Origin of the sequence: Micrococcus sp. KRD128, assembly GCF_017168395.1 — a bacterium.
Taxonomy (GTDB): domain Bacteria; phylum Actinomycetota; class Actinomycetes; order Actinomycetales; family Micrococcaceae; genus Micrococcus; species Micrococcus luteus.
Genome location: NZ_JABFAX010000015.1, coordinates 109,167 through 165,286, shown reverse-complemented (window position 1 = coordinate 165,286; position 56,120 = coordinate 109,167). Strand labels below are relative to the sequence as shown.

At 73.6% G+C, this 56,120-nt stretch carries 51 protein-coding genes, 1 tRNA gene, 1 other RNA gene and 1 pseudogene (2 of these 54 cut by a window edge); 18 read left to right on the top strand and 36 right to left on the bottom strand.

The window, feature by feature from the left end; all coding sequences use genetic code 11:
* From lysA to thiO, 6 genes are all read right to left on the bottom strand, one after another.
* Positions 1 to 512, bottom strand: the start of a protein-coding gene (gene lysA, locus J1M44_RS06970; protein ID WP_144824255.1) for a diaminopimelate decarboxylase. Its footprint begins 961 nt before the window's first position; the window shows 512 of its 1,473 coding nt (coding positions 1–512); it begins with the start codon at positions 510 to 512; the stop codon falls past the left edge of the window.
* Between the two features lie 8 nt (positions 513 to 520).
* Positions 521 to 2,191, bottom strand: a complete 1,671-nt coding sequence (argS, locus tag J1M44_RS06965) for an arginine--tRNA ligase (RefSeq protein WP_144824254.1) — start codon at positions 2,189 to 2,191, stop codon at positions 521 to 523.
* A gap of 115 nt (positions 2,192 to 2,306) precedes the next feature.
* The gene (moeB, locus tag J1M44_RS06960) at positions 2,307 to 3,503 is read right to left on the bottom strand and encodes a molybdopterin-synthase adenylyltransferase MoeB (protein WP_144824253.1); all 1,197 of its coding nucleotides are present in this window, start codon (positions 3,501 to 3,503) and stop codon (positions 2,307 to 2,309) included.
* Complete coding sequence (locus J1M44_RS06955; protein WP_098471452.1) at positions 3,500 to 4,318, bottom strand: thiazole synthase; 819 nt, start codon at positions 4,316 to 4,318, stop codon at positions 3,500 to 3,502. The genes moeB and J1M44_RS06955 overlap by 4 nt, the downstream gene beginning before the upstream one ends.
* A 3-nt stretch (positions 4,319 to 4,321) precedes the next feature.
* Positions 4,322 to 4,564 (bottom strand): sulfur carrier protein ThiS, encoded by a 243-nt coding sequence (gene thiS / locus J1M44_RS06950; protein WP_060775073.1) that lies wholly within the window; start codon positions 4,562 to 4,564, stop codon positions 4,322 to 4,324.
* Positions 4,561 to 5,730: a glycine oxidase ThiO gene (thiO, locus tag J1M44_RS06945; protein WP_098471844.1), complete on the bottom strand. Its 1,170-nt coding sequence runs from the start codon at positions 5,728 to 5,730 to the stop codon at positions 4,561 to 4,563. Before thiO ends, thiS begins: the two co-directional genes overlap by 4 nt.
* Positions 5,731 to 5,875: 145 nt before the next feature.
* On the opposite strand from thiO, the gene thiE reads away from it, so the two are divergent.
* Both thiE and J1M44_RS06935 read left to right on the top strand, forming a co-directional pair.
* Positions 5,876 to 6,619, top strand: a complete 744-nt coding sequence (gene thiE, locus J1M44_RS06940) for a thiamine phosphate synthase (RefSeq protein ID WP_098471451.1) — start codon at positions 5,876 to 5,878, stop codon at positions 6,617 to 6,619.
* 87 nt (positions 6,620 to 6,706) lie between these two features.
* A tRNA-Arg gene (locus J1M44_RS06935) sits at positions 6,707 to 6,779 on the top strand.
* 199 nt (positions 6,780 to 6,978) lie between these two features.
* Here J1M44_RS06935 and thiD read toward each other — a convergent pair.
* Entirely contained in the window at positions 6,979 to 7,818 is an 840-nt protein-coding gene (gene thiD / locus J1M44_RS06930) for a bifunctional hydroxymethylpyrimidine kinase/phosphomethylpyrimidine kinase (protein WP_206480797.1), read from the bottom strand.
* A 72-nt stretch (positions 7,819 to 7,890) separates the two neighbouring features.
* Here thiD and J1M44_RS06925 point away from each other — a divergent pair, with 72 nt between their 5' ends.
* The 4 genes from J1M44_RS06925 to J1M44_RS06910 all read left to right on the top strand — a co-directional run bounded on the left by J1M44_RS06925 (position 7,891) and on the right by J1M44_RS06910 (position 13,465).
* On the top strand, positions 7,891 to 9,048 hold the full coding sequence (locus tag J1M44_RS06925; RefSeq protein ID WP_206480796.1) for a YkvI family membrane protein: 1,158 nt from the start codon (positions 7,891 to 7,893) through the stop codon (positions 9,046 to 9,048).
* A gap of 173 nt (positions 9,049 to 9,221) precedes the next feature.
* The gene (gene thiC, locus J1M44_RS06920; protein ID WP_206480795.1) at positions 9,222 to 11,045 is read left to right on the top strand and encodes a phosphomethylpyrimidine synthase ThiC; all 1,824 of its coding nucleotides are present in this window, start codon (positions 9,222 to 9,224) and stop codon (positions 11,043 to 11,045) included.
* A gap of 203 nt (positions 11,046 to 11,248) precedes the next feature.
* The gene (locus J1M44_RS06915) at positions 11,249 to 11,986 is read left to right on the top strand and encodes a DNA-3-methyladenine glycosylase I (protein ID WP_206480794.1); all 738 of its coding nucleotides are present in this window, start codon (positions 11,249 to 11,251) and stop codon (positions 11,984 to 11,986) included.
* A gap of 63 nt (positions 11,987 to 12,049) precedes the next feature.
* Entirely contained in the window at positions 12,050 to 13,465 is a 1,416-nt protein-coding gene (locus J1M44_RS06910; protein WP_206480793.1) for an NAD-dependent succinate-semialdehyde dehydrogenase, read from the top strand.
* A gap of 149 nt (positions 13,466 to 13,614) precedes the next feature.
* Here the strand turns inward: J1M44_RS06910 and J1M44_RS11950 are convergent, their stop codons facing one another.
* The 3 genes and pseudogenes from J1M44_RS11950 to putP all read right to left on the bottom strand — a co-directional run bounded on the left by J1M44_RS11950 (position 13,615) and on the right by putP (position 15,861).
* Complete coding sequence (locus J1M44_RS11950; protein ID WP_342356583.1) at positions 13,615 to 13,749, bottom strand: hypothetical protein; 135 nt, start codon at positions 13,747 to 13,749, stop codon at positions 13,615 to 13,617.
* Between the two features lie 286 nt (positions 13,750 to 14,035).
* A pseudogene (locus J1M44_RS11945) lies at positions 14,036 to 14,227 on the bottom strand (2'-5' RNA ligase family protein); the annotation flags it as partial.
* Entirely contained in the window at positions 14,227 to 15,861 is a 1,635-nt protein-coding gene (gene putP / locus J1M44_RS06900; RefSeq protein ID WP_136940890.1) for a sodium/proline symporter PutP, read from the bottom strand. The gene putP and the pseudogene J1M44_RS11945, both read right to left, overlap by 1 nt.
* A gap of 97 nt (positions 15,862 to 15,958) precedes the next feature.
* Here putP and hrpA point away from each other — a divergent pair, with 97 nt between their 5' ends.
* Complete coding sequence (gene hrpA, locus J1M44_RS06895) at positions 15,959 to 20,062, top strand: ATP-dependent RNA helicase HrpA (protein ID WP_145031974.1); 4,104 nt, start codon at positions 15,959 to 15,961, stop codon at positions 20,060 to 20,062.
* A 24-nt stretch (positions 20,063 to 20,086) separates the two neighbouring features.
* Here hrpA and J1M44_RS06890 read toward each other — a convergent pair whose 3' ends face one another.
* A complete protein-coding gene (locus J1M44_RS06890; RefSeq protein WP_049160060.1) occupies positions 20,087 to 20,515 on the bottom strand; it encodes an HIT family protein in 429 nt (142 codons plus the stop codon).
* A 44-nt stretch (positions 20,516 to 20,559) separates the two neighbouring features.
* Complete coding sequence (locus J1M44_RS06885) at positions 20,560 to 21,687, bottom strand: sulfurtransferase (RefSeq protein ID WP_060774643.1); 1,128 nt, start codon at positions 21,685 to 21,687, stop codon at positions 20,560 to 20,562.
* A 110-nt stretch (positions 21,688 to 21,797) separates the two neighbouring features.
* Between J1M44_RS06885 and J1M44_RS06880 the strand changes: the two genes are divergently transcribed.
* Positions 21,798 to 22,244: a Fur family transcriptional regulator gene (locus J1M44_RS06880; protein ID WP_049160055.1), complete on the top strand. Its 447-nt coding sequence runs from the start codon at positions 21,798 to 21,800 to the stop codon at positions 22,242 to 22,244.
* Between the two features lie 19 nt (positions 22,245 to 22,263).
* Here J1M44_RS06880 and J1M44_RS06875 read toward each other — a convergent pair whose 3' ends face one another.
* The 6 genes from J1M44_RS06875 to guaB1 form a co-directional block, all read right to left on the bottom strand.
* Positions 22,264 to 23,082 carry a metal ABC transporter ATP-binding protein gene (locus J1M44_RS06875; protein ID WP_004167651.1) on the bottom strand — a complete coding sequence of 273 codons (819 nt, stop codon included), beginning with the start codon at positions 23,080 to 23,082 and terminating at the stop codon, positions 22,264 to 22,266.
* Positions 23,079 to 23,978, bottom strand: a complete 900-nt coding sequence (locus tag J1M44_RS06870; RefSeq protein ID WP_004167653.1) for a metal ABC transporter permease — start codon at positions 23,976 to 23,978, stop codon at positions 23,079 to 23,081. The genes J1M44_RS06875 and J1M44_RS06870 overlap by 4 nt, the downstream gene beginning before the upstream one ends.
* A 2-nt stretch (positions 23,979 to 23,980) precedes the next feature.
* Positions 23,981 to 24,988: a metal ABC transporter substrate-binding protein gene (locus tag J1M44_RS06865; protein WP_049160051.1), complete on the bottom strand. Its 1,008-nt coding sequence runs from the start codon at positions 24,986 to 24,988 to the stop codon at positions 23,981 to 23,983.
* Between the two features lie 76 nt (positions 24,989 to 25,064).
* Positions 25,065 to 26,123: a hemolysin family protein gene (locus J1M44_RS06860; RefSeq protein ID WP_004167655.1), complete on the bottom strand. Its 1,059-nt coding sequence runs from the start codon at positions 26,121 to 26,123 to the stop codon at positions 25,065 to 25,067.
* Positions 26,120 to 27,436: a hemolysin family protein gene (locus tag J1M44_RS06855; RefSeq protein WP_004167656.1), complete on the bottom strand. Its 1,317-nt coding sequence runs from the start codon at positions 27,434 to 27,436 to the stop codon at positions 26,120 to 26,122. Before J1M44_RS06855 ends, J1M44_RS06860 begins: the two co-directional genes overlap by 4 nt.
* A gap of 184 nt (positions 27,437 to 27,620) precedes the next feature.
* Positions 27,621 to 29,102, bottom strand: coding sequence for a GMP reductase (guaB1, locus tag J1M44_RS06850; protein ID WP_004167657.1), 1,482 nt, complete (start codon positions 29,100 to 29,102; stop codon positions 27,621 to 27,623).
* Between the two features lie 200 nt (positions 29,103 to 29,302).
* On the opposite strand from guaB1, the gene J1M44_RS06845 reads away from it, so the two are divergent.
* The 3 genes from J1M44_RS06845 (at position 29,303) to J1M44_RS12015 (ending at position 33,862) form a co-directional block, all read left to right on the top strand.
* On the top strand, positions 29,303 to 33,061 hold the full coding sequence (locus J1M44_RS06845) for a multifunctional oxoglutarate decarboxylase/oxoglutarate dehydrogenase thiamine pyrophosphate-binding subunit/dihydrolipoyllysine-residue succinyltransferase subunit (protein WP_206480792.1): 3,759 nt from the start codon (positions 29,303 to 29,305) through the stop codon (positions 33,059 to 33,061).
* 76 nt (positions 33,062 to 33,137) lie between these two features.
* Complete coding sequence (locus J1M44_RS06840; RefSeq protein WP_144824240.1) at positions 33,138 to 33,743, top strand: GDSL-type esterase/lipase family protein; 606 nt, start codon at positions 33,138 to 33,140, stop codon at positions 33,741 to 33,743.
* 44 nt (positions 33,744 to 33,787) lie between these two features.
* Positions 33,788 to 33,862: a 50S ribosomal protein bL37 gene (locus J1M44_RS12015; RefSeq protein ID WP_100069119.1), complete on the top strand. Its 75-nt coding sequence runs from the start codon at positions 33,788 to 33,790 to the stop codon at positions 33,860 to 33,862.
* Positions 33,863 to 33,998: 136 nt separating this feature from the next.
* Here J1M44_RS12015 and rsrA read toward each other — a convergent pair whose 3' ends face one another.
* Together rsrA and J1M44_RS06830 are read right to left on the bottom strand one after the other, a co-directional pair.
* Positions 33,999 to 34,277 carry a mycothiol system anti-sigma-R factor gene (rsrA, locus tag J1M44_RS06835; RefSeq protein WP_060774639.1) on the bottom strand — a complete coding sequence of 93 codons (279 nt, stop codon included), beginning with the start codon at positions 34,275 to 34,277 and terminating at the stop codon, positions 33,999 to 34,001.
* Positions 34,274 to 34,990: a sigma-70 family RNA polymerase sigma factor gene (locus J1M44_RS06830; protein WP_036314006.1), complete on the bottom strand. Its 717-nt coding sequence runs from the start codon at positions 34,988 to 34,990 to the stop codon at positions 34,274 to 34,276. The genes rsrA and J1M44_RS06830 overlap by 4 nt, the downstream gene beginning before the upstream one ends.
* A 206-nt stretch (positions 34,991 to 35,196) precedes the next feature.
* On the opposite strand from J1M44_RS06830, the gene aroA reads away from it, so the two are divergent.
* From aroA to J1M44_RS06805, 5 genes are all read left to right on the top strand, one after another.
* Positions 35,197 to 36,627, top strand: a complete 1,431-nt coding sequence (aroA, locus tag J1M44_RS06825) for a 3-phosphoshikimate 1-carboxyvinyltransferase (RefSeq protein ID WP_144824239.1) — start codon at positions 35,197 to 35,199, stop codon at positions 36,625 to 36,627.
* Positions 36,627 to 37,727 (top strand): ribosome small subunit-dependent GTPase A, encoded by a 1,101-nt coding sequence (gene rsgA / locus J1M44_RS06820; protein WP_206480791.1) that lies wholly within the window; start codon positions 36,627 to 36,629, stop codon positions 37,725 to 37,727. The genes aroA and rsgA overlap by 1 nt, the downstream gene beginning before the upstream one ends.
* 29 nt (positions 37,728 to 37,756) lie before the next feature.
* Positions 37,757 to 38,596 carry a histidinol-phosphatase gene (hisN, locus tag J1M44_RS06815; protein WP_115165185.1) on the top strand — a complete coding sequence of 280 codons (840 nt, stop codon included), beginning with the start codon at positions 37,757 to 37,759 and terminating at the stop codon, positions 38,594 to 38,596.
* 77 nt (positions 38,597 to 38,673) lie between these two features.
* Positions 38,674 to 39,159 (top strand): CrcB family protein, encoded by a 486-nt coding sequence (locus J1M44_RS06810; RefSeq protein ID WP_144786225.1) that lies wholly within the window; start codon positions 38,674 to 38,676, stop codon positions 39,157 to 39,159.
* A complete protein-coding gene (locus J1M44_RS06805; protein ID WP_145031980.1) occupies positions 39,156 to 39,602 on the top strand; it encodes a CrcB family protein in 447 nt (148 codons plus the stop codon). The genes J1M44_RS06810 and J1M44_RS06805 overlap by 4 nt, the downstream gene beginning before the upstream one ends.
* 80 nt (positions 39,603 to 39,682) lie before the next feature.
* On the opposite strand, the gene ssrA is transcribed toward J1M44_RS06805, so the two are convergent.
* The 15 genes from ssrA to J1M44_RS06730 form a co-directional block, all read right to left on the bottom strand.
* Positions 39,683 to 40,054: a transfer-messenger RNA gene (gene ssrA, locus J1M44_RS06800) on the bottom strand.
* A gap of 138 nt (positions 40,055 to 40,192) precedes the next feature.
* Complete coding sequence (gene smpB, locus J1M44_RS06795; RefSeq protein ID WP_004167668.1) at positions 40,193 to 40,708, bottom strand: SsrA-binding protein SmpB; 516 nt, start codon at positions 40,706 to 40,708, stop codon at positions 40,193 to 40,195.
* Positions 40,709 to 40,837: 129 nt separating this feature from the next.
* Entirely contained in the window at positions 40,838 to 41,503 is a 666-nt protein-coding gene (locus J1M44_RS06790) for a CoA transferase subunit B (RefSeq protein WP_206480790.1), read from the bottom strand.
* Positions 41,500 to 42,309 carry a CoA transferase subunit A gene (locus J1M44_RS06785; protein WP_004167671.1) on the bottom strand — a complete coding sequence of 270 codons (810 nt, stop codon included), beginning with the start codon at positions 42,307 to 42,309 and terminating at the stop codon, positions 41,500 to 41,502. Before J1M44_RS06785 ends, J1M44_RS06790 begins: the two co-directional genes overlap by 4 nt.
* A gap of 31 nt (positions 42,310 to 42,340) precedes the next feature.
* Complete coding sequence (locus tag J1M44_RS06780; RefSeq protein WP_004167672.1) at positions 42,341 to 43,549, bottom strand: acetyl-CoA C-acetyltransferase; 1,209 nt, start codon at positions 43,547 to 43,549, stop codon at positions 42,341 to 42,343.
* 189 nt (positions 43,550 to 43,738) lie between these two features.
* On the bottom strand, positions 43,739 to 44,806 hold the full coding sequence (locus tag J1M44_RS06775) for a 2,3-butanediol dehydrogenase (protein ID WP_036335021.1): 1,068 nt from the start codon (positions 44,804 to 44,806) through the stop codon (positions 43,739 to 43,741).
* Between the two features lie 217 nt (positions 44,807 to 45,023).
* Entirely contained in the window at positions 45,024 to 46,145 is a 1,122-nt protein-coding gene (prfB, locus tag J1M44_RS06770; protein WP_004167676.1) for a peptide chain release factor 2, read from the bottom strand.
* Positions 46,146 to 46,157: 12 nt separating this feature from the next.
* Positions 46,158 to 46,892 carry an alpha/beta fold hydrolase gene (locus tag J1M44_RS06765; RefSeq protein WP_049160010.1) on the bottom strand — a complete coding sequence of 245 codons (735 nt, stop codon included), beginning with the start codon at positions 46,890 to 46,892 and terminating at the stop codon, positions 46,158 to 46,160.
* Positions 46,889 to 47,347, bottom strand: coding sequence for a pilus assembly protein TadG-related protein (locus J1M44_RS06760; RefSeq protein WP_004167678.1), 459 nt, complete (start codon positions 47,345 to 47,347; stop codon positions 46,889 to 46,891). Before J1M44_RS06760 ends, J1M44_RS06765 begins: the two co-directional genes overlap by 4 nt.
* Complete coding sequence (locus tag J1M44_RS06755; RefSeq protein ID WP_004167679.1) at positions 47,347 to 47,775, bottom strand: TadE/TadG family type IV pilus assembly protein; 429 nt, start codon at positions 47,773 to 47,775, stop codon at positions 47,347 to 47,349. The genes J1M44_RS06760 and J1M44_RS06755 overlap by 1 nt, the downstream gene beginning before the upstream one ends.
* Positions 47,759 to 48,187 carry a TadE/TadG family type IV pilus assembly protein gene (locus J1M44_RS06750; RefSeq protein WP_049160008.1) on the bottom strand — a complete coding sequence of 143 codons (429 nt, stop codon included), beginning with the start codon at positions 48,185 to 48,187 and terminating at the stop codon, positions 47,759 to 47,761. The genes J1M44_RS06755 and J1M44_RS06750 overlap by 17 nt, the downstream gene beginning before the upstream one ends.
* Positions 48,188 to 48,189: 2 nt before the next feature.
* A complete protein-coding gene (locus tag J1M44_RS06745; RefSeq protein WP_004167681.1) occupies positions 48,190 to 48,396 on the bottom strand; it encodes a hypothetical protein in 207 nt (68 codons plus the stop codon).
* A gap of 88 nt (positions 48,397 to 48,484) precedes the next feature.
* Positions 48,485 to 49,426 carry a type II secretion system F family protein gene (locus J1M44_RS06740; RefSeq protein ID WP_004167682.1) on the bottom strand — a complete coding sequence of 314 codons (942 nt, stop codon included), beginning with the start codon at positions 49,424 to 49,426 and terminating at the stop codon, positions 48,485 to 48,487.
* Entirely contained in the window at positions 49,423 to 50,280 is an 858-nt protein-coding gene (locus J1M44_RS06735) for a type II secretion system F family protein (protein ID WP_004167683.1), read from the bottom strand. The genes J1M44_RS06740 and J1M44_RS06735 overlap by 4 nt, the downstream gene beginning before the upstream one ends.
* A complete protein-coding gene (locus J1M44_RS06730; RefSeq protein ID WP_004167684.1) occupies positions 50,280 to 51,506 on the bottom strand; it encodes a CpaF family protein in 1,227 nt (408 codons plus the stop codon). Before J1M44_RS06730 ends, J1M44_RS06735 begins: the two co-directional genes overlap by 1 nt.
* Positions 51,507 to 52,066: 560 nt before the next feature.
* Here J1M44_RS06730 and J1M44_RS11940 point away from each other — a divergent pair.
* Positions 52,067 to 54,592 carry an FtsK/SpoIIIE domain-containing protein gene (locus J1M44_RS11940; protein WP_342356576.1) on the top strand — a complete coding sequence of 842 codons (2,526 nt, stop codon included), beginning with the start codon at positions 52,067 to 52,069 and terminating at the stop codon, positions 54,590 to 54,592.
* Between the two features lie 696 nt (positions 54,593 to 55,288).
* Entirely contained in the window at positions 55,289 to 55,867 is a 579-nt protein-coding gene (locus J1M44_RS06720) for a dienelactone hydrolase family protein (protein WP_206480789.1), read from the top strand.
* Between the two features lie 19 nt (positions 55,868 to 55,886).
* Here J1M44_RS06720 and J1M44_RS06715 read toward each other — a convergent pair whose 3' ends face one another.
* Positions 55,887 to 56,120, bottom strand: the 3' portion of a protein-coding gene (locus J1M44_RS06715) for an MFS transporter (protein ID WP_206480788.1). It continues 1,170 nt past the right edge of the window; the window shows 234 of its 1,404 coding nt (coding positions 1,171–1,404); its start codon lies off the right edge, out of view; it ends in the stop codon at positions 55,887 to 55,889.

The window sequence follows — 56,120 nt, the reverse complement described above, 5'->3', positions numbered from 1 at the left end:
AGGTGGGTGAGCTCGTCGAGCGAGTCCACGATGATCCGACCCACGCCCGCCTCGAGGGCGGTGCGCAGCTCGGCGTCCGACTTGTTGTTGCCGTGCAGGCCGATGTGGGCCGGGTCGACGCCGGCGGCCAGCGCGATCGCCAGCTCGCCGCCGGAGGCGGTGTCCACGCGCAGGCCCTCCTCGGCGGCCCAGCGGGCGGTGGAGAGGGTGAGCATGGACTTGCCGGCGTAGTAGACGTCCGCTCCCCCGCACAGGTCGGCGAACGCGGCGTCGAAGCCCTCGCGGAACGCGCGGGCGCGGGCGCGGAAGTCGTCCTCGTCCACCACGAGCAGCGGCGTGCCGAACTCCGCGGCGAGCGCGCTCGCGCGCAGGCCCTGGACGGTGAGCTCGCCGTCGGCGGCGCGGTCCACGCCGGCGGCCCACAGGCCGGGCACGAGCGCGTCCGGGTCCCCCGGCGCGGGAAGCCAGGCGGGCGCGAGCGGGGAGGCGGGGGCGGGCTGCGGCGTCGTCATCCGGGCGCTCACATCTTCTCCGGGGCGGACACGCCGAGCAGGCCCAGGCCGTTGGCCAGCACCTGGGCGGTGGCGTCGTTGAGCCACAGGCGGGTGCGGTTGAGGGTCTCCACGGGACGCGGCGTGCCGTCGTCGGTGGGCATGGGGACGATCCGGCAGGCGGCGTACCACGAGTGGTAGGCCCCGGCGATCACCTCGAGGTGGCGGGCCACGCGGTGGGGCTCACGCAGGCGCGCCGCCGCGGCGACGACGGCCGGGAACTCCGCCAGCTGGGCCAGCAGCTCGGACTCGGTGGCGTGGGTGAGCAGGGCGGCGTCGAACTCGGAGCGGTCCACGCCGTGGGCCTGCGCGGTGCGCGCCGCGCCCGAGGCACGGGCGTGGGCGTACTGCACGTAGTAGACGGGGTTGTCGTTCGTGGTGGAGCGCAGCAGCTCGGGGTCGATCGTCAGGGGCGAGTCCGCGGGGTAGCGGGCCAGGTCGTAGCGCAGGGCGTCGCGGCCGAGCCACTCCACGAGGTCCTTGAGCTCGATGATGTTGCCGGCGCGCTTGGAGAGCTTCGCGCCGTTGACCGAGATGAGCTGGCCGATGAGGATCTCGATGTTCGTCGCCGGGTCGTCTCCGGCGGCGGCGGCGATCGCCTTGAGGCGGTTCACGTAGCCGTGGTGGTCGGCGCCGAGCAGGTACACCTTCTCCTCGAAGCCGCGGTCGCGCTTGTGGAGGTAGTAGGCGGCGTCGGCGGCGAAGTAGGTGGGCTCGCCGTTGGCGCGGATGAGCACGCGGTCCTTGTCGTCGCCGAAGTCGGTGGTCTTGAGCCACACGGCGCCCTCGCGGTCCTCGATGTGGCCCTGTTCGCGCAGCCGCTGCACGGCCTGCTCGATCGCGCCGGAGTCGTGGAGCGTCTGCTCCGAGGTGAACACGTCGAAGTGCACGTCGAAGGCGGCGAGCGTGTCCTTGATGTCCTGCATCTGGAGCCGGTACGCGGCCTCGCGGACCACCGGGCGGGCGGCCTCGTCCGTCAGCTCGCGCACGTCCGGGTGCTCGAGGGCGACGGCGTCGGCCAGCTCCTGCACGTACGCGCCGGGGTAGCCGCCCTCGGGGACGTCGCGGCCGTGCAGGCGGGCGAGGACCGAGTCGGCGAACACGTTCATCTGGTTGCCGGCGTCGTTGACGTAGTACTCGGCGGTGACGTCCGCGCCCGAGGCGCGCAGCAGGCGGGCGATCGCGTCGCCCAGCGCGGCCCAGCGGGTGTGGCCGATGTGCAGCGGGCCGGTGGGGTTGGCGGAGACGAACTCCATGTTCACGGTGTGCCCGGCCAGGGCGTCGTTGCGGCCGTACTCCGGGCCGGCCTCGACGATCTCGCGGGCCAGGGCGCCGGCCGAGGCCGCGTCCAGGGTGACGTTGAGGAAGCCGGGGCCGGCGACGTCGACGGCGGCGATGCCCGGCTTCCCGGTCAGGCGCTCGGCCACGAGCCCGGCGAGGTCGCGCGGGGCCATCCCGGCCTTCTTGCCCAGCTGGAGGGCGACGTTGGTGGCCCAGTCGCCGTGCTCGCGGCTGCGGGGTCGCTCCACCTTCACGCGCGCGGGGGTGATCTCCCCCCGCAGCTCGGCGGGGAGGTCACCGGCATCGACGGCGTCGGTGAGGACAGCGGACAGCAGGGCGGAGAGGTCTTCGGGCTTCACCCGCGCAAGTCTACGGAAGGGCCGCCGCGCCCGTGCGCGTGCGAACGAACCCTGCGAGATGGCCCCCTCCGGCCCGCGGTGAGGGCCCTTTCGCAGGGTTCGTCGGGGTGGGGGGTCAGGCGGGCCAGGCGGCGAGGCCGCCGGCGAGGGACAGGACGCGCCCGCCGGCGCTCGGGTCGGCCCCGACGACGGCGTCCCGCGCCCGGGCCGACCGGGCTCCGGCGGCGCAGTAGACCACCAGGACGCGGTCCTGCCCGGGCGCGAGGGCCGCCGGCTCCGCGAGGACGGCCTCGAGCGGGACGTGCCGATCGGCCACCGCCGCGGGGGCCTCGACCCGGCGCAGGCGGCGTTCCCAGTCCTCGCGGACGTCGAGCAGGGTCAGGGACGCGGCCCGGGCGGGGTCGGCGAGCAGGGCGGTTAGCTCGGTGGGGGCGATCTCCCCGCCCGCGGCGCCGCAGGCCTCCGCCGAGCCGGGGGCACCGGCGTCGTCCGGGCGGGGGGCCTGGGCCGTGTGGGCGGACAGGTCCGTCACGGGGAGCCGCTCGGGGTCGGCCACGAGCCGCAGCTCACGGAAGCGCATCGTCAGGGCGTCCACGGAGAGCAGCCGCCCGGCCAGGGGCTCACCCACCCCGGAGAGCAGCTTGATCGCCTCGGCCGCCATGAGGGAGCCGATGATCCCGGGCAGCACCCCGAGCACCCCGGCCTGCGCGCATGAGGGCACCTCACCGGGTTCGGGCCGCTCCGGGAACACGTCCCGGTACAGCGGCCCGCCCGGGGCGAACACGCTCACCTGCCCCGCGAACCGCAGGATCGCGCCCCACACCACGGGCACGCCGGCGATCTCGCACGCGTCGGCCACGAGGTAGCGGGTCGCGTAGTTGTCCGTGCCGTCGAGCACGAGGTCCACGGCGCCGACCCGCTCGAGCGCGTTGGCGGCGGTCAGGCGTTCGCGGTGCTCGACCACGCGCACCTCGGGGTGCAGGCCGCGCATCGTCGCGGCAGCGGAGGCGGTCTTGGGGCGGCCGAGGTCCGCCTCGGCGTGGATCACCTGGCGGTGCAGGTTGGAGCGGTCCACCACGTCGTCGTCGATCACGTGGACCTCCCCCACGCCCGCGGCGGCGAGGTACGTCAGCACGGGCGCCCCGAGGCCGCCGGCGCCGACCACGAGGACGCGGGAGCGCAGCAGCGCCAGCTGGGCCTCGGGGCCGAAGCCGTCCAGGCTCAGGTGGCGGGCGAAGCGCTCGAGCTGTGTGTCGGACAGTGCGGTGAGGTCGCGGGGCTCACGGGCCGCGGGGTCCGGGGCGGCGGTCACCGCTCGCCCTCCTCCGCCGTGACCCGCCCGGCCATCGGCGAGGAGGCCAGGGCGTGCTCGCGGCGCGGGATGCGCCCGGCGCGGCGGGCGTGGAAGCCCGCCTCGAGCGCGAGCCGGCACGCGTGGGCCATGCGGGCGGGCTCGGCGGCGCGGGTGATCGCGGAGGCGGCGAGCACGGCATCGCAGCCGGCCTCCATCGCCAGGGCGACGTCCGAGGCCGTGCCCACGCCGGCGTCGAGCACGATCGGCACGGAGGCGCGCGAGACGATCAGCTCCAGGTGTGCGCGGTTGAGGATGCCCAGCCCCGAGCCGATCGGCGATCCCAGCGGCATGACGGCGGCGGCGCCGGCCTGCTCGAGGCGCAGCGCCATGGCGGGGTCGTCCGAGGTGTAGGCCAGGACGGTGAAGCCGTCGGCGGCGAGCCGCTCGGTGGCCTCGAGGGTCTCGACGACGTCGGGCAGCAGGGTGCGCTCGTCGGCGATGACCTCGACCTTCACGAGGTCGGTCTCGAGCGCCTCGCGGCCGAGCCGGGCGGTGAGCACGGCGTCCCGGGCGGTGTAGCAGCCGGCGGTGTTGGGCAGCACGTCGATGCCGAGGCCGTCCAGCAGCGCGACCAGGCCGTCACGGGTGTCCGCGGACCAGCGGCGCAGCGCCACGGTGGTGAGCGTGGTGCCGGAGGCGACGAGGGCGCCCTCGAGCGCGGTGAGGTCGGTGATGCCGCCCGTGCCCATGATGAGCCGGGAGGCCAGGTCGTAGCCGCCGATCCGCAGCGGCGGGATCGCGGGGGCGGCGGGCGGGGTACGGTGCTCGGCCATCGCTCAGCCCCCCTGCACCGCGGTGACGACGTCGACCTCGTCCCCGGCGGCCAGCGCCCGGGTGGCCCAGGCCGACCGGGGCACGACCTCGCCGCCGACCGCCACGGCCACGCCGAGCCGCCGCCCGTCCGCGGCGGCGCCGTCGTCGCCGACCGCGCGCCCGGTGACGTGCGCGACGACGTCGCGGACGGTGGCCACGGCCAGCTCGGCGGGCTCTCCGTTGAGGGTCAGGGTGAGGGTGCTCATGCGATCTCCTTCAGGCGGGCGTGCAGCAGCTCGAGGATCCGCCCGGCCGCCCAGGGGGCGAGCAGGATCCCGTGACGGTGGAAGCCGGTGGCGACGACGGCGCCCGGGGCCTCGGGCACGGCGAGCACGCGCGGGGCGTCGTCGGGGGTGCCGGGGCGAGCGGCGGTGGTGATCTCGACGAGCTCGCACTCGCGGACGGCGGGCAGGATCGCGGCGGCGTCGGCGAGCAGGTCCAGCACGGCCCCGGCGGAGGTGCCGGCCAGGCCGTCCTCGCGGGCCGAGGCGCCGACCACGAGGGTGCCGTCCGCGCGGGGCACGAGGTAGACCTGGCGCCCGTGGACGAGGCCGCGGACGGTGCGGGTGATCAGGTGCGACTCCCCCGGCAGCAGCTGCTCGGGGCGCACCCGCAGGCGCAGCACGTCGCCGTGGACGGGTCGCAGCGGGACCTCGACGGCGGTGGCCGCGCCGCCGATCCCGCGGTGGCCCAGGCCCGCGGCGAGGACCGCGCCGTCGGCGGTGAGGACGCCCCCGTCGGCCAGCGTGAGGCGCACCCCCTCGCCCTCCGGGTCGGCGGCGGTGACGCGTCCGGCCACGAACCGGGCGGCGGGTCCGGCGCCGACCGGGAGCGGGCCGCCGTCGGGTCCGGTCTGGGCGCGCAGGGCGGCGACGCAGGCGGCGGCGAGCCGGCGTGGGTCCACCTGATGGTCGTCCGGGGCGTCGAAGCCGGCGGCCAGGCCCGGGGCCAGGGCGGGCTCGGCGCGGCGCAGCGCGCGGACGGAGACGGGCTCGACCCGGCGGCCGAGGACCGAGGCGTGCTCGAGCACGTGGTCCCACGCGCGGGCGTCCGAGGGGTCCGCGGCCACGATCCAGGCGCCCTGTGCGAGGAAGCCCGTCTCCACATCGGTGAAGGCGGCGAGCAGGTCCACGAGGGCCGGGTAGGCCTCCCAGCCGGCCTGCAGCAGCGGGGCGAGGTCGTCCTGGCTGAACTGGGTCTCGGCGAGCGGCGCGAGCATCCCCGCCGCGGCGTGGGTGGCCCCGGCCACGGCGTGTGGGCGCCCGGCGGCGTCCAGCTCGGGGGCGATCAGGGTGACGGCGTGGCCTGCGGCGCGCAGACGCACGGCGGCGGTGAGGCCGATGATCCCGGCCCCGACGACGGCCACGTGCACGGACCGGTCCTCCTCACGGCGGCATGACCCGCATCGAGTGGTGATGGTCGGCCGCGCCGGCGCGATGCGCCCCTGCGGCCCTCTCAGCCCGGCGTGTGCGGCCCGGGCTCCCATGGAACAGCGGCCAGTCTGCCACAGTGGGCGCATGCACTCCCCCGATCCGCTCCTGATGACCGCGGCCGGCCGCGACGACGGCGGCACCGGCCCCGGCGCGGGCCGCCGCGCCCGCCTCGCCACCTCCCGGCTGTACGTCTGCACCGACCTGCAGCGGTTCCTGCGCCCGGACGGCACGCTCGACACGGCCGCGTTCGCTCACTTCTGCGCGGCGGCGTTCCGCGGCGGAGTGGACCTGATCCAGGTGCGGGACAAGGCCGTGGACGTGGCGGTCGAGCTGGCCGCGTTCGCCGTGCTCCTCCCGCTGGCCCGGGAGCACGGGGCGCTCTCGGCCGCCAACGATCGCGCCGACGTCGCCGCCCTGGCCGGGGTGGACGTGTTCCACACGGGCCAGACCGACCTGACCACCGCGCAGTGCCGCGCCCTGCTGGGCCCGGACGTGGTGCTCGGCCGCTCGTGCCACACCGGGGCACAGGTGCGCACCGCCCGCGCGGAGGACGGCCTGGACTACTTCTGCACGGGGCCGGTGTGGGCGACGCCCACGAAGCCGGGTCGGGCCGCCGTCGGACTGGAGCTGCCGGCCCTCGCCGCGCGCCTGGACACCGAGGACCCGGCGGGGGCGCGGCCGTGGTTCGCCATCGGCGGCGTCGACGCGGACCGGCTGCCCGAGGTCCGCGCGGCCGGGGCGGAGCGGATCGTGGTGGTCCGCGCCGTGACGCAGGCCGAGGACCCCGAGGCCGCGGCCCGGACCCTGCGCGGGGGCCTGCCCGGCTGACGCGCCCCGCGGGGAGGTCACGGACGGGCCGTCCTGATGGTGTAGAGTCGACGAGTCCGCAACGCGCTCGACGCGTCGCGAACCCCCGCCTCCGTAGCTCAGGGGATAGAGCGTCTGCCTCCGGAGCAGAAGGCCGCAGGTTCGAATCCTGCCGGGGGCACGAGCGAACAGAGCCGGACCCCCGTGGCGACACGGGGGTCCGGCTCTTCCGCGTTCTGCGGCCCCGGGCGCTTGAGCGGAGCGGGAGGTCCGGGTCACCGGCATTCGAGGCGGGAAATCGACCTCATGGGACGTCCCGCGGTGCGCATTCGCCGGATTTCCCGCCTCGAACGTGTCGAAGCCCGGAGGTCCCGCGCACATCAGCCCCGCTGCGCGTGACCGTGGTCCACGGGCCCGTGCCACGTCGGCCGCGAGGCGTCCCCGACCGCGAGCGCCTCCCCCGCCCGCATCGCGTCGGCCAGCCACGGCTTGGCCCGCTCGAGCGCGTCCTCCCAGCTCAGGCCCGCGCCGGTCAGCGTGGCCAGGGCCGAGGAGAGGGTGCAGCCGGTGCCGTGCGAGGCGCGGGTCGCCACGCGCGGGCCGCGCACCTCGTGCACGGCCCCGTCCACGCGCACGACGGCGTCCGGCACCTCCGCCGCCTCGGCCTCGTCCAGGTGCCCGCCCTTGAGCAGCACCGTCACGTCGTGCTCGGCGGCCAGGCCCCGCGCCGCGTCGAGGGCGGCGTCCCAGTCCGTCGCGTCCCGCCCGGTCAGCCGGGCCAGCTCGGGCAGATTGGGGGTCACCAGGTGCGCCGCCCGCAGCAGCCGGGACCACGCGGCGCGCCCGTCGTCGTCGCCCACCGCGGTGAGGGCGTCCCCGCTCGAGGCCACCATGACCGGGTCCAGCACGACGACGGCGGGCCGGGTCTCCTCGAGCCAGCCGGCGACGGCCCCCATGAGCTCCGCCGTGCCGAGCATGCCGATCTTCACGGCGTCCACGGCGATGTCGGCGGCGATGGAGTCGAGCTGGGCGCGCACCACGTCCACCGGCATCGGGTGGACGGCCTGCACGCCCTGCGTGTTCTGGGCGGTGATCGCGGTGATCGCGGTCATCCCGTAGCCGCCCCATGCGGCGATGGTCTTCAGGTCGGCCTGGACACCGGCGCCGCCGCCCGAGTCGGAGCCGGCGATGCTGAGCACGCGGGGGACGGCGGGGGTCATGCGGGGCTCCTTCGGGTCGGGGCGGATCGGCCGCCCGGGCCGGGCCGATCCCGCCCATGAGAATGTAGTCGCATGTCCCCCGTCACAGAGAGCTCCCCCGCGCACCCCGGCCGAGCCGAGGAGTCGGCGCCGCTGCGGCCGACCTCCCCGCTCGGGATCGCCGCCACGTTCATCGGCACCACCATCGGCGCGGGCTACGCCTCGGGCAACGAGATCCTGCAGTACTTCGTGAGCTTCGGCCTCTGGGGCGGCACGGGGGCGCTCGTGATCGCCGGCGCGCTGTTCTTCCTGCTCGCGGTGATCGTGCTGCGGCTGGCGCAGAAGCTGCGGACCACGGACATCCACCGGATCGTGAACCCCACGACCTCGCGCGTGCCCACCTGGTTCGCGGACCTGTGCATCACCACGTCCCTGCTGGGGACGCTGGTGATCATGCTGGCCGGGGCCGGGGCGGCGGTGCACACCGCGTTCGGGCTGCCCTCGCTCGTGGGCTCGCTGGTGATGGCGGCCGTCTGCGTGGTCTCGGTGCTGGCCGGCATCACGGGCCTCGTGCGCGTCCAGGCCGTGGTGGTCCCCCTGATCATCGTGGTCGCCGTCGGCGTCGCGGTGTGGGGGTTGGTGAACCCGGGGGCCGCGGTGGACGACGTCGCCGCGCTCGTGACCTCGTCCCCGCTGATCAACCAGTGGTGGCTCTCGGGTGTGCTGTACGTGGCGTTCAACATCCAGCTGGCCTACGCGGTGCTCGCCCCGATCGGGCAGGAGAGCTCCTCGTCGGGGCGCTCCCTCGTCGCCGGGGCCGGGCTCGGGGCCCTGGGCCTCGTGGTGATGGCCGGCGCGGTGATGGCCGCGATGACCGCCCACGCCCAGCTGATCGGCCGCGCCGAGCTGCCCATGGTCGAGCTGGCCGCCATGATCGGCGGCTGGGCCGCCCTGCTGTACACGGTCGTCCTGCTGCTGGCGCAGTTCACGACGGCGGTCTCGTGCCTGTACGGCGGGGTGGAGCGCATCGCCCTGCTGTCCTCGATGCGACGCGTGCCGGGCTGGGTCATCGCCGTCGTCACGGCCCTGGCCGCCACCCTGCTCTCGAGCGTCGGCTTCTCCGACCTCGTGGGCACCGTCTACCCCGTCCTCGGCTACGCCGGCATCGTCATCATCGTGATGCTCGTCGTGACGTGGATCGTCGAGCGCACCACGGTGCGCCGGCGGGCGGCCCGCGCGGCGCGCGCCTGAGCGGCCCGCCGCATGGCCGCTGCCGGCGGCGGTGAGGCCTCGCAGGGGACGTGCTAGGGTCGCTCGCATCCCACGGGAGCCCCACGGCACGGGGCTGAGACCGGGCTGACGCCGCCCGGAGACCGTCTGAACCTGTCCGGGTCATTCCGGCGAAGGAAGAAGGAGCCGCGGCCATGTCCGTTTCCGAGCGCACCCCCCTGCCCGCAGCCGAGTCGACGGCCGAGGTCGTCGCCGAGGAGAACTACCCCACGCACCGTCTGGGCTGGCTCGAGGATGCCGAGCACGGCATCCGCGTGCCCGTCACCGAGGTCCACCAGGACGACTCCCCCGACGGCACGCCCAACGCGCCCCTGACCGTCTACCGCACCACGGGCCCGGGCTCCGTGCCCGAGCGCGGCCTGCCCGCCCAGCGCGCCGAGTGGATCCGCGCCCGCGGCGACGTCGAGGAGTACGAGGGCCGCGAGCGCGACCTGCTCGACGACGGCCGCTCGGCCGTGCGCCGCGGCGCCGCCTCGCAGGAGTGGGCCGGCGAGCGCCGCGCCCCGCTGCGCGCCCAGGAGGGCGCGCGCGTCACCCAGATGCACTACGCCCGGCGCGGCGAGATCACCCCGGAGATGCGCTACGTCGCCCTGCGCGAGGGCGTGGACGTGGAACTGGTGCGCTCCGAGGTCGCTGCCGGCCGCGCCATCATCCCGGCGAACGTGAACCACCCCGAGTCGGAGCCGATGATCATCGGCAAGGCGTTCGCCGTGAAGGTCAACGCGAACATCGGCAACTCGGCGGTGACATCGTCGATCGCCGAGGAGGTCTCGAAGCTGCAGTGGGCCACCCGCTGGGGCGCGGACACCGTGATGGACCTGTCCACGGGCGACGACATCCACACCACCCGCGAGTGGATCCTGCGCAACTCCCCCGTGCCGATCGGCACCGTGCCGATCTACCAGGCCCTCGAGAAGGTCGGCGGCGACCACCAGGCCCTGACCTGGGAGATCTTCCGCGACACCGTGATCGAGCAGTGCGAGCAGGGCGTGGACTACATGACCGTGCACGCCGGCGTGCTGCTGCGCCACGTGCCGCTGTCCGCGGACCGCGTCACCGGCATCGTCTCCCGCGGCGGCTCGATCATGGCCGGCTGGTGCCTGGGCCACCACAAGGAGAACTTCCTCTACGAGAACTACGACGAGCTCTGCGAGATCTTCGCGCGCTACGACGTCGCGTTCTCCCTGGGCGACGGCCTGCGGCCGGGCTCCGTGGCCGACGCCAACGACGCCGCCCAGTTCGCCGAGCTCGACACGCTGGCCGAGCTGACGGAGCGGGCGTGGGCGTACGACGTGCAGGTCATGGTGGAGGGCCCCGGCCACATCCCGCTGCACCTGGTGCGGGAGAACGTGGAGCGCCAGCAGGAGCTGTGCAAGGGCGCCCCGTTCTACACGCTCGGCCCCCTCGTCACGGACATCGCCCCGGCGTACGACCACATCACCTCGGCCATCGGCGCCACCGAGATCGCCCGCTACGGCACCGCGATGCTCTGCTACGTCACGCCCAAGGAGCACCTGGGCCTGCCGAACCGGGACGACGTGAAGACGGGTGTGATCACCTACAAGATCGCCGCGCACGCCGCCGACGTCGCCAAGGGCCACCCCGGCGCCCGCGACCGCGACGACGCGCTGTCCAAGGCGCGCTTCGAGTTCCGCTGGCGCGACCAGTTCGGCCTCGGCCTGGACCCCCAGCTCGCCGAGGAGTACCACGACGAGACGCTGCCGGCCGAGCCCGCGAAGACCGCCCACTTCTGCTCGATGTGCGGGCCGAAGTTCTGCTCCATGCGCATCAGCCAGGACATCCGCAGCGAGTTCGGCGGCGCGTCCGAGCAGGCGCGGATCGCCGAGGCCGGCATGGCCGCCAAGTCCGCGGAGTTCCGGGCCGCCGGCGGGTCCGTGTACCTGCCGGAACCGAGCCTGCGCCGGCCCGAGGGGGACGCGGTGCTCGCGAGGGACTGAGCGGTCCGTGCCGCGGCGCGAAGGCCAGGACTCCGGCTCCGCGACCACGTCCACGAGCCCCCACGTGACTGCCCTCCCTGGCAGGGCGGCTCGAGTGACGAGGTCCGGCTGTGCCTCCTGCACAGGTGTCCGCAGACGGCGTGGCGTCCCCGGGCGTCGCGTTCCGGCTCCGGATGTCCGGGGCCGCTCCTAGGCTCGGGTGCATGAGCGCGCACCACGCCGACGACAGCCTCCCCACCCCCGCCGAGGATCCACCGGCGGGCGGGCGACAGGCGCCACCGAGTGGCGTCGTCGTGGGTGAGGACGGGCGAGCTCGCCCGCCGTGGGCGGCACGGGATCCGCTGCTGCGGGAGTACTACGACACGGAGTGGGGCCTGCCCGTCACGGACGAGCAGGGCCTGTTCGAGCGTCTCGTGCTCGAGGCGTTCCAGTCGGGCCTGAGCTGGCGGACCGTCCTGGCCAAGCGGCCGCGGTTCCGGGAGGTGTTCGCGGGCTTCGACCCGGACGCCGTCGCGGCGTTCGGGGACGCGGAGGTCGAGGCGCTGCTGGCGGACCCCGGCATCATCCGGAACCGGCGCAAGATCGAGGCCGCGATCGCGAACGCACAAGCCGTCGTCGGGATGCGCGGCGAGCGGTTTGCCCCGCTGCACCCGGGCTCCCCCGGCGCGGGCCCCGCCTGGCACGGCGACGGCGACCGGCCGGCCCGCGGCCTGCCGGGGCTGGTCTGGACTCACCAGCCTGCCGCGACCCCACGGCCGGAGACGGTGGCGCAGGTCCCCTCCACCTCGGACGAGTCGCGCGCGCTCGCGAGGGCGCTGAAGGCGCACGGCTGCCGATTCGTGGGGCCGACCACGTGCTTCGCCCTGATGGAGGCCGCCGGGATCGTGGACACCCACCTTCTCGGCTCCTGGCGAAGAGGGGCGTCCGGGATCTGGGAGTGAGCGGGGGCCTCCGGCAGGATGGGGACCTCAACGCAGGACGTCCACACGAAAGGGTGACGACTGATGACCACCACCTCCGCCTCTCAGGGCTACCGCGCGATCAACCCGGCCACCGGGGAGCTGCTGAAGTCCTTCGACAACGCCACGGATCAGCAGATCGCCGACGCCCTCGACGCCTCGCAGGCCGCCTACGAGCAGTGGTCCCAGAAGTCGGTGGCCGAGCGGGCCGCCGTCGTGAAGCGGATCTCCGAGCTACTGGCCGAGCGCTCCAAGGACATCGCCGCGCTGATCACCACGGAGATGGGCAAGTCTCTCGGCGCGGCAGTCGGCGAGGTGCGCTACGGCGCCCAGATCTTCGGGTACTACGCGGACGAGGCCGAGGAGCTGCTCGCGGACCAGCGGATCAAGCAGTTCTCCGGGCAGGAGGCGTTCATCCAGAGGCTGCCGATCGGCCCGCTGCTGGGGATCATGCCGTGGAACTTCCCGGTGTACCAGGTGGCCCGTTTCGTGGCGCCGAACCTCGTGCTCGGCAACACCATCCTGCTGAAGCACGCCGAGATCAACCCGCAGGTGGCGCAGCTGCTGGAAGAGCTCTTCACCGAGGCCGGACTGCCGGAGGGCGTGTACCAGAACGTGTTCGCCACCCATGACCAGATCTCCACGATCATCGCCGATCCGCGCGTGCAGGGCGTGTCCCTCACCGGTTCGGAGCGGGCCGGCGCCGCCGTCGCCGAGCAGGCCGGCCGGCACCTCAAGAAGGTCGTCCTCGAGCTCGGCGGCTCCGATCCGTACATCGTGCTCTCCGCGCCGGACGCCCGCGCGGCCGCCCGCGACGCACTGGCCACCCGGATGGGCAACTGGGGCCAGGCCTGCAACTCGAACAAGCGCATGATCGTCATGGAGGACATCTACGACGACTTCGTGGACGAGCTGGTCCAGCGCTCCTCGGCGATGAAGCCCGGCGACCCGACCTCGCGTGAGGCCGACGTCTACGGCCCGCTGTCCTCCGAGTCCGCGGCCGACGGGCTCACCGAGCAGATCGCCGCGGCCAAGGAGGCCGGCGCCACCGTCCACGTGGGCGGCGAGCGCGTCTCCGGCCCCGAGGGCGAGGGCTTCTACGTCTCCCCGGCCGTGATCACGGACGTGGACCAGGAGAACCCCGCCTACACGCAGGAGCTGTTCGGCATGGCCGCCGTGGTCTACAAGGTGTCCTCGGCCGAGGAGGCCGTGGCGCTGGCCAACGACTCCCAGTACGGTCTCGGCGGCGCCGTGTTCTCCACGGACCTGGACGAGGCCAAGCGCGTGGCCGGCCAGCTCGAGGTGGGCATGGCGAACGTGAACCTCGCCTCCGCCGCCGGCGCGAACCTGCCCTTCGGCGGCGTGAAGCGCTCGGGCTTCGGCCGCGAGCTCGGCCCCATGGCCGTGGACGAGTTCGCCAACAAGCGCCTGTACGCGGTGCAGGGCCCGCTGGAGGGCTGACCCGGGGCCGGGCTGGCCGGGCGGGTCCCCCGCTCCGGCCGGCCCGTCGGCCGCCTGAGGCACACAGAGTGGTCACGACATGCCGTCACCGGACTCCGGTGACGGCATGTCGTGACCACTCTGTTCGTCGGGGCCTGCCCGTCGGCCCCTCAGCCGCGCAGCGGGACGGTCGCCAGCACCTCGTGCAGCGGCCCGCCGGACCGGCCCTCACCGAGCCGGGACGCCACGACCTCGACCTCGTCGGCGGTCCACTCCGGCCCGCGGTACACGGCGAGCGCGTGCACGGCCTCGGCCAGCAGGACGGTGGCCGGCGCCGGCGGACGGGGCTCGCCCCGCCTCCGACCCCGAGGTCGGGGCGCGGCGCCCGAGACCCGCGCCACGGTGAGGTGGGCGCGCCGGCGGTCCCGGCCGTCGTCGTCGGCGAGCCACGGTTCCGCCAGGAGCGCGCCGAGCTCCCGGACCTGCCCGCCCGCTCGGAGATGGGTATAAGAGACAGCCCATCCAGAGCGTGCGGTGGGAGAACTCCCCCGCCCCGGCCAGATGCAGGTCCAGCGGCGCGTGTCCCGCCGCGATGCGGCCGGCGTCGGCGACGACGTCGTCCACGGCCCCGGCGGGCACCTCCGGGTGGAACGCCAGCGTCAGGTGCCGCTGCTCCCGCTCGGTCCAGCGCAGCGCGCGTCCCGCCCGGTCCCGGACGCCGTCGAGGGCCGGCTCGACGTGGTCGAGCACGGCCCTCGGCGGACGGATCGCGAGGAAGAGCATCACGCCTGCGCGCGCGGATCCGCGGCGGCTGCGGTCGAGCCCCCGGCGGCGTCCCGCGCCATGGTGGCCGGGGCCACGTCCGGGTGCGGCTCGCGGCCGGCCACGATGTCGATCGCGCCGGTGAACTCGGCGTCGATCCGCCGCTGCACGCGGCGCGAGCGCTGGGTCACGAGGGACACCACCACACCCACCACGAGGGCGGCGACGAAGCCCGGCAGCAGCTCGTACAGGCCGAACCACTCCCACGTCTCGGCGCTGGCCTCGGACCACACCCAGGCGACGGCGGCACCGGTGACCATGGCGGCCATCGCCCCCCACGAGGTGAACCGCGGCCAGTACAGGGCGAGCAGGATCACGGGGCCGAAGGCGGCGCCGAAGCCGGCCCACGCGAAGGAGACGAGCTCGAGCACGGAGGAGTCCGGGTTGAGGGCGAGCAGACCCGCCACGAGCGCCACCACCAGCACGCCGATGCGGCCGAGCCACAGGGTGAACGTCGGGGAACCGGTGCGCCCGCGCAGCATGTAGAGGTCCTCCACCAGGGCGGAGGAGCACACGATCAGCTGCGAGGAGAGCGTGGACATGATCGCGGCGAGGACGGCGGCCAGCACCAGGCCGGCCACGAACGGGTGGAACATGATCGAGGCCAGCACGAGGAACACGGTCTCCGGGTCCTCGAGCGTGGTGCCGGGGTTGGCCTGGAAGTAGGCGATGCCCACGAGGGCCACCATCACGGCGCCGAACACGGACAGCGCCATCCAGCCGATGCCCACGCGCCGGGCGACGGCCGCGTCGTGCGGGGTGCGCAGGGCCATGAAGCGGACGATGATGTGCGGCTGGCCGAAGTAGCCCAGGCCCCAGGCGAGGGAGGACAGGACGCCGATCAGCGTCGCGTTCTCGAACATCGAGAAGTGGTTCACTCCGCCGCCGGCGGCGTCGGCGGCGCGGATGCCCTCGACGACGGCGTCCCAGCCGCCCATGGTCAGGATCACGACGATGGGCACGGCCAGCAGGGAGAGGAACATGAGGACGCCCTGGGCCACGTCCGTCAGCGAGGCGCCGAGGAACCCGCCGAACAGGGTGTAGAGCACCGTGATGCCCGCGACCACGAGCATGCCGGTGAGGTAGTTGATGTTGATGCCCTGGGCGTAGAAGGAGTCGGGGCCGAAGGTGGACTCGACGAACTTGCCGCCGGCCACCATGCCCGAGGAGACGTAGAAGGTGAAGAACACGAGGATGATCAGGCCGGCCACGATCCGCAGGATGTGCGTGCGGTCCTTGAACCGGTTCTCGAGGAAGGACGGGATGGTGATCGAGTTCCCGGCCACCTCGGTGTAGGAGCGCAGGCGGGGGGCGACCACGCGCCAGTTCACCCACGCGCCCACGGTCAGGCCGACCGCCATCCAGCCCTCGACCAGGCCCGCGGCGTAGATTGCGCCGGGCAGGCCCATCAGGAGCCACCCGGACATGTCGGACGCGCCCGCGGAGAGCGCCGCGACGGACGGCTTCATGTCGCGTCCGGCGAGCATGTAGTCGTCGAGGTCGGTGTTCTTGCGGGAGGCGTACAGGCCGATCGCGATCATCGCGAGGAAATAGAGGCCGATCGCCGCTAACAGGAAGACGGTGTTCGTGTCCATGGGCTCCAGAGAATCACATCCGGACTCTCAGCCCCAGTCCCGGATCCGTCCCGGCCGGGTCGGCCCGGGCCCCCGCGCGCCTAGGATGGAGGCCGTCATGACGCAGACTCCCCCGCCCTCCACGCCCGCCGCGCAGCCGTCGGCGACGCCCCACGACGCCGCCGCGATCACGTTCCCCGAACACCTGCCGGTGGCGGAGCGCCGTGAGGAGATCATGGCCGCGATCCGCGACCACCAGGTGGTGATCGTCGCGGGCGAGACCGGTTCGGGCAAGACCACGCAGCTGCCGAAGATGTGCCTGGCCCTCGGACTCGGGGAGGCCGGCTCGATCGGCCACACGCAGCCCCGGCGCATCGCCGCCCGCTCCGTGGCCGAACGCATCGCGCACGAGCTGGGCGAGGAGATCGGACAGACGGTCGGCTACCAGGTCCGCTTCACGGCGCAGACCTCGAAGGCCACCCGGGTCAAGGTCATGACGGACGGCATCCTGCTGGCCGAGATCCCCCACGACCCGCAGCTGCGCCGCTACTCCGTGATCATCGTGGACGAGGCCCACGAGCGCAGCCTCAACATCGACTTCCTCCTGGGCTACCTGCGCAACCTGCTGCCCCAGCGCCCGGACCTGAAGGTGATCATCACCTCGGCCACCATCGACCCTGAGCGCTTCGCCCGGCACTTCGGCCGCCCCCTGGCCGAGGGCGAGGACCATGCGGATGCGGTGGAGGCCGACGACGGCGGCCGCGTGGTCCCGGCGCCGATCATCGAGGTCTCGGGCCGCACCTACCCCGTCGAGATCCGCTATCGGCCGCTGACCGACGAGCCCTCCCCCGACGACCCCGAGGACGACGCGGACGACGCCGCCGAGACGCGCGACCCCCTCGACGCGATCGGCGACGCCGTCCTCGAGCTGGCCGCCGAGCCGCCGGGCGACATCCTCGTGTTCCTGCCGGGCGAGCGGGAGATCCGCGAGGCCGCGGACCACCTGACCGGCGTCGTCGCCGGCACCACGCGCCTGGCCGGCACGGAGATCCTGCCGCTGTTCGGTCGCCTGTCCATGGCGGAGCAGCACCGCGTGTTCGGCCGCGCCGGGGCCGGGGTGCGCCGGCGGATCGTGCTGGCCACGAACGTCGCCGAGACCTCCCTGACCGTGCCGGGCATCAAGTACGTGATCGACACGGGCACCGCGCGCATCTCGCGGTACTCCCACCGCACCAAGGTCCAGCGCCTGCCGATCGAGCGCGTCTCCCAGGCCAGCGCGAACCAGCGCGCGGGCCGGTCCGGCCGCACCTCGGACGGCATCGCGATCCGCCTGTACTCGGAGGAGGACTACCTCTCCCGCCCCGAGTTCACGGACCCGGAGATCCTGCGCACCTCCCTGGCCTCGGTGATCCTGCAGATGCTCTCCCTCGGCGTGGCCCGCACCCCGGGCGACGTCAAGGAGTTCCCCTTCGTCCAGCCGCCGGACGGCCGTCAGGTCACCGACGGCGCCACCACGCTCACCGAACTCGGCGCGCTCGAGGCCGGCGGTGCCCGCGCGGGCACCATCACCCGGGTCGGACGCCGCCTGGCCCGTCTGCCGGTGGACCCGCGGCTGGGTCGCATGATCCTCGAGGCCGGTGAGCGCGGCTGCGTCCGGGAGGTCATGGTGATCGCCGCGGCCCTGACCATCCAGGACCCCCGCGAGCGCCCCACGGAGCAGCGTGAGGCCGCGGACGAGCTGCACCGCCGGTTCGCGGACGAGAACTCGGACTTCTCCGCGATCCTGAACCTGTGGGCGTACCTGCGCGAGCGGCAGCAGGAGCTCTCCGGCTCCCAGTTCCGCAAGCTGTGCCGCCGTGAGCACATCAACTGGCTGCGCGTGCAGGAGTGGCAGGACCTGGTGCGCCAGCTGCGCCAGCTCGCCAAGGACGTGGGCCTCACCGTCGAGGCCGGACCCGTGGACCCGGTGGGCCGGCACGAGGCCGTGCACAAGTCCCTGCTCACGGGCCTGCTCTCGCAGATCGGCGCCTACGACGAGCGCCGTCGCGAGTACGCGGGCGCCCGCGGCACCCGCTTCGCCGTGTTCCCCGGCTCCGCCCTGTTCAAGAAGCGCCACCCGTTCGTCATGGCCGCCGAGCTCGTGGAGACCTCCCGGCTGTGGGCGCGCACGGTGGCCCGGATCGAGCCGGAGTGGGCCGAGGAGGTCGCCGGCCACCTTGTCAAGCGGACCTACAACGAGCCGCACTGGTCGCGGCGGGCGGGTTCCGTCGTCGCGCGCGAGAAGGTGACGCTGTTCGGCGTCACCCTGATCCCGGACCGCTCGGTCCGGTACGGCCGGATCGACCCGGAGCTCTCCCGCGAGCTGTTCATCCGGCACGCCCTCGTGGAGGGCGACTGGCGCACGCGCCACCGGTTCTTCGCCCGCAACCGGGCCGCGCTCGAGGAGGTCGACGCCCTCGAGACGCGCCTGCGCCGCCGCGACCTGCGAATCGGGGACGAGGACCTGTTCGCCTTCTACGACGCGCGGATCCCGGGAAACGTCGTCTCCGAGCGGCACTTCGACGCGTGGTGGAAGAAGGCGCGCCAGGATCAGCCGGACCTGCTGGACCTCGACGTCGCCGCCCTGCTCACCCAGGACGCCGAGGACCTGGACACCGACGCGTTCCCCACCACGTTCACGTATCCGATGCCCGGCGGCGACGTGGAGCTCGACCTCGAGTACACGTTCGACCCGACCGGCGCGGCCGGCACCGACGGCGTGACCGTGGCCGTGCCGATCCTGCTGCTCAACCAGGTCTCCCCCGGCCCCTTCGCGTGGCTGGTCCCCGGCCTGCGGGTCGAGCTCGTCACCGCCCTCATCAAGGCGTTGCCCAAGGCCGTGCGCAAGAACCTCGTGCCCGCCCCGGACGTGGCCCAGCAGCTCGTCGCGGACCTCGAGGCCCACGCCGACCCGCTGCGGGACGAGCTGCCGGACGCGCTGTCCGCGGCCGTGCGCCGGGTGCGCGGCGTGGTGGTGGAGCCCGGACTGTGGGCCCCGGACGCGGTGCCCCTGCACCTGCGGATGGACTACCGCGTCGTGGACGCCCGCGGCGCCGTGATGGGCGCCGGCCAGGACCTGCCCGCGCTGCAGGCCCGGCTCGCGCAGGCCAACCGCTCCGCGATCGCCGCCCGGCTCGCCGGCACCGACGACCCCGCCTCGGCCCGGCCGGGGCCGCGCCGCACGGGCCGCGGCGGCCGGGCCCAGGCCGACGGGCGGGCCGGGGCCGAGGGACGCCGTCGCCCGGAGGGCCCCGGGCGGTCCGGCGCGACGCCGGCCTTCGAGGAGCGGCACGGGCTGACCTCATGGAGCATCGGCACGGTGCCGCGGACCGTCTCCACCGCGGCCGGGGCGCGTGGCCCCGCCATCACGGGCTACCCGAGCCTGGTGCCGGAGACCACGCCCGACGGCGGCCCCGCGGCCGGCCTGACCGTGGCCCGGTCCGCGGATGACCAGGCGGCCTGGCACCGGGCCGGGGTGATCCGGCTGCTGCTGGCCACCCTGCCCAGCCCCCAGCGCTACGTGCTGGACCACCTGGACAACCGGGAGAAGCTCACCTTCACCCAGAACCCGCACGGCTCGGTGGACTCCCTCGTCGCGGACTGCACGCAGGCCGCCGTCGACCGTCTCGTCGGGGACGAGCTGCCGTTCGACGAGGCCGCGTTCCGTGCCCTGTTCGACCGGGTGCGGGCCGACCTGATCGACACGGTCTTCGCCGTCACGTCCCTGGTGGAGCAGGTGCTCTCCCGGGCCGCGCAGGTGCGCCGCCGGCTCAAGGGCTCGGTCTCGCTCGCCCTCGCGCCGGCGCTGTCGGACGTGAAGGCGCACCTCGAGCAGCTCGTGTTCCCCGGCTTCGTGGCCGCCACGGGATGGGAGCGGCTGCAGCACCTGCCGCGCTACCTGCAGGGCATCCTGACGCGCCTGGACCGGTTGGACGCCGGCGGCCACCTGCAGCGCGACGGGCAGCACATGGCGGTGGTGCAGGGGCTCGAGGACGAGTTCGACGCCGCCGTCGCGGCCCACCGCGCCCGGTTCGCGGGCACGCCCGTGCCCGCGGAGCTGGAGCGGGTGCGCTGGCTCATCGAGGAGCTGCGCGTCTCGTTCTTCGCCCAGGAGCTGGGCACGGCCGTCTCGGTCTCCGAGAAGCGGGTGCGTCAGGCGCTCGCCCGGGCCACGCGCGCCTGAATCGGGTCCGGGCGGCGCGGCCCGTCAGTCCTGCGGGACGACCTCGCCGTGGCCCAGGTCCCGCAGGGCCGCGCGCAGGCGGGCGGCGGCGTCGTCCAGGTCCGCCGGATCGGGGGCGTTGTCCACGCGGGCCAGGTCGAAGTCGGCGAGCGAGGTGGAGGGCCACACATGCACATGCAGGTGCGGGATCTCGTAGCCGGCGATCATGAGCCCGGCCCGGCGCGCGGAGAACGCCGCCACCTGCGCCTTGCCGATCTGCTGGGCGACCGTCGTCAGGTGCGTGACCAGCGCCGGGTCGACCTCCACCCATTCGTCCACCTCCGCACGGGGCACCACGAGCGTGTGCCCCGGCTGGAGCGGCGCGGCGGACAGGAACGCGACGCATGTCTGGTCCTGCCACACGAAGCGGGCGGGCAGCTCGCCGGCGACGATCCTGCTGAAGACGGTGGCCATGGGGATCCTCCTGAGGGGTCGGCGGGGCGGGGCCCCGGGGGTCGTCAGTCCCGGCCGGACGCGCCGTCGGGCTCGGGGCCGACCGCGACGGCGTTGGACGGGTCCTGGACCCATGCTGACCACGAACCCGGGTAGAGCGCCACTCCGGGTCGCCCCGCGACGGCCAGGGTGAGCACGGCGTGCGCCGCGGTGATGCCCGAACCGCAGTACACGGCCACGGGAGTGGCGTCGTCCACGCCGACGGCGTCGAACCGCTCCGCCAGCTCCGCGGCGGGCCGCAGGCGACCGTCCTCGGCGATGCTCTCCGCCGTGGGCACGTTCCGCGCCCCGGGGATGTGACCGGCCACGGGGTCGAGGGGCTCGACCTCCCCGCGGTAGCGCTCGGCCGCCCGCGCGTCGAGGAGCAGACCGCCGGAGGCCATCGCCTCGGCGCCGGCCGTGTCCACGACGGGCATGCGGCCCCACGACGGCCGGGCGGTGCCGGGCACCGGGATGACCTCGCCGGGCTGCAGGGGCAGGCCCGCGGCGCGCCACGCCTCGAGGCCGCCGTCCAGGAGCACGGAGTCCCGCAGCCCCGCGTGGCGCAGCAGCCACCAGGCGCGCGCGGCGGACAGGCCGTGGTCGTCGTCGTAGACCACGATGGTGTCGCCCTCGTCGATCCCCCACATCCGCACGGTCTCCGCGAACTGGCGCGCGTCCGGCAGGGGGTGGCGCCCCGCCGCCGGACCGGCGTGGCCGGCGAGCTGGCTGGGCAGGGAGACGTAGACGGCGCCGGGCAGATGGCCCTGGAGATAGGCGGCGTGGTCCGGCCCGCCCCCCGTGGCCCGGAACCGGACGTCGAGCAGGATCACCCGGTTCGGGCGGCATCGGCCCGGCTGGGCGTAGGCAGGGCCCCCGGGCACCGGCGGCAGGTCCTCGACGGGGGCCAGGCCGAGCCAGCCGGCCAGCACGTCCACCGTCACCAGGGTGGGCGGCTCGGCGGCCTCGGGATCGACGCCGTCGGTGTCCGCGTCCGGGTCGCCGCCGGCGTCATGGGCCGAGGGCGGGGCCGCCGTGGGCGCCGGGACCACGCGGCCCTGCCTCTCGTCGACGACGATCAGCGGGTCGGGTCGATCGGGGGCGGCGCCGTCGCGGTCCGGGACAGGGGATGGGTCCGGGCTCTCGCTGTGCACCCGGACACCCTACTCCACGCCCCCTTCGGCGCCGCTGATAACCTGGAGGATGGCCCGCGCGGACCCGTTCCGGACCGCGCAAGGAGGCGGCAGCCGCCGCAGAAGGAGTCGTGAGCACCGTGAGCGCCCCCCAGCCCGGCCCCCGCGTCGCCCGTCCCCGGGCGACCCGGCAGAAGGCCGCCGTCGACCGAGCCCTGGACCGCATCCCGGACTTCGTGAGCGCGCAGGAGCTCCATGCCCGCCTCCAGGACCAGGGCGAACGCGTCTCGCTGGCCACGGTGTACCGGACCCTGCAGCAGCAGCTCGACGACGGCCTCGTGGACATGCTCCGCCGCGACGACGGCGAGACCGTGTACCGCCGGTGCGAGGACGAGGGCCACCATCACCACCTGGTGTGCCGGATCTGCTGGACCACCGTCGAGGTCACCGCCCCCCACGTCGAGGCGTGGGCCACCGCCGTCGCCGCGGAGCACGGCTTCACGGACGCGGACCACACGGTGGAGATCACCGGCGTCTGTGCCCGCTGCCGGGCCGAGGGGCGCACCCGCGCGGCCTGACCCCGGGGCCGGGCCCCGGTCAGTGGCGGATGCCGCCCGCGGGGTCGTCCAGGAAGTCCGCCGCGTCCTCGACCGCCTTGGAGGGCCCGTGCAGGGCGCCCCGGCCGTACGCGATGTCCAGGTTCTCGACCGTGAGCACGTCCCGCGGCGGGCCCGAGGCCACGACACGCCCGCCCATCAGGACCACATGGTCCGCCTCCGCGGCCTCGTCGAGATCGTGGGTCGTGTAGACCACGGACACCCCGCGCGTCGGCTCCTCGTGGAGGAGGTCGTCGATCGTGCGGGCGGAGACGATGTCGAGGCCCGTCATCGGCTCGTCGAGCAGCAGCACGTCGTGGTCCTGGGCGAGGCCCTGGGCCACGTAGGCGCGCTGGCGCTGGCCGCCGGAGAGCTGGTCGAGGTGCCGCCGCGCCAGGTCCGCGACCTGCATGCGCTCCATGGCGGCCCGCACGATGTCCCGGTCCCGCTTCCGGAACCGGCGGAACCACCCGAGCGTGGGGTACCGGCCCATCCCGACGACGTCGCGCACCGTCACCGGCACGCCCTGGGGCACGCCGATGGACTGCATTACGAAGGAGGTGCGCTGCGTGCGCCGCCGCGGGTTCTCGCCGAGCACCTCCAGCGCACCGGAGGCCGGGTCGCTCAGGCCCGCCAGGGCGGTCAGCAGCGTGGACTTGCCGGAGCCGTTGGGCCCGATCACCGCGATCAGCCGCCGGGCCGGCAGGGTGAAGTCGGAGTGCCGGACGGCCACGTGCGAGCCGTGGCGCAGTTCGAGCGCCCGGGCGACCGCGAGGGGAGGCGTGGCCGCCGCGGCGCCCGCGGGGAAGGACGCGTTCATCGGGCGACCTCCGCTCCGGGCAGGGCCACGACCGGCGCCTCCTGCTCACGCTGCGCGCGCGAGCGCACGTGCCGGCCCAGGAGCGCCAGCACGGCGGCGCGGACGGCGAGCACGACGAAGAACAGCAGGATCGGCATGAGCGCCATGGTGGCCGAACCCGCCGTGCCCAGCCGGTAGCTGAGGGTGAGCCCGGTGACGACGCACGCCGCGCCGATCACGACGGAGACGAGCATCATCTGGGGGACGCTGCGCGTCAGCAGCGCCGCCGTCGCGGGCGGTCCCACGAGGAGGCCGAACACGAGCACCGTGCCCACCGCCTGGAACGAGCCGATCACGGCCGCGCCGATCATCACCAGCAGCAGCGTGTGCGTCAGCCCCGGCCGCATGCCCAGGGAGCGCGCCTTGACCTCGGAGAAGCTCAGCGCCAGCAGGGGCCGGTAGAGCAGCAGGGCCAGGGCGATCACCACGACGGCGATGACCGCCTGGGTCACGATGCCGTCCACGCTGACACCCAGCACATCGCCGAACAGGATCGACGTGAGCGAACCCGTGTAGGAGTCCGACTTGGAGATGATGACCACGCCCAGGGCCATCATCCCCACGAAGAGCAGGCCGATGGCCGTGTCCTCCTTGAGGGTGGTGGCCCGGTGCACCAGCGAGATGCCCGCCATCATGACGACGGCGGCCACCGCCGCACCGAGGTGGGGGCTGCCGCCGGTGACGACCGCCAGGGCGATGCCCGGCAGGACACCGTGCACGAACGCGTCCCCGAAGAAGCTCATCCCGCGCAGCACCAGCCACGTGCCCACGACCGAGCACATCACCACCGCGATGAGTCCGCCGACGAGGGCGCGCTGTTGGAAGCCCATCTGGAAGGGTTCGAGCAGCCAGTCCATCCTCAGCCCTCCAGCGCGTCGGCGAGGGTGCGGGCGTTGGCGAGCATGGCCTCGGCGTAGTCCGCCTCCGGGGTGTCCTTCGGGCCGACGCCGCCCTCGTAGACCTCGATGACCGGCAGGTCGCCGGCCTCCTCGGCCACGGTGTCCACGAGGCTGTTGCGCGCGCCCACGGACGTGATCACGGCGTCCGCGCCGCCGTCACGGATGGACCGGGCGAGCTCGGCGATCTCCTGGGAGGAGGGCTCGCCGTCGGTGGAGCCGCCCGGGACGACGACGCCGGACACGGTGAAGTCGTAGGCCTCGCCGAAGTACCCGTAGGCGTCGTGGTCCGTGACCAGCGTGCGGCGGTCCTCCGGGACCCCGGCGAGGATCTCCCGGACCTGCGTGTCCGTCTGCTCGAGCTCCCCGCGCACGGTCGTGCCGCACTCGGCGAACTTCTCGTCGCCCCGCTCCTGGGCGAGCGTGTCGCCCATCAGCTCGGCGGCCCTCGCCATGCGGGCGACGTCCATCCAGACGTGCGGATCCTCGGACCCGTGGTCGTGGCCCTCGTGGCCTGCCCCCTCCTCGGCGTGGTCATGGCCGCCGAAGGGCAGCGGATCCAGCTGGGGCGCCACCTCGACGACGGTCGCACCGTCCGCCTCCGCGTTCGCGAGGGCGGACTCCATGCCGCCCTCGAGGCCGAGGCCGTTGGAGAACACGAGGCCGGAGGAGACCATGTCCTTCACCTGCGCGGACGAGGCGGAGAAGTCGTGCGGGTCGTCGCCGGGGCCCATCACCGTGGCGCTGCGGGCGTCGGCGCACGCGACGACGCGGTCGAGCACGGAGCCGAGCTGCGTCGTCGTGGCGACGGCCACGGGCGCGCCCGCGGCCGAGCCGGACCCGGCGGCCGCAGAGGAGCCCGCGGCCTGCGCACCCGAGGAGCCGCCGTCGGTCCCGCCGCATGCGGCGAGGCTCAGGGTGAGCGCGGCGAGGGCCCCGGTCAGGGCGGGCAGGCGACGGCGGCGGAGCATGGGGCGACCTCGTTCGTGTCGGGGACGGTGCATGAAATCGGTTCTCAACAGTAGCACCGCGCCGCCCGCGCGTCGCTCACGCGGGCCGGAACCGACGCGGCGACTGGGTCACGTCGTTGATCTCCCCGACGAGCTCCTCGAGCACGTCCTCGAGGAAGAGGATGCCCGCGGTCTCGCCCTCGGGCGTGATGACCCGGGCGAGGTGGGAGCCCGTGCGCTGCATGAGCGCCAGGGCGTCCTCGACCTCGTCCTCGAGCCGCACGTTGGCCAGCGACCGCACGCGCGTGAGCGGGATCGGCTCGTCGTACCCCGACGGCCCCACGGTGAGGACGTCCTTCAGGTGCAGGTAGCCGGTGTAGCCGCCGTCGGGGTCCTCGACCACGAACCGGGAGAAGCCCACGCGGCCCACGGTCCACTCGAAGTCGTGCGGCGTGATCCCCTCCGGGACGGTGACGACCCGCTCGAGCGGCACCATCACGTCCCCGGCCCGGTGGTCCGAGAACTCGAGGGCCGAGTGCAGCACGCCGGACTCGTCGTCCAGGGTGCCCGAGCGGGTGGACTCGGCCACGATCGACTGCACCTCCTCGAGCGTGTAGGAGGAGGCCACCTCGTCCTTCGGCTCGATGTGCAGGGCGTGCAGCACGAGGTTGGCCGTCCAGTTCAGCGCGGCCACGACCGGATGCAGCAGCTTCGAGAGCCACACGAGCGGCTGGGCCAGCAGCATCACGGCGCGGTCCGCGAACGAGACGGCGGCGTTCTTGGGCACCATCTCGCCCAGGGTCACGTGCAGGAAGGTGACCACCAGCAGCGCGAGCACGAAGGCGGTGACGTCCGCCGCCGCGGCCGGCACCCCGAGGGCGCCCATCGGGACGACGAGCAGGTGGTGCAGCGCCGGCTCGGACACGTTGAGGATCAGCAGGGAGCACACCGTGATGCCGAGCTGGCAGACGGCCAGCATCTGGGAGACGTGCTCCATCGCGTAGAGCGCCACCTGGGCCTGGCGGGAGCCGGCCTCGGCCCGCGGCTCGATCTGCGCCCGGCGGGCGCCCATGACGGCGAACTCGCCCGCCACGAAGAAGGCGTTGGCGGCCAACAGGACCACCAGCCACAGCAGTCCGACGACGTCCCCGTTCATGCGCGCGTCTCCTCGTCCTCAGCGGCCGGGTCGAAGCGCACGCGCTCGATGCGGCGGCCGTCCAGCCGCTCGACCGTCAGGGTGCCGCCGTCCACGTCCACCACGTCCCCGACCTCCGCCAGGCGCCCCAGGCGGGCCAGGATGTACCCGCCGACGGTCTCGTAGGCCCCGTCCTCCGGCACCACGAGGGCCGGGATCTGGGTGCGCACCTCGTCGGGCCGCAGCTCCGCCGGGAAGTACCAGCGGCCGGAGGCCGTCTGGAGGACCCCCGGGGTGACGCGGTCGTGCTCGTCCGCGACCTCGCCGACGATCTCCTCCACCACGTCCTCGAGCGTGACCACCCCGGCGGTGCCCCCGTACTCGTCCACGACGACGGCCATCTGCAGGTTCGCGTCGCGCAGCTCGGCCAGCAGCTGGTCCAGGTGCACGGTCTCCGGCACGCGGATGACCTCCGTCATCAGCGCACCGGCCTCGAGGTCGGCGCGACGCTCCCGCGGCACGGCCACGACCTTCTTCACGTGCACGACGCCGCGGATGTCGTCCGAGGAGTCGCCGATCACGGGGAACCGGGAGTAGCCGGTGCTGCGGGCCAGGTCCAGGACCTCGGGCAGCGCCTGGTCCTCCCCCACGGTCTCCACGCGGATGCGCGGGGTCATCACGTCCGCGGCGGTGCGGTCCGCGAAGCGCAGCGTCCGGTCCAGGAACGAGGCGGTCTGCGCGTCGAGCGTGCCCAGCTGCGCCGAGCGGCGGACCAGCGAGGAGAGCTCCTCGGGGCTGCGGGCGCCGGAGATCTCCTCCTTGGCCTCGATGCCCACGCGGGCCAGCACGCCGTTGGAGAACCCGTTCAGGACGAGGATCGCCGGCTTGAACACGGTGCTGAACACGAGCTGGGGTCGGGCGAGCGCACGGCCGATCACCATGGGCTCGGCGATGGACATGTTCTTGGGGATCAGCTCGCCGAGGAGCATCGAGAGCAGGGTCGCCACGATCATCGCGACGACGAGCGAGACGGTGCCCACCACGCCGGCCGGCAGCCCCACCTGGAGCAGCAGCGGGTCGATGAGCCGGCTGATCGCCGGGTCCATCACGTAGCCGGTGAGCAGTGTGGTCAGGGTGATGCCCAGCTGGCACGCGGAGAGCTGGGTCGAGAGTGATTTGAGGCAGCGCAGCAGGGGCTCGGCGCCGCGGTCACCCGCGTCCACCATGCGCTGCACGGTCGGCACGTCGATCGCGATCATGGCGAACTCGACGGCCACGAAGAAGCCGGTGCCCGCGATCAGGACCAGGCCGAGGATCAGCAGGAGCCACTCCACTCGACCTCACCCCCTCGACGGCGGGCCGGGCGGCGGTGCGGGGCACCGGGACTGGAAGGCTCCGATCCGGCCGCGTCCGCGTGGGCGGACGGGCGGTCTGGCACACAGGTGTCAGGGTGATCCATAGTCCGCCCAGTATAGGGGCGTCAGGCCCCGACGGAACGAGCCGGGGAAAGCGGCCGCCTCACCACGACGAGCCGACCGGCCGGCCCTCCTCGTAGCCCGCCGCGGACTGCAGGCCGACGACGGCGCGCTCACGGAACTGCGCCAGGTCGTGGGCGCCGGCGTAGGTCAGCGACGAGCGCACGCCGGACGTGATGGTGTCCAGGAGGTCCTCCACCGAGGGGCGGCGCGGGTCCACGTACATGCGTGAGGACGAGATGCCCTCCTCGAACATCGCCTTGCGGGCCTTGGTGAAGGCGTCCTCGTGGCGGGTGCGGTGCTGGACCGCGCGAGCCGAGGCCATGCCGAAGCTCTCCTTGTACCGCCGACCGTCCGGGCCGTGCACGAGGTCGCCCGGAGACTCGAGCGTCCCCGCGAACCACGAGCCGATCATCACCGAGCTGGCTCCGGCGGCCAGCGCGAGCGCCACGTCCCGCGGGTGCTTCACCCCGCCGTCCGCCCACACGCGTGCCCCCAGCTCGCGGGCCGCGACGGCGCACTCCAGGACCGCCGAGAACTGCGGCCGGCCCACCGCGGTCTGCATGCGCGTGGTGCACATCGCACCCGGGCCCACGCCCACCTTCACGATGTCCGCGCCGGCCGCGACCAGGTCCCGGACGCCGTCGCCGGAGACGACGTTGCCGGCCACCACGGGCACGCCGGGGTCGAGGGCCCGCACGGCGGCGAGCGCGTCCAGCATGGTCTTCTGATGACCGTGCGCGGTGTCCACGACGAGCACGTCGACGCCGGCCTCGACCAGGGCGGCCGCCTTCTCCCCCACCGCCCCGTTGATGCCGACGGCGGCGCCGACGCGGAGCCGTCCGTCGTCGTCCAGACCGGGCGTGAACACAGACGAGCGCAGCAGGCCCGCCGCGGTGACGACCCCGCGCAGCATGGGTGCGGCGGTGCCCTCCGCCGGGTCCACGACGGGGGCCATCTCCTGGCGCGCGGCGTGCAGGCGCTCGAAGGCCGCCCGCAGCGCGTCCTTGTCCGGGGCCCCGTCCGCGCCGCCGAGCTCGGCGAGCGTGAGGGTCACCGCCGGTGGGTGCATGACGGAGGCGGCCGAGGCGAAGCGGTCCACGCCCTCGCAGTCCTGGGGGCGGACCACGCCGAGCAGCTCGCCGTGCGCGTCCACCACGCAGACGGCCCCGTGGTTGCGGCGGTCCACGAGGTGGAGCAGGTCCAGCACCGTGTCCTGCGGCCCGACGGTCAGGGCGGTGTCCGCCACGGGGTGGGCTGCCTTCACCCGACGCACGACGTCCCGGATGACGTCCGCCGGGATGTCCTGCGGCAGGATCCCGAGACCGCCGCGCCGGGCCATGGTCTCGACCATCCGGCGCCCGGTGACGGCGGTCATGTTGGCGGAGACCAGGGGGATGGTGGCGCCCGTGCCGTCATCCGGGGCGATGTCCACGTCCATGCGACTGGCGACGTCCGAGTGCGAGGGCACGAGGAAGACGTCGTTGTACGTGAGGTCGACGGCCGGGTCGGTGAGGAAGCGCATGGCGTCAGTCTCCCAGACGCGGTGGACGCCGAGAGCCCCCCGCGCGTCCGCCGGGAGCGGAGTCGAGCCGAGGCCGCGGCATTCCAGCCGGGGGCGTCGAAGAACTATGATGTCTCGAGGCGTTCCCGGCCCCACGCGCACCGCGCGGGTGGCCCGGCGCAGCACATCGCATCCCAAGGCTCAGGAAGAGGCGTTACACAGTGCCAGAACTCACGTCGGACCGGCTCGCACAGGAGTTCCCGGGGAACGAACGGCTCGTGGCCGAGATCTACCGGAAGTACCGCGAGGACTCCGGTTCCGTGGACCGGCAGTGGGCACAGATCTTCGCCCGTCTTGAGGCCAGCGCGCCCGCCGAGGCCGAGCCGAAGGCCTCCGCCCAGACCGAGCCGAAGGCCTCCGCCAAGGTGACCGAGCCGAAGGCCTCCACCAAGGTGACCGAGCCGAAGGCCTCCACCAAGGTGACCGAGCCGAAGGCGGCGACCGCCCCGGCCCGGGGCGCGCAGCCCAAGGAGACCTCGGTCAGCACCGGCCCCAAGCCCAAGAAGACCCCGGCGGCCCAGGCCGTGCCCTCCGAGCCTGCCGACACCACCGCCACCACCGCGGACGAGAAGCAGGAGAAGGCCACCGTCCTCAAGGGCATGGCCAAGGCCGTGGCCACGAACATGGACGCCTCCCTGTCCATGCCCACCGCCACCACCGTGCGCGACCTGTCGGCCAAGGTGCTGATCGACAACCGCGTGGTCATCAACAGCCACCTGGCCCGCACCCGCGGCGGCAAGGTCTCCTTCACCCACCTCATCGGCTACGCCGTGGTCCGCGCGCTCGCGGCCATGCCCTCGATGAACGTGACCTACGAGGAGCGCGACGGCAAGCCCACCATGGTGGAGCCGGCCCACGTGAACTTCGGCCTCGCCATCGACCTGCCCCGCCCGGACGGCACCCGCGCGCTCGTGGTCCCCAACGTCAAGGCCGCCGAGACCCTCGACTTCCGCGGCTTCTGGAAGGCGTACGACGACCTCGTCCAGCGCGCCCGCAAGAACAAGCTGACGATGGACGACTACGCCGGCACCACGGTCTCCCTGACCAACCCGGGCGGCATCGGCACCGTGCACTCGGTGCCCCGCCTGTCCCAGGGCCAGGCCGCCATCATCGGCGTCGGCGCGCTGACCTATCCGGCCGCCTTCCAGGGCGCCGCCGAGTCCACGCTGCACGACCTGGCGATCTCCAAGACGATCACGCTGACCTCCACGTACGACCACCGCGTGATCCAGGGCGCCGGCTCCGGCGAGTTCCTGAAGATCGTGCACGGCCTCCTGCTGGGCGAGGACGGCTTCTACGACGAGGTCTTCCACTCCCTGCGCATCCCCTACGAGCCCGTCCGCTGGGCCCAGGACGTGCAGGTGAACCCGGAGGAGCAGATCGGCAAGGTCGCCCGCATCCAGCAGCTCATCCACGCGTACCGGGACCGCGGCCACCTGCTGGCCAACGTGGACCCGCTCGAGTACTCGATGGCCTACCACCCGGACCTCGACATCCGCGAGCACGGGCTGACCCTGTGGGACCTGGACCGCAAGTGGCCCACCGGCGGCTTCGGCGGGGCGAGCAGCCTGACGCTGCGCAAGATCCTCGGCGTGCTGCGTGACGCGTACTGCCGCACCATCGGCGTCGAGTACATGCACATCCAGGACCCGGCCGAGCGCGCCTGGTTCCAGGAGAAGCTCGAGCAGCCGTACGCCAAGCCCACCCGCGAGGAGCAGCTGCGCATCCTGGGCCGCCTCAACGCAGCGGAGGCGTTCGAGACGTTCCTGCAGACCAAGTACATCGGCCAGAAGCGCTTCTCCCTGGAGGGCGGCGAGTCCCTCATCCCGCTGCTGGACGGCATCCTCGGCGACGCCGCCGACGCCGGGCTGGACGAGGTCGCCATCGGCATGGCGCACCGCGGTCGCCTGAACGTGCTGACCAACATCGCCGGCAAGACCTACAGCCAGGTCTTCCGCGAGTTCGAGGGGGCCACCCCGGGCGGCGCCTCGGGCTCGGGCGACGTGAAGTACCACATGGGCACCGAGGGCACCTTCGTGTCCGACGCCGGCAACAGCACCCGCGTGTACCTCGCCGCCAACCCCTCGCACCTGGAGGCCGTGGACCCGGTCCTCGAGGGCGTCGTGCGTGCCAAGCAGGACCGCCTCGACCTGGGCGGTCAGCGCCCCGACTCCTTCTCCGTGCTGCCGATCCTGGTGCACGGCGACGCGGCCTTCGCCGGCCAGGGGGTCGTGACCGAGGTGCTGCAGCTCTCGCAGCTGCCCGGCTACCGCACCGGCGGCACGATCCACGTGATCGTGAACAACCAGGTGGGCTTCACCACGCCGCCGACCCAGGCACGCTCCGCGGTGTACTCCACCGACGTGGCCAAGACCATCCAGGCCCCGATCTTCCACGTCAACGGCGATGAGCCGGAGTCCGTGATGCACGTGGCCCAGCTCGCCTTCGAGTACCGCCAGCGGTTCAACAAGGACGTCGTCATCGACCTCGTCTGCTACCGCCGCCGCGGCCACAACGAGGGCGACGACCCGTCGATGACGCAGCCGCGCATGTACAACCTCATCGAGCAGAAGCGCTCCACCCGCAAGCTGTACGTCGAGTCCCTCGTGGGCCGCGGCGACATCACGCAGGAGGAGGCGGACACCGCCCTGAAGGACTACCAGCAGCAGCTCGAGCGGGTCTTCGCGGAGACCCACGAAGACGCGCCCACCTCCGGCGGCGAGGGCATCCGCCCGGCCGAGGACCGGGACGCGGTCCCGGAGGCGCCGGCATCCACGGCCATCTCGGCCGAGACGCTGCGGGCCATCGGGCAGGCGCACATCGACGTGCCCGAGGGCTTCACGGTCCACCCGAAGCTCGCGGCCCTGCTCGAGCGCCGCGCCAAGATGGCCGTCGACGGTGGCATCGACTGGGGCTTCGCCGAGCTGGCGGCCTTCGGCTCGCTGCTCGTGGAGGGCGTGCCGGTCCGCCTGGCGGGCCAGGACTCCCAGCGCGGCACCTTCACGCAGCGCCACTCGGTGTTCCACGACCGGATCACCGGCGAGACGTGGGCGCCGCTGAAGCACCTCTCCGAGGACCAGGCGAAGTTCTGGGTCTACAACTCGCTGCTGTCCGAGTACGCCGCCCTCGGCTTCGAGTACGGCTACTCCGTGGAGCGCTCCGACGCCCTCGTGCTGTGGGAGGCCCAGTTCGGCGACTTCGTGAACGGCGCGCAGACGATTATCGACGAGTTCATCTCCTCGGCCGATCAGAAGTGGTCGCAGACCTCGTCCGTGGTCCTGCTCCTCCCCCACGGCTACGAGGGACAGGGGCCGGACCACTCCTCCGCCCGCATCGAGCGCTTCCTGCAGATGTGCGCCGAGGACAACATGCGCGTGGTCAACCCCTCCACGGGCGCGAACCACTTCCACCTGCTGCGCGAGCATGCCTACGCCCGCCCGCGTCGGCCCCTCATCGTGTTCACCCCGAAGCAGCTGCTGCGCCTCAAGGCCGCCGCGAACTCGGTGGAGGACTTCACCGAGGGCCGCTTCCAGCCGGTCATCCCGGACGCCGGGGTGGACGCCAAGGACGTCACGCGCGTGCTGCTGGTCTCCGGCCGGCTGTACTACGACCTGCTCGCCCGCCGCGAGAAGTCCGGCGACACCTCCACCGCGATCGTGCGGGTGGAGCAGCTCTACCCGCTGCCGCTCGACGAGATCCGCACGGCGCTCCGCGCCTACCCGGACGCCGACGTCGCGTGGGTGCAGGACGAGCCCGCGAACCAGGGCCCGTGGCCGTTCATGGCACTGAACCTCGTGCCGCAGCTCGACCGCCCCGTGACCCTCGTGTCCCGCCCGGCCTCGGCCGCGACCTCCGCGGGCACCAAGGGCCGCCACGACCAGGAGCTCGGCACGCTGCTGGACGCCGCCTTCGGCCGCTGACCCGGACCGAGCCTGCGCCGCCGCCGCACCCTCCGGTGCGGCGGCGGCGCCGGATCGGCCGACGAAAGGACACACTGTGCACAACCGCCGGATCCGGATCGCCGCCGTCGGCGAGCAGCTGCTGGCCGGTGCGGGCGACGCCCGCGCCATCGGCTGGTGGGGCCGCGTGCTCGCCCGCACCCAGGCCCCCGACGTGGAGCTGGAGAACTACGTGCTGGCCGTGCCGCACGAGACCACCGAGGACCTCAACGAGCGCTGGTGGGGCGAGGCCTCGCGGCGTTTCTCCGAGGAGACGGAGAACCGCCTCGTCGTGGCCCTGTCCGACGCGGACCTGGACCTGGAGGCCACCTCGACCGCCCGTTCGCGGCTGAACCTGGCCAACGTCCTGGACACCGCCTCGCAGCGGAACATCCCGGTGCTCGTGGTGGGCCCCACGCCCACCCTGGACGAGCAGCGCAATGCCCGGCTCGCCGAGCTCAACGCCGCCTACCTGGATGTGGCCGACCGGCGCAACCACGTGTACGTGGACACGTTCACCCCGCTGGTGGGCCACGAGCAGTGGCGCTCGGACCTCGCCTCCGGCCAGGGCCGGCCGGGCCAGGCGGGCCACGGGCTCATCGCGTGGCTCGTGCTGCACCGGGGCTGGTACCAGTGGCTCGGTCTGCCTGAGCCCACGGCGTGATGTGACAGAATGGACCACCGACCGACTCGTTGAAGGGAGACGTCATGAGCAAGCGTGCACGCAAGCGTCGCGACCGCCGCAGGAGCGGCGCCAATCACGGCAAGCGTCCCAACGCCTGATCCGCTGATCGGCGTCGCGGACCGGCCGGGTGCCACCCGGCGACCGCAGACCACGAAGGGCCGTCCCCTCAGGGGACGGCCCTTCGTCATCGTCGGGGCGCCCGATCGGGTGCCCTCGGGTCCGCATGTCGCGGTGTCAGCCCCAGGTGACGGTCGTCGTCGAGACCTGGGTGATGCGGGTCATGATGGTGGCCCGCAGCTGCGCGGGCGCCTTCTCCTGGCAGCACCGACGCACCGCCGAGCGGATGAGCTCCTCGAGCTCCTTCTGGTGCCGGCAGTCCGGACAGTCCGCCACGTGGGCGCGCACCTGCTCGATGTCCTCGGGCGTCAGGGCACCGTCCAGGTACTGGTACAGCCGCTCCAGGGAGGCGTCCTGGGCGTCGCGGCACTCATTGCCGTGCTGGTCCGCGGTCATCGCGTGGCCTCCTTCGTGCTCGTCTCGGTCTGCTTCGTGCCGCCGCGCCCGGTCTTCTTCTTCGGCTGGGCCTTGATGCCGCGCGCGGCCGCGTAGTCCGCGAGACGCTCGCGCAGCTGCTTGCGGCCCCGGTGCAGCCGCGACATGACGGTGCCGATCGGCACGTCGAGGATCTCGGCGATCTCCTTGTAGGCGAAGCCCTCCACGTCCGCGAAGTACACGGCGAGTCGGAACTCTTCCGGGATCGCCTGCAGGGCGTCCTTCACCTGGGAGTCGGGGAGCCGGTCGAGGGCCTCCGTCTCGGCGGAGCGCAGGCCACCGGAGGTGTGCTCGGCGGCCCGGGCCATCTGCCAGTCCTCCACCTCGGGGTTGTCCGCCTCGAGGGGCTGGCGCTGCCGCTTGCGGTAGAGGTTGATGTACGTGTTCGTGAGGATCCGGTAGAGCCAGGCCTTGAGGTTGGTGCCGGGCCGGTACTGGTGGAACGAGGAGTAGGCCTTCGTGTACGCCTCCTGGACCAGGTCCTCGGCATCCTGCGGGTTGCGCGTCATGCGCAGCGCAGCGGAGTACAACTGGTCCACGAACTCGAGGGCGTCACGCTCGAACCGGGCACGGCGCTGCTGTTCGGACTCGGCGGCGACGTCGATGTCGGCGCGGTCGTGCTCGGGGGCGTCCTCGGGCCGGGCGAATTCCGGCCGGCTGTTGTCAGTGCTCATCGCGGGCCAGTCTACGGTTTGGGTTTGGGAGGGACGCGTCAGCAGGGCGGCGCTCATGCGGGGCTCCTCTCCGGCTGCGGTCCTCGGCGAGCGGGACCGGTGCGCCGTCACGGGTGCAGGGTCGCCCAGTGGAGCGCCAGCAGCGTTCCAGGTATTCCCCCGAGACAGGCCGACCCCGGCCGACAGACGCCCGATAGGCTGGTCCGGTGACCCGCCCCACGCGTGCCGCCGCGCACTCTCCCGCCCCCCGTCCCGACGCCGCCGAGACCTGGCCCGCGCCCGTGGCGCGCGGCCCGGTGCGCGGAGACGTGCGGCTGCCGGGATCGAAGTCGCTGACGAATCGGCACCTCGTGCTCGCCGCCCTCGCCGACGGCCCCTGCATCCTGCACGGCGTCCTCGCGTCACGGGACACGGCACTGATGCGCACGGCGCTCACCGCGCTCGGGGCCCGGTTCGAGCCCCTGTCCGACGGCGGCCTGCGCGTGCATCCGATGCCGGTCGGCGAGCCGCTGGCCGGGGATGTCGCCGTGGACTGCGGACTGGCGGGGACGGTCATGCGCTTCGTCCCGTTCGTCGCCGCGCTGCGGCCCGGCCGCGTCCGCTTCGACGGCGACGCCGGCGCGCGCCTGCGCCCGATGGCCCCGGTCCTGGACGCGCTGCGCCAGCTCGGGGTGGCCGTCGTCGAGGAGGGCGAGCCCGGGCGCCTGCCCTTCACGATGACGACCCGCGCGGACGCGGCCACGGTGGCCCCCGACGGCGACGTGCCGGAGGTCGCGGTCGACGCCTCCGGCTCCTCCCAGTTCCTGTCCGCCGCACTGCTGGCGGCCGCGGGGATGCCGCGCGGTCTCCGGCTGCGGCACACCGGGGAGACCGTGCCGAGTCCGGAGCACGTCGCGATGACCGCCGGGGTGCTGCGCGCGCTCGAGGTGGACGTCGCCGAGACGGGTCCCGGGGCGTGGACCGTGGCCCCGGGGCGCATCCCGGGGCACGAGGCGGCCGTCGAGCCGGACCTGTCCAACGCGGGCCCCTTCCTGGCCGCCGCCGTGGCCACGGGCGGCTCCGTGACGGTGCCGGACTGGCCGACCCGCACGACGCAGATCGGCGACCGCTGGCGGCGGATCCTGCCGCAGTTCGGGGCGAGCGTGGCCCTCACGGTCGACCGCACGGACCGCTCCCGCGGCCGGCTCACGGTGACCGGGGCGGTCCAGGACGACGGCGCGCCCCGCATCACCGGCGCCGGTGAGATCGCGGACACGGCCGAGCTCGCCCCCACCGCGGCCGCGCTCGCCCTGCTGGCCTCCGGGCCCACCCGCCTGACGGGGATCGGCCATCTGCGGGGTCATGAGACGGACCGGCTCGCCGCGCTCACCGCCGAGGCCGCCCGCCTGGGGATCACCGTGGACGAGGGAGAGACGTCGCTCGGCTTCCCGGGCACGGACGCGTCGGGGCCGCTGTCGCCCGCCGCCCTCGAGACCTACCACGACCACCGGATGGCGACCTTCGCCGCCGTCGTCGGCCTGCGCGTGCCGGGGACCGGCATCGTGGACGTGGCGACCACCGCGAAGACGATGCCGGACTTCCCCGCACTGTGGACCGCGCTCGTGGCACCCGGCGACGCGGCCGAGGAGGCCCGCTGATGGCCCGGCGCCTCGATCCCTCGGCGTGGGACGAGTCCGATGTCCGGGTGCGCCCGTCCAAGCGCGGCACCCGCCCGCGCACCAAGGAGCGGCCCAAGCACGAGGACGCGCAGGTCGGCATGGTGACCACCGTGGACCGCGGCCGGTACGCCGTGGTGCTGCCCGAGCGCCTGGACGAGCGGATCACGGCGATGCGCGCCCGCGAGCTGCGCCGCACGCCGATCGCCACGGGCGACCGGGTGGCCGTCGTCGGGGACCTCTCCGGGGACGAGGGCACGCTCGCGCGCATCATCCGTGTCGAGGAGCGCAGCACGGTCCTGCGCCGGTCGGCGGACGACTCGGACGAGGTCGAGCGGGTGGTGGTGGCCAACGCCGACCTGCTGGTGATCATGGTGGCCGCGGCCAATCCGGAACCCCGGACCGGCTTCATCGACCGCGCCCTCGTCGCCTGCTACGACGCCGGCATCCACCCGGTGCTGCTCATCACGAAGACCGACCTGCGTGATCCGGACGCGCTGGTGGCGCACTACGAGGCGCTGGACCTGGAGGTGATGACCTCCGGTGCGGCGACCTTCGAGGCCGAGACCGGGGACACCGCCCTGGACGCCTCGCTCGTGGCTCGGGTGGCCGAGCGGCTGATCGGGCACACCAGCGCGTTCGTGGGGCCCTCAGGCGTCGGCAAGTCCACGCTCCTGAACGCGCTCACCGGCGCGGAGCGGGCCACCGGCCACGTCAACGCCGTGACCGGCCGAGGCCGACACACCTCCTCGTCCGCGCTCGCGCTGCCGCTGACGGGCGACGACGGCACCCCCCTGCCGGACACCTGGGTGGTGGACACCCCCGGCATCCGGTCCTTCGGGCTGGGCTGGGTCGAGCCGGACCGCGTGGTGGAGGCGTTCGACGACCTCGCCGGCGGACTGGCGGACTGCCCGCGCGGCTGCACCCACACCGCCGACTCCCCCGGCTGCGGCCTGGACGCATGGGTGGCCGCGGGCCACGCCGGCCCCTCGGGAACGGCACGCCTGGCCTCGCTGCGCCGTCTGCTCGGCAACCGCCTGGCCCCCTCGGGGGCGGAGGACGCGGCGTCGTCCGAGGACTGAGGCGGCCCGCGCGGTATAGCGTGGGCGGCATGGAGCGACCTGAGAACTCTGCGACCCGCGGCCGCGACCTCACGGAGGACCTGCGGCTGGCCCACATGCTGGCGGACAACGTGGACTCGATCACGATGTCCCGGTTCAAGGCCCAGGACCTCGAGGTCAGCACCAAGCCGGATCTCACCCCTGTCACGGATGCGGACCGCGCCGCCGAGGAGTCCATCCGCTCGACCCTGTCCCGTGCCCGGGCGCGCGACGGCATCGTGGGTGAGGAGTTCGGCGGGTCTCTGAGCCGCTCCGGCCGGCAGTGGGTGGTCGACCCCATCGACGGCACCAAGAACTTCGTGCGCGGCGTGCCCGTGTGGGCCACCCTCATCGCGCTGCTGATCGACGGCGAGCCCGTCGTCGGCGTCGTCTCCGCCCCCGCCCTGCACCGTCGCTGGTGGGCCGCGGCCGGCCAGGGCGCCTTCGCGGGCACCTCTCTCACGCGTGCTCAGCGGATCACCGTGTCCGGCGTGGATCGGGTCGAGGACGCGTCGCTGTCCTTCTCCTCGATCGAGGGCTGGCGCGAACGCGGCTCGATCCGCGCGTTCCTGCAGCTCACCTCGGACGTGTGGCGCGTGCGCGGCTTCGGCGACTTCTGGTCCTACATGCTCGTCGCCGAGGGCGCCGTGGACATCGCGGCCGAGCCCGAGCTCGAGCTGCATGACATGGCCGCCCTGGTGCCGATCGTGCGCGAGGCCGGCGGCCGCTTCACCTCGCTGGACGGCGAGGACGGCCCGTTCGGCGGGCACGCGCTGGCCACGAACGGCCTGCTCCACGACGACGTCCTCGCCCGCCTGCGCACGGGTGACGAGACCGAGGACGGCGCCTGATGGCCGCACGGGGGGAGACGACGGCCGACCGGAGGGGCGGGCGCGGGAAAGATCGCCGGCCCGGCACTGCGGGTGCGGTGGCCCTCGGCGGTGCCGCGGGCGTGCTATGCGGTGCGGGGGTGATGAACGCGGTGACCGCGCTGGCCGGGGCGCCCAACTTCCGCGGCACGTTCGGCGCCGCGTTCGGGGCGGTCGACGTGCTCGTCCAGGCCCTGCCGCTGTTCGTGGTGAACGTGCTCGGCTCGTTCCTGCTCGGCCTGCTGTGGGCGGCCTCGCGACGCCGCGGGCCGGACTGGCGTCCCCGCCTGGTGGCGGGGCTGGGAACCGGCTTCCTCGGTGCGGTCACCACCATCTCCAGCGCCGTCGCCCTGGTGCTGTGGCCGGTGCGGCTGGGCGCCGCGGCGTCCGGGGCGGGTGGCATCCTCACCGCGGCGGCATCGGTGTTGCTGGTGCTCGCGCTGATGGCTGCGCTCTCGACGGCGGCGGCCGTGCTCGGCCTGCGCGCCGGGGGCGCCCCGGGGTCGCGTGTGGTCGGGACGGATCGTTCGGAGGAGGACGCATGAGCGGCGCGGGATACGAGGTCTTCGCTCTCTTCCAGGTGGCCCTCCTGGCCTGCCTCGCCGCGGGCGGGGCGCTCGGCGCCCTGGCGCGCGGGCGCCTGACCGACCGGCTCGGCCCCCGGGGTCTGCTCACCGCCAACACGACGGCAGCCCTGCTCCTCGGCGCCACCGTCGGCCTGGCCGTGCCGGAGCTGGTGGACGCGTCCGGGGGCTGGGGCGACGGGCAGGGGCTCATGCTCGTCGCGGCGGTGTCCGCCGTGGTGTCCGGGTTCTGCCTCGCCCTGGGGACGTGGTCCACCGTGGCCGCGGAGGCCGCCGACGCCGTGCTCGCCCGTCGATGGGGCGCGGCCGCCCGCCTGTGGGCCGCGCATCTGGGGCTGGGGCTGGTGGCCGTCGTCGTCGGCTGGGGCGCCGGCCTGGGCCTGCACGCGGTCCTGGCCGGCTGAGGGGCGGGCCGCCGCACACTGGGCGCAGACACGACGAAGGCCCCGGAATCGTGACGATTCCGGGGCCTTCCCGTTGTGGTGAGTGGAGCCGGCGGGAATTGAACCCGCGTCCGATGAGGTGTTGCCGGGTCTTCTCCGGGCGCAGTCTGCTGTGGGTGTTGCTCGGTCCTGGCCGTCCCGCAGACGGGCGGCCAACCCGGACCCAGCCGGATTGATGTCGGCGTCACGACCCCCGGCGAGGGTGACGCCCAGTGGCTATCTAGCTGACGCCACGATCCGAGGCGACAGCGACCTCGGGGTGACGGACTCGATCACTGATCAGGCAGCGAGAGCGAAGTCAGTGCGCTTGGATTCGGCACTTATTGGTTTGCAGAGAGCGTTTGACGAGATGACTCTGCATCCTCGGCCCGCTTCTCCCGACGCGACACACACCGTCGAAACCGATCGGCCCCAGGGGGGGGGCGACTCCTCTATGAGGTTGTCAATCACCACTGCAGACGGAGGGCACGGAGCCCGCCGGTCCTGAAACCGGGCCTGCGAGAGATACAACGTAGCACGCCCCCCGAGCATTCCCAAGGGGCCCGCCGCGCTCAGGCCACGCCGGCGCGCCGGTTGCGCATCCGCATGGCCCGCTGGGCCTCGCGGTTGTCCTGCTGCTCGCGCAGCTTGTGCCGCTTGTCGTACTCGCGGTTGCCGCGCGCGACGCCGATCTCCACCTTCACGCGCCCGTTCAGGAAGTACAGGGACAGCGGCACGATGGTCAGGCCCGGGTCCTGGATCTGCCGGGAGATCTTCGTCAGCTCGGCGCGGTGCAGCAGCAGCTTGCGGCGCCGGCGGGCGGCGTGGTTGGTCCACGAGCCGTTGAGGTACTCCGGGATGTAGACCTGCTCGAGCCACAGCTCGTCCCGGTAGAAGACCGCGAAGCCATCCACGAGCGAGGCCTTGCCCTCGCGCAGCGACTTCACCTCGGTGCCGGTGAGCACCATGCCGGCCTCGTACGTGTCGAGGATGGTGTAGTCGTGGCGCGCCTTCTTGTTGTTGGCGATCACCTGGCGCTCGCCGGGGGCCGGCTGCTTGGTGGCCTTGCCCTTGCTGTTCTTGCCCATGGCCTCACGTCCTTCCAGCGTCCACGGCGACGGCCGCGCCCCGATCAGGGCGCGGCCGTCCAGTCTATCCCGTGCCGGTCCGATGCCCGCCGAGGCGGTGCGCCGGGGCCGCGGGGCGGCGTCGTCGGCTCAGTCCAGCGGCGCGCCGGTGAGCGCGCGGACCTGCTCCTCGGTGACGCCGGGCGCGGTCTCCACGAGCGCCAGGCGGGGCTGTTCCGGGGTGCCGACGACGTCGATCACGGCCAGGTCCGTGATGATGCGGTCGACGACGGCGCAGCCGGTCAGCGGCAGGGTGCACTGGTCGACGATCTTGGGGGTCCCGTCCTTGGACACGTGGTCCATCATGACGATCACGCGGCCGGCGCCGTGGACGAGGTCCATCGCACCGCCCATGCCCTTGACCATCTTGCCGGGCACCATCCAGTTGGCCAGGTCGCCCGCGGCGGAGACCTCCATGCCGCCCAGGACGGCGACGTCGATCCTGCCGCCGCGGATCATGCCGAAGCTCAGCGCGGAGTCGAAGAAGGACGCCCCCGGGTTCACGGTGACGGTCTCCTTGCCCGCGTTGATCAGGTCGGGGTCCACGGCGTCCTCCGTGGGGTACGGGCCCGTGCCGAGGATGCCGTTCTCGGACTGCAGCACCACGGACCGCCCGGCGGGGATGTGGTTGGGGATCAGCGTGGGCATGCCGATGCCGAGGTTGACGTAGGCGCCGTCCGGCAGCTCCTGGGCGGCGCGGGTGGCCATCTGGTCACGACTCAGGCCTTGGGGACGCTCGGTGGTCTGCTCGCTCATGCCTGCTCCTCCCCCGATGCGCGCACGGTGCGCTTCTCGATCCGCTTCTCGATGTCCGTGCCGACCTCCACGATCCGGTGCACGAAGATGCCGGGCAGGTGCACGTCATCCGGGTCGATCTCGCCGGGCTCGACGAGCTCCTCCACCTGGGCGATGCACACCCGGCCGGCCATGGCCGCGGGCGGGCCGAACTGGCGGGTGGCCTTGCGGAACACGAGGTTGCCGTGGCGGTCGCCCTTCCAGGCGTGCACGAGGGAGAAGTCGGTGACGATGGACCGTTCGAGCACATAGGTCTCGGGCTCGTCCGGGGTCTGGCTCAGGTAGCCCTCGCCGAGCACGAACGTGTCCGTGGGCTTGGCTTGCGAGGACTTCACCACGGTGCCGTCCGCGTCGTAGCGCATGGGCAGGCCGCCTTCGGCCACCTGGGTGCCGACGCCGGAGCGGGTGTAGAACGCCGGGATGCCGGCGCCTCCGGCGCGGAGCTTCTCCGCGAGGGTGCCCTGCGGGACGAGCTCCACCTCGAGCTCGCCCTCGAGGTACTGGCGGGCGAACTCCTTGTTCTCCCCCACGTAGGAGGAGGTCATCTTCCGCAGCCGGCGCGCGCCGAGCAGGATGCCCAGGCCCCAGCCGTCCACGCCGCAGTTGTTGGAGACGACGGACAGGTCCGTGGCGCCCTGCTCGAGCAGGGCCTCGATGAGCTGCACGGGATTGCCGACGAGTCCGAAGCCGCCGACGGCCAGGGACGCGCCGTCCGACACGTCCGCCACCGCCTCGGCGGGCGTGGCCACGGTCTTGTCGAGAGCCATGTCCAGGGTCCTTTCTGTCAGGGGCGGTCCGTCAGCGGAAGAGGATCAGGGCCTCGCCCTGGCCGCCGCCGCCGCAGAGCGAGACGGCCGCGCGGCCGCCGTCGCGCCGGTCGAGCTCGAGGGCGGCGTGCAGGGCCAGCCGGGCGCCGGAGGCGCCGATCGGGTGGCCCAGGGCGATGGCGCCGCCGTGGATGTTGGTCTTCTCGTGCGGGTAGTCGAGGTCGCGCAGGGACTGCACGGCCACCGCGCCGAACGCCTCGTTGATCTCGATGAAGTCGAGGTCGGCCACGTCCCAGCCCTGCTTCCGCACGGCGGCGTTGATCGCGTCGGAGGGCTGCGAGTGCAGCTGCGAGCTGTCCGGGCCGGCGGTCTGGCCGGGTGCGCCCACCGTGGCGAGGATCGTCAGGCCCTTCTCCTCGGCGAAGGCACGCGAGGTCACCACGAGGGCGGCGGCGCCGTCGGACAGGGGCGAGGAGTTGCCGGCCGTGATCGTGCCGTCCTTCGCGAACGCCGGGCGCAGGGCGCCCAGCGCCTCGGCGGTCGTGTCCGGTCGGACCCCTTCGTCCTGGGAGACGACCAGCGGGTCGCCCTTGCGCTGCGGGACCTCCACCGGGGCGATCTCGCCCTCGAAGACGCCCTCGGACTGGGCCCGGGCGGCCCGCTGGTGCGACGCCGCGGCGACCTCGTCCTGCTCGGCACGGGCGATGTTCCGCTCGCCGTTGCCGGACTCGGTCAGCTCGCCCATGGCCTCGTGGCTCAGGGAGTCGGTGAGGCCGTCCCACGCGACGGCGTCGAGCATGGTGGCCGGGCCGTACTTGAAGCCCTTGCGCGCGCCGGGCAGCAGGTGCGGGGCGTTGGTCATGGACTCCTGACCGCCGGCCACCACCACGTCCGCCTCGCCGAGGCGGACGAGACGGGCGGCGTCGATCACGGCGGTGAGGCCGGACAGGCACACCTTGTTGATCGTCATGGCCGGGACGTTCCACGGGATGCCCGCGGCGAGCGCGGACTGGCGGGCCGGGTTCTGCCCCGCGCCGGCCTGCACGACCTGACCCATGTAGACCATGTCCACGTCCTCGGGGGCCACGCCGGCGCGCTCGAGCGCGTGCGTGATCGCGTGGGCGCCCAGATCCACGGCGCGCAGGTCGGCCTGCTGCGAGAGCAGTCGGGTGAAGGGCGTGCGGGCACCGCCCACGATCACGGCGTCGGTGGGCTGAGGCTGGGGCAGCTCGGCGGTCATGCGGTCCTCCTGGAACGTTCAACTCGGTTCATCACGATTCACTCAAATGCAGTCTATGACCCCGGTCACAGGCGCGCCAGGCGACGACGCATCCGTGACGACGCGCCGCAGTGCAGGGACCCGACGGCCCGCACCCGCCGGCTGCGGGCGCGGGCCGTCGTCGGGACGTCCGGGGGTCGGGCCGGAGCCTCAGAGGCCCTGGCCGGTCGGCGAGACGAGGATCTTCACGGCCGTCTCGTTGTGGTGGATGAGGGTCTCGAAGCCCTGGTCGACCAGGTCGTCGAGGCCGATCTTGCCGGTGATGAACGGCGCGAGGTCCACGGCGCCGTCCTCGACCATGCGGATGGTGTCCGCGTGGTCGTTCGCGTACGCGATCGTGCCGCGCAGGTCGATCTCCTTGAGCACCAGCTTGTGCAGGGCCACGGCGGGCTCGTGACCCCAGATGGACTCGTTGACGATCACGCCGCCGGGACGCACCGCGTCCAGCAGCATGTCCAGCACCACGTCCACCGAGGTGCACTCGAAGCCCACGTCCGCGCCCTGGCCGTCGTGCAGTTCGCGGATCTTGGCGGGCACGTCCACCTCGCGCGGGTCGAAGGCCTCGTCCACCACGCCGGCCTCGAGCACCTTCTGCCGCCGCAGCTCCGAGAGCTCGGAGACGTACACCGTCAGGCCCTTGCCCTTGAGCACGGCCGCAGTGAGCGCGCCGATGGGGCCGGCGCCGCCGATCAGCGCCACGCCCGACGTCGGAGAGCCGGCTCGCACCCACGCGTGGTGGGCCACGGAGAGCGGCTCGATGAGGGCGGCCTGGTCGAGAGGCACGGAGTCGGCCACCGGGTGGACCCAGCGGCGCCGCACCGCGATCTGCTCGGCCAGGCCGCCGCCGTCGCCGCCCAGGCCGATGAAGTTCATGTCCGGCGCGAGGTTGTAGTCCGGTCGGTCCTGGTCCTCCTCGCGCACGATGTACGGCTCCACGACGACCTTCTGGCCGACCTCGAGGTCCGTGACGCCCTCGCCCAGGGCGGCGACGGTGCCGGACATCTCGTGGCCGAGCGTGACGGGGGCGGCGTCACCGGAGATCGGGTGCGGGTGTCCGGCCGGCGGGATGAAGATCGGACCCTCGAGGTACTCGTGCAGGTCCGTGCCGCAGATGCCGCACCACGCGACGTCCACGAGGACCTGCCCCGGACCGGCCGTGGGCGAGGCGATCTCCTCGATGCGGATGTCCTTCTTGCCGTGCCAACGTGCGGCGCGCATGGTCATGCTGGTCGACCTCCTGGGTGGGGATGGAGTCGGGTGCCGGGCCGACGCGCGGGGGCGCCCGCCCCGGTGCGTCGAGCATCCCACCGGGCCGGTCTCCCAGGCCAGGCCCGAGGCCCCTGTGGGGCCTCAACGACGACGCCGGCCCGCGCCTCGCTGCGGAGGTGCGGGCCGGCGTCGTGGTGGCCCAGGCGACGGGGCCGCGCCGCGGGGCTCAGTCCTCCTGGGCGGCCTTGACCTGCTCGGCGCGCCAGCGGATCCCGGCGTCCACGAAATCGTCGATGTGGCCGTCGAACACGGAGGAGGGGTTGCCCTCCTCGTGGCCCGTGCGCAGGTCCTTGACCATCTGGTACGGGTTCAGCACGTAGGAGCGCATCTGGTCGCCCCAGGACGCCTTGACGTCGCCGGCCATCTCCTTCTTCTTCGCGTCCTCCTCGGCCTTGCGCAGCAGCAGCAGGCGGGACTGGAGCACACGCAGGGCGGCGGCACGGTTCTGGATCTGCGACTTCTCGTTCTGCATGGACACGACGATGCCGGTGGGCAGGTGCGTCATGCGGACGGCGGAGTCCGTGGTGTTCACGGACTGGCCGCCGGGGCCCGAGGAGCGGAACACGTCCACCTTGATCTCGGACTCGGGGATCTCGATGGAGTCGTCCGACTCGATCAGCGGCACCACCTCGACCGCCGCGAAGGACGTCTGGCGGCGGCCCTGGTTGTCGAAGGGGCTGATGCGCACGAGGCGGTGCGTGCCGGCCTCCACGGAGAGGGTGCCGAACGCGAAGGGCGCGTTGACCTCGAAGGTGACGGACTTCAGGCCGGCCTCCTCCGCGTAGGAGGTGTCCATGACCTTGGTGGACCAGCCGCGCTGCTCGGCCCAGCGCAGGTACATGCGCATGAGGGTCTCGGCGAAGTCGGCCGCGTCCACGCCGCCGGCGCCCGCGCGGATGGTCACGACGGCGTCGCGCTGGTCGTACTCGCCGCTGAGCAGCGTGACGACCTCGAGTTCCTCCAGGGCCTTGCGGATGGAGGTCAGCTCCTGGTTCGCGTCCTCCAGGAGGGAGGGCTCGTCCTCCTCCGCGGCGAGCTCGACCATGGTCTCCAGATCCTCGATGCGGCTCTCCAGGGAGGTGATGCGCTTGAGGTCCGTCTGACGGTGGGAGAGCTTGGAGGTGACCTTCTGGGCCTCCTCCGGGTCGTCCCAGAGGTCCGGTGCGGAGGCCTGCTGCTCCAGTTCGGCGATGTCCGCCTTGATGCGATCGAGGTCCGAGACCTGCTCGATGGAGGCCAGGGTGTGGCGCAGGGAGTCGATCTCCGCGGAGAAGTCAGTGTCAGCCATGATTCGGCCAGCCTACCGCGTGGGGTGGACGCCGGTCGTGTGCCAGCGGCGGATGGCCGCCGCGACGGCCTCGGGCTCGGCGACGTGCGGCCAGTGGCCCGGGCCGACGTCGACGACGGTGGTGTGCGCGGTGACCGCGTCCAGGTCCCGCTGGTGGACGTCCCGGGTGCTGCGCACGTACAGCGTCGGGACGGTGATGCCGGCCCAGAGGGCACGGGTGTCCGCGGCGAGGACGGCGGCCCAGAGCTCGCGCATCGGATGGTCCGGCGTGGCGTCCACGTCAGCCAGGATCCGCTCGTGCCACGACTCCGGGACGAGGAGGTCCCGCGCAAGCGAGGCGCGGAACACGCCCCGCCAGTCCGGGCGGGCGGCGAGGCGGGCCTTCGCCGCCCGGGCGGCCAGGGCGGTGTCCGTCACCGGGACGTTCGAGTCGATGACCACGAGGGCGCGGGGTCGCACCAGCCCGTCGGCGACGGCGCGCAGCGCGATGACTCCGCCCGTGCTGTGGCCGATCAGCAGCCCCGGCACGGGGCCGGCCTGCGCCGCCCAGGTGTGGGCGGCGTCGCGGACGGGGTCCGCGTCGGTCGCCGGCCGTGCGGCCCGGGGGCGGTCCTGGCCGCCTGCATCCGGGCCCGGGTGGCCGGGCAGGGCGGGCGAGGCGGCGAGGTCGGCCGCGGCGCCGAGGGCGTCGGCAAGGGGCTCGAAGTGGGCGGGTCGGCCACCGATGCCGTGGAGGAAGCGGATCACCGGGCCAGGCTAGTGCGACTGCTGCCCGTCGCCTCCAGGGGGACCGACAGGGGGAGTGTTCCCGCGAACGGGCCGGTCATGGCGAACAGATCGGCCCGGGCGTCGAGGGTGACGACGACGGTGGTGCCGTCCTCAGCCACGCGGGCGCTCATCCCACCGAGCCCGGGCACGGCCTCTCGGGCGCCGACGGCTGCGAGGTGTGCGCTGGCGGAGGCGGCGACGTCGCCGTCGGAGAGCACGACTCCCGGGTCCTCCCCCAGCCGGAAGCCGAGCTCCTCTGCCCCGGCGACGGCGGCCGAGTCCGCGAGCGACTGCAGGCGACGGTGCTGCAGCTGCACGGTGGTGACCGCGAGCATGACCAGCATGAGGGCCACGAGCACGGCGCACAGGCCGACGGTGAGGACGGTGGTCTGCCCGTCGTCGCGACCCAGGCGAGCGGTGAGGGGGCGGCGCATCAGAACCTCGGCACCGTCTGTCGGGCGTCGGAGCCCACGGTCACGGGGGTCAGCGACCATGCTGCCGGCGTGAGAGGCACGGGGACCGCCACGTCCACCCGCACCGCGACGACCTCGCCCGGTTCGAGCGTGCCACAGCCGCCCTGGTCGCAGCCGACGGTCAGGTCGTACTGGCCGGTGCCCACGCCGTAGTCGGCGAGCGTGAGCTCGACGGTGGCGTGGGCGGCGCCTGCGCTCGGCCGATCAGCTTCGGCGACCACGGCCCTGACGGCCTGGTCCGCGGCGGCGACCGAGGCGAACGCCGCGGCCTGGACCTGGGAGACGTAGATCATCAGGTACACCACGGGGATCAGCACCACGAGCGTGAGGCCCAGGAATTCGACCGTGGCCGCTCCCCGCTCGTCGCGGACGTCATTGACGGAACGCATGGCCGCTCACCTCCACGGGGATCGGGCCCGGCAGGAACCCCAGGCCGGGCAGCGAGCTCGAGACCGTGACGCGCAGGACCGGGACCCCGTCCTGGCTGGTGAGCTCGGCGGCGACGTCGGCCCCGGACTGGCCGGGCACACCGGTGGAGAGCAGCTCCCGGGCCCGTTGGACGCCGTCCTCGGGGTTCCGGTCCGCGAGCGCCCCGTACCGGGCACCGGCGGAGGCGGCGTCGATCATCACGTTGCGTGTGTGGATCACGACGCCGGCCTGGAGGAGCGCGGCGAAGAGCAGGACGACCAGGGTCATCACCATGGTGGACTCGGCCACCGCGGCGCCCCGGTCGTCCCGCCAGGGGACGCCCGCGTGGCCGCCGCGGGGCGCCGGCGCGCCGTGGGCAGCACCCCGGGGCATGCTCAGCCGCCCTGGGACACCTGGGAGATGGCCTGGTTGAACAGTCCCTCGAGCGCCGGCAGGGCGAGGGCCAGCAGGCCGGCCACGAGCACGGCGGACATGAGGGTGATCATCACCCAGCCGGGGACGTCGCCGCGCTCGTCGCGGACGTCGTCGTGGATGAGGGCGCGCAGGGCGGCCAGGACGGTGATGGCGTGGTGGTGGAGCATGGTCCCCTCCTCGGGTGGGCCGGCCGCCCGTGCGGCCGGAGTGGATGGTGATGGTGGGTGGACGGATGGACTATTCAGTTGTGGGTCTTCAGAACCCCAGGCGCATCAGGGAGATGCCGGGGAAGACGGCGAAGATCACCGTGAGCGGGAGGATGCCGAACACGAGGGGCACCATCATCTGGATCTCCTTCCGGCCGGCGGCCTCCATGAGCTCGCGGCGACCCATCTCACGCACGTCCTGGGCCTGCGCGCGCAGGACGTCGGCGAGGGGTGTGCCGCGGTCCAGCGCGATGAGCACGCCCCCGATGAACCGTTCGACGGGGGCCAGCTGCACGCGCCGTCCCATGGCCTTGAGCGCCGCGGACAGCGACGCCCCGGCACGCATGTCGGCGAGCGTGACGCGGAACTCGCCGGCCAGCTCCCCGCGCGCCGTCCCCGCGATGCGCTCGAGCGCTCCAGCGGCGCTCTCCCCCGCTCCCACCGAGAGGGCGAACAGCTCGGCCACGGACGGGAACTCGGAGAGGATGGCCTCGCGCCGCCGTCGCGCCCGCAGGGAGAGCAGCTGGTCTCGGAGCAGGAACCCGGCCATGCCGCCGGCGATCACCAGGGCGACCCCCGTGATCACCGGCACGCGGCCCGTGACGGTGAGGCTGAGCGCGAGGACGGCCGCCACGGCAGCCCCCGCGGCCGCGCTCAGGACCTGCTGGGCGCGGAAGTCCGTCGACGTGACCGCGAGCCCCGCGGCGGCCAGCTTGCGGTCGAGCGCCACCCCGCCCGGGGAGATGCGCTGGACCCAGCCGACCCCGGCCTGCACCACGGGATCGAGGATGCGTCCCCACGCTCCCCAGGGCGAGGCGCCCGCACGTTCCTCCTCGAGGAGGCGGGAGGCCGGGATGTGGTGGCGCAGCTGCGGTTCGACCCGTTGCTCGAGGCTGGGGCGCCAGCCCACCGGCTGGGTGACCAGGATGAGGAGCAGTCCCGCCCCGAGGGTGAGGCCCAAGAGCGCGGCCCAGATCAGCGCGGACGTCATGCGAACACCCGCTTCTCCCGGGGCAGCGCGCCGATGCGGAGCATGACGCGGTAGCAGACGACGGAGGCCACCATGCCCGCGAGGAGCACGGCCCCGCCGGCGGCGGACCGGTAGGCCGCGACCGCGGCGGGCTGGGTCCCCAGCAGCAGGAGCACGAGCCACGGGGCGCACACCGCCAACCGGGCCGCGTTCACGGTCCACGACTGCCGGGCCTCGAGCTCGGCACGGATGCGGGCGTCCTGCCGGAGGAACTCGGAGAGGGTCTGCAGCAGACGGCCGATGTCGGCGCCGCCGACCTCGCGGGTCAGGCGCAAAGAGACCACCAGGCGGTCCGCGACGGGGTCGGCCATCCGGGCCTTGAGCCGGTCCAGAGCGTCCACGAAGCGGGCTCCGGCCCGGTAGTCCCGGGCGAAGTGCTGGAACGGCTCGCGCAGCCCCTCCGGCCCGGTCTCCCCGAGCTGGATGAGCGCCTCCGGGAGAGTCAGGCCCGCGCGGATGGCCGACCGGGCGTGGTCGATCGCGTCCGGCCACAGCTCGCGCAGTGCCGTGGACCGTCGACGGGCCTGCCAGGACAGCAGCAGCCAGGGCACGGCCGCCCCGAAGACGGCGAAGCACGCGGCGATGGTCCACGTTCCGGTCAGCGAGAGGACGATCAGCCCGACCACGAGACCGCCGACGGCCATGGCGGACACGACGCCGGCCGGGCTGAGGCGCTGGATGCCGGACTGGGCGATCAGCACACGCAGGCGCGAGTCGGTGCGGGCAGCCTCGGGTCTCTCCGTGGGAGGGGACCAGAGGGACCACCACAGCAGGAACAGGCCGCAGCCGAGCGCGAGCCCCAGCAGCGCGGCCATCAGCGCAGCCCCACCAGCTCGTGGACGTCCACGCCTCGACGGGCGAGCGCCTCGAACTCGAGGTTCGCACCCTCGTTGAGGCGCAGGTCGCCTTCGGTGTCGCGCTGGAAGAGCGCCGACGTCTCGATGACCCCGCCCTCCACCCGTGAGCCGACGGTGAGGATCTCCCGCACCCGCCGGCGGCCCTGACGGTCGCGCTCGCAGTGCACGACGACGTCGATGCACGTGGCGACCGTCGGGACGACGAAGTCCCGGGAGATGTTCTCCCCTGCCAGCAGGGGCAGCGTGCAGAGCTTCGTGAGCGCGTCCGCAGCCGAGTTCGCGTGGATCGTGCACATGCCGGCCAGGCCGGAGTTCAGCGCGACGAGCATGTCCAGTGCCTCGGCCTCGCGCACCTCGCCGACGATCAGGCGGTCCGGGCGCATCCGCAGCGCCTCCTTGACGAGGCGGCGCAGCGGGATCTCGCCGTGGCCCTCCAGGTTCGGCTGGCGGCACTGCAGCCCTACGACGTCGCGCACCGGGATCTGCAGCTCGAAGATCTCCTCCACGGTGATCACCCGCTCCCGCGGGCCGATGGCCGAGGCCAGGCAGTTGAGCAGGGTGGTCTTGCCCGCCTGGGTGGCCCCGCTGACGAGGATGTTCATGCCCGCGTCCACGGCCGCGTCCAGGAAGCGGGCCGCCGTCGGCGTGAGGGAACCGCCCCGGACGAGGTCGTCCAGCCGGCGCGCCCGGGCGATGAACTTCCGGATGTTCACGGCCCAGTGCCGCCGCGTGATGTCTGGGATGGCCACGTGCAGGCGCGAGCCGTCCGGCAGGGCCGCGTCGACGAACGGCATCGACAGGTCCAGCCGCCGGCCCGAGGACTTCAGCATGACTTCGACGAGGTCCTGCACCTCCTCCTCGGTCAGGACGATGCCCGTCAGCTCGGAGCGGCCGGACCGCGCGCAGTAGACGGCGTCCGGCGCGTTCAGCCAGATCTCCTCCACGGAGGGATCGTCCATGAGCCGCTGGAGCGGCCCGAGGCCCGCGATGCGGTCGAACAGGTCCTGCCGCGCCGCCACGGGATCCTCCAGGTCCGGCAGCGAGCTGACCATCGCGCGGGACTCGTAGTCCGCGGCCGCGTCCTGGATGAGCGTCAGGACCCGGGCGTGCTCACGCTGCGGGTCGATGCCCTGCCGCCGGACGATCTCCCGGATCTCGTCCTCGAGAATGCGCACCGCATCCATGTGTCCCTCCTGTGCCCTATTCGGCGCCATCCCCAGCGCCGCACACGTCTCGATCAGGAAGATACCCCGTTCCGTCGATGCGTGTGGTCCAGGACACCACGACTGTGGACAACGTGGCGGCGGACCCGTCCGACGGACAGTTGTCCACAGCCCGCCCGAACCGCCATCAGGCCGTGGCAGGGTCGTCCCCAGGCGGCCGGACGGGCCGGTCGCCGGTCTCAGGAGGGAGGGGCGGGGATGGCCTGGAGCGTGCGGATCCTGGGCGGGGCCGCTCCCGAGACCTGGCGGGTGGAGCACTTCCCCGCCGACGCGGACGAGCAGGACCGGGCGGTGCGGGAACGTTTTCCCGCCCGGTCGCTGCGCCGGTGCGCTGCCGGGCCGCGCAGCGTGACGTACGCGGAACGGGCCGGGCGTGCACCGGCCCGGGGGCCGGAGCTCGCGGTGGTCACCGAGCATGGACCCGACGCCGGCCGCGATGGGGCGGCCGGAGCCCGCTCCCGGTGGGCCGGACCGCCCTGGGTCTGGTCCGCGGGCCCGGGGCTGCCCTGCCGCGGCCGATCGTGCCGGAGCCGCCCGCCGTCGACCTCGGGTCCGCACCGGCCCGGCAGTCCGTCGTGATCCCGCTGGTGGCGGCCCTGGGCCCGCTGGTGCTCGGGGTCGCCCTGGTCCTGATGATGGGCAACCCGATGTTCCTGCTGTTCGGCGTGCTGTCCGTGACGGTGGCGCTGGTCATGCTGGCGATGCAGCGCCGCGCCCGGCTGCGGCATGCGCGGCTGCTCGCCGCCCGCGCGGACACGGTCGTGCGCCGGCGGGCTCGGGCGGCATTGAGCCCCGGTGCGGTGGCCCGCGCCGTCCGCTCCGGCGCGACGGACCGCTTCGGGCTGACGGCGGGCGCCGACGAGGCCGTGGCGGTCTCGTGGGGTTCCGGCGTCGGGGCGCTGTCCCTGTCGCGGGACGACCCGGACGAAGCATGGGTGGAGGCCGTCACGTCGCGGCGCACCGTGATGACGACGTCACCGCCGGAGTCGCGCGCCGTCGTGGCCGGGCCACCGCGCGATGTGGCCGGGGTTTGCCGGTGGGCGGTGTTCCAGCTCCTGCGGCACGCGGTGGCGGCCGATGGCGCGTTCGTCGTGGAGGCCGGTGGGGTCCGCCGCACCTGGTGGTCGGGCGGGTCCGGCCCGCAGCTGCTGGTGACGGCCCCTGAGGACGCGGCATTGGATCCGGCGTGGCGAGCGTGGCGGGCCGCCATCGGCGACGACGCGGGGACGATGGCCACGGCCCGGACGGATCTGCCCTGGACGCGGTACGACTTCACTGGGCCGCCGCCTGCGCCGGGGGACGCCGTCGTCGATCTGCGCGGGTGCACCGTCGTGGTCCCGGCCGAACAGCAGCGCTTCGAGGACGTGGCCGCCGACGGCCTCGCCGACGGCACTCTGGTCGCCTGGCTGACCGAGCTGGCCGACGACGTCGTGGACCTCGGCCTGCTGCCCACCGACGACGGGGACGGCACGCTCACACCACCGGGGCAGGTGGGCACCCGTGATGCCGTCGACGGGCTCACCGTGACCCTCGCCGGGGGCGGCGACGAGACGCGCGTCGTCGAGATGGACCTGGCCGCCGACGGTCCGCACCTGCTCATCGCGGGCACCACGGGATCCGGGAAGTCGGATCTCCTGCTGTCCCTGCTGCTGGGGGCCGCGGCGCACCACCCGCCGGCCGAGGTCGCGTTCCTGCTGCTGGACTTCAAGGGCGGCGCGTCGTTCGGTCCGCTGGGTGCGCTCCCCCACACGATGAGCCTGGAGACCAACCACGTGGGAACGGCCTCGTTGCGGGCGCTGAGCGCCATTCGGGCGGAGCTGCATCGCCGCGAGGCCCTCTTCGCGCAGGCCGGGGTCAGCGACTATCCCGGCTTCCGCCGCCGCCATCCGGACGCGGCGCTGCCTCGGCTCGTCGTGGCGATCGACGAACTGCGCGTGCTCGTGGACGACCACCCGGACGCGGCCGCCGTCCTGCAGCGTCTGGCCGCCACGGGCCGTTCCCTCGGCTTCCACCTCATCCTGGCCACGCAGCGGGCCACGGGTGCGGTGGGCTCGGACCTGCGCTCGAACCTGGGCAGCACGATTGCCCTGCGCACCGCGACGGAGCAGGAGTCGTGGGACCTGGTAGGCACGGCCGCCGCGGCCCGGCTCGACCCGCGTCGCCCCGGCTCCGCGATCCTCTCGACGGCGGGGCGCCCGACGGTCTCGTTCCGCGCGTCCCAATGGACGGTCGACGGTGGCACGCCCGTGTGGCGGCGGCTGGGCGAGGCCGCGGCCGCCCCGGCCATCGCCCCCTGGGAGGCCGTCGTCGCGGTCCTGGTGGAGAACTACGCTGCGGGTGACTGGCCGACACCCCCGCCCGTGGTCACCCCCGCCCTGCCGGAGCGCTGGGTGCCGGACCGCGGTCGCCGGGCCGAGGCCACGGCCCTGGCCCTGCTCGACGACGCGGCCCACGGCCGGCACCGTCCCTGGCGGTGGCCGACCGGCGCAGAGGGACGCACCGCGTGGATCGTCGAGGCCGCGGGGGGTCGCGCGGAGACGCTGGCCGCCGTCGTCGAGGTGGCGATGCGCAGCGGCGGGCCGGTGGCCGTGCTGGACGGCACCGGGGAGGCCGCGGCGGCCGCACGGTCCGGGGTGCCGGTGCTGACCCCGGACTCCGAGGGAACCGGAGAGGCCGTCCTGGCCCGCCTGCGCGAGCTCGCGGCCGCCGGCGGCACGGCCGTGGTCACGGGCTGGAACGCGTGGTCCGGCCTGCGCGTCGGGGACACCTACCGCACGGTCGAGGAGGAGGTGCACGACTGGCTCGGCCGTCCGGCGGCCACCGGGCTGCGTCTGGCGGTGTTCGGCGGCCGCGAGCTGGCGACGGGCCGGCTGCTGCTGCACCTGCCCCACCGCTTCTTCGTGCCGGCCGGGACGAACGCCGAGCACCGGCTCATCTGGCCCCGGCTGACCGAGGTCGAGCCCCTGCCGGGCCGGGCCGTGCACATCAGTCCCGCCGTCCCCGAACCCGGGATGCCCTGCCAGCTCGCGTTTCCCGCTTCGGCGTGACCGCACTGTCGGCGATGCCCGTGTCACCGCCGCGGAACGGTGGACTCAGCTCCGACGCCCACTCCGTGAGGCGTTCTCCGTCGAACGTGGACGCCGCGGGCGAGTGGGCCGGGAGCAGTCGGACATGGTACCCCTTCGTCGCCGTGCCTCCGAAGGGGACGGCGACCTATCGGCTGCGGCATCGTCCGGCGATGACGTCCTGAAGGTCGCAGGACGGATGGAGCGAGGAGGCCGCTGCCCGCTCATGCCTCGAGCGGCCCCGTCCCCACCCAGCAGAGCACGTACCGGAAGGAGTGCTGCAACGAGAACCCAGGGCACCGAACTCGGCGCCTGCGTCATGAGAGACCCCGCCAGGGCGGTCGCCGAAAAGACCAGGGCGACCATCGCAGCCGGCACCGACCGGCAAGCGCTGCGCTTGCGATACACGCGACGAGCGCCCCTGCGACCAGCAGAGTCGACACAGCGCTCCCCCACGGCCCGCGCCCTGAATGGCCCGGCCAGTTGACCCATCACGCCAGAACGACAAAACCCACCAGGGCCAGCGGTACCCAGCGCTTCAGCGGCATCACTCTCTCCGCTCTGTCGCGATGAGCGCCAACCTGCTGACCATGACAGATGCAGTCACCTCACTTCTTCGCCCCCGGTCACCCACCCGCACTCTGGGGCGGCCGCCCACCGCGGTCTACGCTCTGACCCATGGCCCAGATCATCCTCTTCCACCACGCCCTCGGTCTCACGGACGGCGTGCGTGCGCTCGCCGACCAGATCGCCAGCGGCGGTCACACGGTCCACACCTCTGACCTCTACGACGGCCGCACCTTCGCCACCGTGGACGAGGGTGTCTCCCACGCCGAGCAGATCGGCTTCGAGGAGATCGGCCAGCGCGGCATGCGGGCGTGTGCCCAGCACAAGGAGGCCTCCGTCGTCGCGGGCATCAGCCTGGGCGTGATGCCCGCCTGGCGCGCCGCCCAGGTGGTCCCCGGCTTCCGCGCGTGCATCGCCATGGCCGGCGCCCTGCCCCTCGACGCCTACGCCCCGCTCTGGCAGCCCCACACCGCCCTGCAGATCCACCTCGGCACCCGCGACCCCTGGGCCCTCGAGGGCGACCTCGAGACCGCCCGCTCCTACGCGGCCACCGACGAGCACCCGGACCGCCCCGCCGACCTCTTCGAGTACGACACGGACCGGCACCTGTTCATGGACTCCTCCACCGCGGACTTCGACGCGGACCTCACCGCCGTGCTGGTCCGCCGCATCCACGAGCTCCTGGCCTGAGCCGCGGAGCAGGCCCGGCTCAGGCGGAGCGCCGCCCGCGCGCCACCGTCGCCAGCGCGGCCAGCAGCACGAGCACGAAGCCCGCGGCCGCCGCGAACGCGTAGCCCGCGGACGGGGCGACGCCGTCGATGAACACGCCGGCCAGCGGGGCGCCCATCGCGGCGCCCGCGGTCATGGCCGAGCCGTAGAAGCCCATCGCCTCGCCGCGCCGCTCCTCCACCACGAGATGCGAGAGCCGGGACGAGGCCGAGGC

What these genes read in the sequence shown, in the direction of transcription:
- J1M44_RS06955 (WP_098471452.1), bottom strand. Translation starts at nt 4,318, where the DNA reads ATGGCCGAGCACCGTACCCCGCCCGCCGCCCCCGCGATCCCGCCGCTG.
- thiS (WP_060775073.1), bottom strand. Translation starts at nt 4,564, where the DNA reads ATGAGCACCCTCACCCTGACCCTCAACGGAGAGCCCGCCGAGCTGGCC.
- thiE (WP_098471451.1), top strand. Translation starts at nt 5,876, where the DNA reads ATGCACTCCCCCGATCCGCTCCTGATGACCGCGGCCGGCCGCGACGAC.
- thiD (WP_206480797.1), bottom strand. Translation starts at nt 7,818, where the DNA reads ATGACCCCCGCCGTCCCCCGCGTGCTCAGCATCGCCGGCTCCGACTCG.
- J1M44_RS06925 (WP_206480796.1), top strand. Translation starts at nt 7,891, where the DNA reads ATGTCCCCCGTCACAGAGAGCTCCCCCGCGCACCCCGGCCGAGCCGAG.
- thiC (WP_206480795.1), top strand. Translation starts at nt 9,222, where the DNA reads ATGTCCGTTTCCGAGCGCACCCCCCTGCCCGCAGCCGAGTCGACGGCC.
- J1M44_RS06915 (WP_206480794.1), top strand. Translation starts at nt 11,249, where the DNA reads ATGAGCGCGCACCACGCCGACGACAGCCTCCCCACCCCCGCCGAGGAT.
- J1M44_RS06910 (WP_206480793.1), top strand. Translation starts at nt 12,050, where the DNA reads ATGACCACCACCTCCGCCTCTCAGGGCTACCGCGCGATCAACCCGGCC.
- putP (WP_136940890.1), bottom strand. Translation starts at nt 15,861, where the DNA reads ATGGACACGAACACCGTCTTCCTGTTAGCGGCGATCGGCCTCTATTTC.
- hrpA (WP_145031974.1), top strand. Translation starts at nt 15,959, where the DNA reads ATGACGCAGACTCCCCCGCCCTCCACGCCCGCCGCGCAGCCGTCGGCG.
- J1M44_RS06890 (WP_049160060.1), bottom strand. Translation starts at nt 20,515, where the DNA reads ATGGCCACCGTCTTCAGCAGGATCGTCGCCGGCGAGCTGCCCGCCCGC.
- J1M44_RS06875 (WP_004167651.1), bottom strand. Translation starts at nt 23,082, where the DNA reads ATGAACGCGTCCTTCCCCGCGGGCGCCGCGGCGGCCACGCCTCCCCTC.
- J1M44_RS06870 (WP_004167653.1), bottom strand. Translation starts at nt 23,978, where the DNA reads ATGGACTGGCTGCTCGAACCCTTCCAGATGGGCTTCCAACAGCGCGCC.
- J1M44_RS06865 (WP_049160051.1), bottom strand. Translation starts at nt 24,988, where the DNA reads ATGCTCCGCCGCCGTCGCCTGCCCGCCCTGACCGGGGCCCTCGCCGCG.
- J1M44_RS06860 (WP_004167655.1), bottom strand. Translation starts at nt 26,123, where the DNA reads ATGAACGGGGACGTCGTCGGACTGCTGTGGCTGGTGGTCCTGTTGGCC.
- guaB1 (WP_004167657.1), bottom strand. Translation starts at nt 29,102, where the DNA reads ATGCGCTTCCTCACCGACCCGGCCGTCGACCTCACGTACAACGACGTC.
- rsrA (WP_060774639.1), bottom strand. Translation starts at nt 34,277, where the DNA reads ATGACCGCGGACCAGCACGGCAATGAGTGCCGCGACGCCCAGGACGCC.
- J1M44_RS06830 (WP_036314006.1), bottom strand. Translation starts at nt 34,990, where the DNA reads ATGAGCACTGACAACAGCCGGCCGGAATTCGCCCGGCCCGAGGACGCC.
- rsgA (WP_206480791.1), top strand. Translation starts at nt 36,627, where the DNA reads ATGGCCCGGCGCCTCGATCCCTCGGCGTGGGACGAGTCCGATGTCCGG.
- hisN (WP_115165185.1), top strand. Translation starts at nt 37,757, where the DNA reads ATGGAGCGACCTGAGAACTCTGCGACCCGCGGCCGCGACCTCACGGAG.
- J1M44_RS06805 (WP_145031980.1), top strand. Translation starts at nt 39,156, where the DNA reads ATGAGCGGCGCGGGATACGAGGTCTTCGCTCTCTTCCAGGTGGCCCTC.
- smpB (WP_004167668.1), bottom strand. Translation starts at nt 40,708, where the DNA reads ATGGGCAAGAACAGCAAGGGCAAGGCCACCAAGCAGCCGGCCCCCGGC.
- J1M44_RS06790 (WP_206480790.1), bottom strand. Translation starts at nt 41,503, where the DNA reads ATGAGCGAGCAGACCACCGAGCGTCCCCAAGGCCTGAGTCGTGACCAG.
- J1M44_RS06785 (WP_004167671.1), bottom strand. Translation starts at nt 42,309, where the DNA reads ATGGCTCTCGACAAGACCGTGGCCACGCCCGCCGAGGCGGTGGCGGAC.
- J1M44_RS06780 (WP_004167672.1), bottom strand. Translation starts at nt 43,549, where the DNA reads ATGACCGCCGAGCTGCCCCAGCCTCAGCCCACCGACGCCGTGATCGTG.
- J1M44_RS06775 (WP_036335021.1), bottom strand. Translation starts at nt 44,806, where the DNA reads ATGCGCGCCGCACGTTGGCACGGCAAGAAGGACATCCGCATCGAGGAG.
- prfB (WP_004167676.1), bottom strand. Translation starts at nt 46,145, where the DNA reads ATGGCTGACACTGACTTCTCCGCGGAGATCGACTCCCTGCGCCACACC.
- J1M44_RS06760 (WP_004167678.1), bottom strand. Translation starts at nt 47,347, where the DNA reads ATGCGCCGCCCCCTCACCGCTCGCCTGGGTCGCGACGACGGGCAGACC.
- J1M44_RS06755 (WP_004167679.1), bottom strand. Translation starts at nt 47,775, where the DNA reads ATGCGTTCCGTCAATGACGTCCGCGACGAGCGGGGAGCGGCCACGGTC.
- J1M44_RS06750 (WP_049160008.1), bottom strand. Translation starts at nt 48,187, where the DNA reads ATGCCCCGGGGTGCTGCCCACGGCGCGCCGGCGCCCCGCGGCGGCCAC.
- J1M44_RS06745 (WP_004167681.1), bottom strand. Translation starts at nt 48,396, where the DNA reads ATGCTCCACCACCACGCCATCACCGTCCTGGCCGCCCTGCGCGCCCTC.
- J1M44_RS06740 (WP_004167682.1), bottom strand. Translation starts at nt 49,426, where the DNA reads ATGACGTCCGCGCTGATCTGGGCCGCGCTCTTGGGCCTCACCCTCGGG.
- J1M44_RS06735 (WP_004167683.1), bottom strand. Translation starts at nt 50,280, where the DNA reads ATGGCCGCGCTGCTGGGGCTCGCGCTCGGCTGCGGCCTGTTCCTGCTG.
- J1M44_RS06730 (WP_004167684.1), bottom strand. Translation starts at nt 51,506, where the DNA reads ATGGATGCGGTGCGCATTCTCGAGGACGAGATCCGGGAGATCGTCCGG.
- J1M44_RS06720 (WP_206480789.1), top strand. Translation starts at nt 55,289, where the DNA reads ATGGCCCAGATCATCCTCTTCCACCACGCCCTCGGTCTCACGGACGGC.